Below are 57671 nucleotides of genomic sequence, written 5' to 3' on the forward strand. Positions count from 1 at the left end.
ACCAGTGGGAATATCTGGGCGTCTATCTGGAACAGGGATATCTGAAGCCGGACAATAATGCGGCGGAAAATGCGATCCGGCCTTTTGTGGTGGGCCGGAAGAATTGGCTTTTTGCGGGATCGCCCCGGGGAGCGGAGGCCAGCGCGTTGTTCTTCAGCCTGATCGAGACGGCCAAGGCCAACGGCCTGGAGCCCTTCGCCTACCTGAAGGTTTTATTTGAAAGACTCCCCCTGGCGACTTGCCGGGAAGACTACCAAGCCCTCCTGCCAACCCCGGATTTTAACCTCTCCAACGATTGATTCTTATCCCTGCCGGGTACTTCTTTGGACGCTTACTGTTCTGCTGCAGGGCGTTTCAAGAATCGAATATGGTTGGCCTTGGCTTTATCCGTTGGCCTTGATTTTTTGGGCGATGTGCTCCATGAGTCCGCCGCTGTCCAGAAGCTCCTGCATGAAGGGCGGGATGGGCTTGGTCCGGTAGGTTTTGCCCGTGGTTTCGTCGGTGATGACGCCCTTGTCGAAATCCACGGCCAGGACCGCGCCGTCTTCAATGGCGTCGGCTTCCGCGCATTCCAGGATGGGCAGGCCGGTGTTGAAGGCGTTGCGGTAGAAGATCCGGGCGAAGCTCTTGGCGATGACGCAGGTCACGCCGGCGGCCTTGATGGAAATGGGGGCGTGCTCCCGGGAGGAGCCGCAGCCGAAATTCTTGCCCGCCACCATGATGTCGCCTTTGCCGACTTTGCCTGCAAAGGCGGGGTCTGCGTCTTCCATGCAGTGTTTGGCCAGTTCGTCGGGATCGCTGGTGGTCAGATACCGGGCGGCTATGATCAGGTCCGTATCCACGTCGTCGCCGAAGGTCCAGACTTTTCCTTTGATATTTTCCATGATGGGTCTCCTTTTAGATATCGTCGGGTCCGGCGATTTTGCCTGCAATGGCCGAAGCCGCCGCCACGGCGGGGTTGGCCAAATAGACTTCGCTTTCCACGTGGCCCATGCGGCCCACAAAGTTGCGGTTGGTGGTGGCCACGGCCCGTTCTCCGGCGGCCAGGATGCCCATGTGTCCGCCCAGGCAGGGGCCGCAGGTCGGGGGGCTGATGACCGCGCCGGCCGACAGGAAGATGTCGAATAGTCCTTCCTCCATGGCCTGCCTGTAAATCTGGGGCGTGGCCGGGATGACGATGAGGCGCACGTTTTTGTCCGCCTTGTTTCCGGTGAGGATGCGGGCGGCGGACCGCATGTCTTCAATGCGGCCGTTGGTGCAGGAGCCGATGATGACCTGGTGGATGGGAACGTCTCCCACCTGGCTGATGGGCCTGGTGTTTTCCGGCAGATGGGGAAAGGCCACCTGGGGCTCCAGGTCCGACACGTCGTATTCGATGACCTTGGCGTATTGGGCGTCGGGATCGCTGGCGTAAAAAACGGGCTTGCGGATCACCCGGCCGTCCGCGTATTCCTTGGTGGTTGCGTCCGGGGCGATGATGCCGGCTTTGCCGCCGGCTTCGATGGCCATATTGGCCATGGTCAGCCTTTCGGCCATGGGCAGGGCGTCGATGACCTCGCCGGTGAATTCCATGGCCATGTACAGGGCGCCGTCCACGCCGATGTCGCCGATGGTGTGCAGGATCAGGTCCTTACCTTCCACGTGGGGCCTGAGCTTGCCTTTGTAAACGAACTTGATGCTTTCGGGAACCTTGAGCCACACCTCGCCCGTGATCATGGCGGCGGCCAGGTCCGTGCTGCCCACGCCCGTTGCAAAGGCGCCAAGGCCTCCGTAGGTGCAGGTATGGCTGTCAGCGCCGATGACAAGGTCGCCGGGGCCCACAATGCCTTTTTCGGGCAAGAGGGCGTGCTCCACGCCGGAGTCGCCGCCTTCGTACCAATGGGAAAGCTCCTGCTCCCTGGCGAAATCCCGCACCATCTTCACCTGCATGGCGGAGTTGATGTCCTTGGTGGGGGTGAAATGGTCAGGCACCAGCACAACGCGGTCCTTGTCAAACACCTTGGCGGCGCCGCTTTGCCGAAACAGCTTGATGGCAATGGGGGCCGTGATGTCGTTGCCCAGGGCGATGTCCACCCTGGCGTTGATCAGGTCCCCGGGGGACGCCTCCTCCTGGCCCGCGTGGGCGGCCAGAATTTTTTCAGCAATTGTCATTCCCATGGTTGGTCTCCGTTTACTCGTCGTCGGTCTTCAAAACGGCCAAAAAGGCGGATTGGGGGATTTCCACATTCCCGATCATCTTCATGCGCTTTTTGCCCTTTTTTTGCTTCTCCAGTAACTTGCGTTTACGCGAAATATCGCCGCCGTAGCATTTGGCCGTCACGTCCTTCCGGTAGGCCGAAATGGTCTTGCGGGCGATAATGGTCCCGCCGATGGCCCCCTGAATGGCGATTTTGAACATCTGCCGGGGTATTTCATCCTGCAGCTTGTCGCAGGCGTGCCTGGCCCGGTACACGGCGTTGTCCTTGTGCACCAGCATGGAGAGGGCGTCCACCCGGTCGCCGTTGATCAGGATATCCACCTTGACCAGGTTGCTGGGCTTGTATCCGGTGATTTCATAGTCAAAGGACCCGTAGCCCTGGGTGACGCTTTTCAGCTTGTCGTAAAAATCGTAGATGACTTCCGCCAGGGGCAGTTCAAAGGTCATTTCCATACGGTTGGCGGTCAAATATTGATAGCCCAGGTTGTTGCCGCGGCGGTCCAGGCAGAGCTTCATGACCGCGCCCATGTACCTGTCCGGCACGATGATGGCGGCCTTGATGTACGGCTCTTCCGAGGATTCGATCAAAGTGGGGTCCGGGTACAAAGCCGGGTTGTCCACGATCAGGGTTTCGCCGTCGCTCATGTTGATCCGGTACTGGACCGAAGGCGCGGTCAAAAGCAGGGACAGGTCGAACTCCCGCTCCAAACGCTCCTGAACCACTTCCAGATGCAAAAGCCCCAGAAATCCGCACCGGAACCCGAATCCCAAAGCCGCAGACGAGTCCTTTTCATAGGTCAGGGAAGCGTCGTTCAGCTTCAGCTTCTCCAGGGCCACGGCCAGGTCCGGGTAATCGTCCGAAGCCACGGGATAGATGGACGAAAACACCACGGGCTTGGCTTCCTTAAAGCCCGGCATGGGCTTGTCGCAGGGCGCCGATTTTAAGGTGATGGTGTCGCCGCACCTTGTATCGCTGACCGTTTTGATGCCCGCAATGATGTATCCGACCTCTCCGGCGGAAAGGGATTTTTTCGGTTTTCTTTCAATCTGGAAAAAACCGGTTTCCTCCACCTTGTAAGAGGCGTTGTTGTGCATGAATTTGATCGCGTCGCCCTTGCTCAGGGTTCCGTGGAACACCCGAAAATGAACGATGGTGCCCCGGAACGGGTCGTAGTGGGAGTCGAAAATCAGGGCCTTCAAAGGCGCGTCCGGGTCTCCCTTGGGGGGCGGCAACTGGGTGACGATGGCTTCCAGAAGGTCGGGCACGCCCGTGCCCTCCTTGGCGGAAACGCAAACCGCCTTATCCGGGTCCAGGCCCAGGTCCTCATCGATCTGGCCCATGACCCGGTCGATGTCCGCCGAGGGCAGGTCGATCTTGTTGATGACCGGGATGATTTCCAGGTCATGCTCCATGGCGAGATACAGGTTGGCCAGGGTCTGGGCTTCCACGCCCTGGCTGGCGTCGATGACCAAAAGCACGCCTTCGCAGGAGGCCAGGGCCCGGCTGACTTCGTAGGTGAAATCCGCATGGCCGGGGGTGTCGATCAGGTTCAGGACGTATTCCTTGCCGTCTTTGGCTTTGTAGGGCAGGCGGATGGTCTGGCTTTTGATGGTAATGCCGCGTTCCCGCTCGATGTCCATGGTGTCCAGAATCTGGTCTTTGAAATCCCGTTCGTTCACCACGTCGGTGGCCTGGATCAGGCGGTCGGCCAGGGTGGACTTGCCGTGGTCAATATGGGCGATAATGGAAAAATTACGTATACGATCCATACTCAACTTTCCGCTTGGGCGCGGTCTCTCCGGGCGCCCGACGTAAAACATTGCAGGGCGGTTAATAAGCAGCCAAAAAGACTCCGGAAACTCCCCGGAGTCTCCGGTCTTATGGTGAACCTGAATGTATAAACTCTTTTGAAGAAACTGTCAATCTTCCAAAATGCTCCACGGAAGACCCTGGATGCAGTCCTGATTGGGGTTCCGGTTTAATTGGGAACAGCTTTGTTGAATGGCGCTTTTTGACTGAAAACATCTATACATAGTCGATTCGTGATATGAATAGTATTGGTTAACAGCTTCTTTTGTCGTTGAAATTATGAAATTAGAATGGTATTGTTTTATGAATTGCGCGTCCATCCTGCAATCAGATAAATTCAAGGCCGTTAACTCAGTAGTCTTCATTTTCAATTTGCCGCCATCCCAAGGGACGGCTTCGCAATCAATTCTAATGTAAATGAGGAAGTGATGAATGATAATATTCGCTTGAGCGGTCTTGATCCACTCAATGTTATGAAATATGCAGTTGAGGTTCTTCCAGCCACCCGGTGGGCTGTGGGGGTGGTGGGGCTTGCAGCGGCTGCGGCAATAATCATGGCGCTCGGGAAATCCCCGATTTTTGCTGTTGTTGCAGTAACGGGCATCTTTGTAGCAATGGTCGCAATGTTTATTTTTTCACAGCTTTTGACTATCACGTCTACAGCGGTCAGGCCTGTGGCTATCGTTCTTATGTGGTTTATGTCAATTACGTTCATGGCGGCCGTCGTGGTTGTTTTCACTTCCGCGTTTTTTAATGGGCCATGGCCGCTGCGGGACAGCCTTTTTAAGTCAGCCTTAGCCGCCCGCGCCGGGGATTTTGGCCATACTGAAGCGGCGGAAGCAATAAAAGGCTTGTCAACTGAAGCCTTGAAGCAAATTGTATTCTTGAATGACGCCCATCACAAGGTAGGTTATTTTCGGGCGAATTCCAATATGTATGTCTTGTCGTCCATACCTGCCGAAGTGAAAGAACTGGATGCTCAAAACCTAATTGCTTGGTCGCGCCCATTGGATGAATATGGGGAAATTGTTTCTCGCAACGGGCTTCGATTGATTTTCGGAGAAGTCCATTCTCCCCAGGAAGTGATGATTGACAGGTCGTCACCGGACTTTGAGGCGTTAAAATCGTTTGAGTACAGACTTAATAATCAAGGCCTCTCGATTTTTCATTTCATGTTGGATACGGTAATTAAGCAACTGGAAAAAAAATAATAGGTTGAGAATCGGCATATAGCGTATCTTTTCATATCAGTGTTAATTGGTTACGAGGGAAAAATCCGATTCGCAGGTGCAGGGCTCGCCCTGCCCAAAACGCGCTGGCGCGTCAGAAAAGGTATGCCCCTAACCAACTCCATTCGCCCGCCGAACAATCCAAAATTCCACAATCTTCACCGGCCGCACCTTTTGGCCTCTGGCCCCAGGCATTGCATGTCTGGGCCGCCCAAACAAAAAGCGCCTCATCATACTTTTTCGGACTCCATCCTTTTCTCTGCCATGACAAAGCGCACCGCCCGTCTCCAATGACACGCAAAATGGACTTGAACAAGAAAGGCTTGATATCTTAGATTGTGACGCCGCAGACCAAAAATGCGTGGGCCGCCAGGATTTCTGTGGATTGGGAAGGCGGAACCTTGACGGTATTGACTCCCGAAGGCCTCACAAAACCCTCGAAAAAAACAATCCCGGCATTACACCTTGAGTAAGATAGCGTATCCCACCATGTTGGGGCTCAGGCGGTTTATGAAGTCGGGAATGTCGAACAGGGTGTTCCGGCCATAATAAGGATCCATGATTGCAATCCTGCCGTCCTTCTCCCGGGCCATGACGAAATGCAGCACTCCGTCGTCGTCCACAATCAGGTAGATGACCCGAAGCCCGGAGTCTTTCAGCAGCCTGTCCAGAATCTCCCGTTCATCCTCATAGAACTCCGTGGGCAGTCCTTGGAATTCCGCTTTCAGGGCGGTTTCATAATAGGTTTTCAGCAGGCTTTTATGCAGGGTCTTTCTGGGCGTCTTCCAGAACACCTTGATGTCCGGCGGGGATATGTTTTTACGCAGCAGCTTCACGTCCACGCCAAGGGAGGCGGCGTACATAGCCATCTTGGCCGGCAGGCTCCCCAGCGACATGGGATGCTTGACATGCTTCCATATTTCCATTTCCCGTTTTTCGGAAAGGCCGGGCATTCCAAGTTCATGCAGGGCGGTCATCATCACGGCGGGGCCGCAGGAGTTGAATTTGGATTGCTTCCAAAAGGCCAAAGGCGCGGGTTGCTTCATGAACAAATTCCTTTAAACAGACCGGCTGGAAAAACTACTATTGATAATAGATATCAAAAGCGTTGATTCACGTCAATCGCGTCCATGCATACGGGCCGAAAAACGCCTGATTGCGACTGCCGTTAAAGAATAGGCATTGTTTGACCGATAGGCAACAAGGACGCCCATATCCGTCCTAAAATGGAGTGAATCATGGAAATTTTTGCATCACAAGCTGCTTTGGCCTATATGGCCTATATGCCTTCGTTTCAGAATACCAGCGCCCCTTCCAGGGAAAGCGAGGAGTCATACCCTTTTGATCTCAAGGACAAGGTGTCCATCTCCCGGGAGGCCGCGGACCTGTATCAGAACATTGCCGGCCATAATGAAATGGGAGAGCCGGAGTTTGCGGAAGAAGCCAATGAAGCCGGGGAGGGAAGCGAGTCCGGCGAGGCCAGGGAGACTGGGGAGGACGGCGAATCCGCCGAAAGAGGTGTTTCCAACGAGGCGGAGTTGAGCGAAGGAGAGAAGGAAATGGTGCGTGAGCTGCAGGCGCGGGACAAAGAAGTCCGGGCGCATGAGGCCGCACACATGGCCGCCGGAGGCGGCGTGGTCAAGTCGGGCGCGACATTTTCCTACCAGCAGGGGCCGGACGGCAAGCGTTACGCCGTAGGCGGCGAGGTGCAGGTGGACACGTCCCGGGAATCCGAACCCGAAGCCACCTTGCAGAAGATGCAGCAGGTCAAGAGGGCCGCCCTGGCGCCGGCCAGCCCGTCAGGCCAGGATCGGTCCGTAGCCGCCAGGGCCACCAAAATCATGATGGAAGCGCGTGCTGAAGTTGCGGAGCAGACCAGGGCCGAATCGGAAGCCGAAACAACGGGCGAAACGGAAGATCCTACGGAAATGGAAAACGCGCCGGAAGCAGCCCCGGCCGATAGCGATGGACGGGTCGATTCCTCGGAAGCCGAAACCCGGGAGCCCGCGGAACAGGCCGCTTCTCAACCCCGTCAAAGGACTGTTTCACGGTCCGGCGACGTCAATTACGGAAGGGATCCTGGGGATTTTTCCGCAACCGGATGACAGGTCCATATCCCAGCTTGCGCCGCCGCCATGACGGTGCAAAAAATTATATTTCCAATAAATATTTCCCTTGCCCATCATAAGCTCAATTTGTTTAAATAAAAAATTGTCCCGCCCGGTTTAGACGGAATGTTCCCCGCACAAGACGGCCAGGAGAGGCTTTGCAGGAAAATAGCGAACAAATAGCCAATAAAGTCAGGGCTCTGGAGGTTGAGACTCTCAGGCAGAAGAGGCTTTTAACCCGCCTTGAGGGCCTTACCAACCTCAAAGAAAAATTGATTTTTCCTTTCTCTCAGGAAGAAAAGGTGAACCTGATCGTCCGGGAGATCGTCCGTATTTTTGACGCGGATTTCGCCAGAATCTGGCTGGTTGGCCCCGGGGACAGGTGCGAAAAAGGCTGCTTCCACGCCCAAGCGCCCATCGGCCCCCACTATTGCGCAGACAAGACCCAATGCCTTCATCTTGTTTCAAGCTCCGGCCGGTACACCAATTTGGAAGGCCGGCATGCCCGGGTTCCCTTTGGCGCATATAAAATCGGCCTGATCGGGTCGGGCGCCCTGCCTGACTTCTTCACCAACGAGGTGACCACCGATCCCAGGGTCCATAACCATGAATGGGCCAAAGAACTTGGGCTTCAATCCTTTTACGGCCATCGTCTGTTATCGGACGACGGACAGGTTTCCGGGGTTCTGGCCGTGTTCAGCCGGCATAAAATTCCGCCTGAGGAGTTCGCCCTTTTACGGAGCCTGGCGGCAACCGCCGCCCAGGCCATTAACGCCTCTTTTACGGAAAAGGCCCTGAGAGAAAGCGAAGCCCGCCTGCGCAATGTTTTTGACAATATGCAGGATTGCTTTTACAGGACCGACCTGAAAGGCCGCATTACCTGGGCCAGTCCCTCCACGCCCAGACTGTTGGGCTATGAAATGGAAGAAGTGCTCCATCAGGATATTAAAAACCTTTTCTATTTCAGACCAGCGGACAGGGAAAAGTTCCTGGCAAAGCTCAACGTGACGGGCAAGGTTACGGATGTAGAAGTAAAACTAAAGCATAAGGACGGCTCGCCTATCTGGGTCAGCACGAACTCAGCCTATTACAAGGACGCCAAAGGCGCCGTGGCCGGCGTTGAGGGAAGTTTTCGGGACGTCAGCCAGCGAAAACGGCGGATGGAGGAGATCGCCCGTCATCAGGACCATTTGGAGGAAATGGTCGAGGAAAGAACCCGGGCTCTTGTAGAAAGCGAGCAGAAGTACAGGGCTTTGTTTGAAAACTCGGGAAACGCTATTTTTGTACTTACCAAAGACAGTGTGGTGGATTGCAACGTCAAAGCCGCAGAGGTTTTCAGGGTTCCCCAGGAAGACCTGATCAATCAGCACCCCCTGGCGTATTCAACCCCCACGCAGCCGGGAGGAGAGGACTCGTTTATGCTTGGCGAAAAGCTGCTGGCCAGGGCCTTTGAGGGCGAGGAGCTTTTTCTTGAATGGCGATATCAACGGCCGGACGGGTCTATTTTCGATTCCGAAGTCATCCTAAACCCGGTGAGCATAGGAGGCGTTCCTTTTATTATTGGCACAGTGGCGGACATTACGGAAAGAAAGCGGGCCGAGGCTCAGCGGTCCATGCTCATCAAAATATTGGAATCCACCTCGGACATGGTTTCCTTTTCCACTCCTGACATGCAGATTACCTATATCAATCCGGCCGGGAGGCGCATAATCGGCCTGGACAAGGGGGATGAATTCCCTCTGGTCAAAGACGTCATGACGCCTGAGGCCTTTGACATCATTTCCCGGGAGGGCGCTCCCGCAGCCGTTGAACACGGCCACTGGAGCGGAGAAACCGCTCTGGCCGTGAAGGACGGAACCGAAATTCCAGTATCCCAGGTCATTATGTCCCATAAGGACGCGGAGGGGCGGGTGGAGAATTTCTCCACCATCATCCGCGACATCTCCGGCCCCAAGAAAACAGAGGAGGAGTTGGAGCGTCTCAGGGACTTCCTGAGCGCCGTGATCGACTCCATGCCTTCCGTGCTGGTCGGGCTGGATGAACAGGGAAGAATCACACGGTGGAACACCAAAACCGAGGAGCTGCTTGGCAAGACCTCGGCTCAGGTCCGGGGCAGGCTCCTTTCCGAAGTCTTTCCCCATAACCCCGATATATTAAAAATGGTGGATGAGGCCATTGAAAATGAAAAGGTTTCCGAGCAGCTTAAGGCGCCTATTCAATTTCAAGGAATGCTTCGATTCTGGGATGTTACCGTTTATCCCCTTTCGGAAAGCGCCATGAAAGGCGCCGTCATCCGGGTGGACGATGTGACCGAGCGCGTTCGCTTGGAAGAGATGATGATTCAATCGGAAAAAATGCTGTCCGTGGGAGGGCTGGCCGCGGGCATGGCGCACGAAATCAACAACCCCCTGGCCGGCATCATTCAAAATGTGCAGGTTTTGGAAAAGCGCCTGGGAACGGGCTTGTCCAAAAACCACAATGTGGCTGAGGAAGCCGGGACTTCCATGGACGCCATTGCCAGGTATCTGGAAAAACGGGATCTTTTACGGGTGATGCAGGCCATCAGGGAATCCGGAGGCCGGGCCGCGGCCATTGTCAACAACATGCTTGACTTCAGCCGCAAGGGGGATTCGGCTTTTCTGCCCCAGGATTTGTGCCAGATGATGGACCAGACCATCGAATTGGCGTCCAGCGATTTTGACCTGAAAAAACGCTACGACTTCCGGCAGATAAAAATCCAAAAAGACTACCAGGACTGCATGCCCAAGATCCGGTGCGAAAAAACCAAAGTGCAGCAAGTGATTTTGAACCTGTTGCAAAATGCCGCCCAGGCCATGTCCGGACAGCGGGATGATGACAATCCTCCTGAAATCGCCATCAGGATTTTTTTCAAGGATGATAAGGCGTGCATCGAAGTTGAGGATAACGGTCCCGGCATGGATGAAAGCATTCGCAAGAGGGTGTTCGAGCCTTTTTTCACCACCAAGGAAATTGGCGTGGGGACGGGGCTTGGCTTGTCTGTTTCTTATTTCATTGTCACGGAAAACCATAACGGAACCATGCACGTGGAATCCGCCCCGGGCAAAGGCGCCAAGTTCACCATTTGCCTGCCGGTCGAAAAAATCTAATCAAAAAATCAGGATAAACGCCGCCGGTACAGGGTGGGATCCACGGCCCGGGCCATGGCCGCCTCGTCCAGGCCGCCGCCCAGAAACTCGTTCATGATTCCCGCCCCTTCCTCGGGAGCGGCGATGAGCCCCTTGTAGTTGATAGTCAGGACTTCCATATTGGATTGCCTGTGCAGCCAATCCAGGACCATGGCCAGGTGCTTGCTGAAAGCCGCGGCCATTTCATCGTCGCCGCGTTCCTCCTCAATCCCTTCGCCAAGCATGGCCGCCTGCGAGGCCAGGATCTCCCGAATATCTCTTTGCACGAAAAGCACTTTGAATTTTTCAGAGAATAAAAGGTCGTACAACAGGGGCGAAACCACTTTGACCGCCTTGCCGCGCATCTCGTGCAGCCAGGAGTTATCTTCCTCCAGGCTAAGGGTTTTCTGCAATTCGTAATATCCCCGGGGGTTATCCTTGTCCGGCTTGCGAACGTTGTCCGTAACGGCTTCCACGCCGCCTTGCTCCAGCATTTGCATGACTAGGGACGTGCCTGACCTGGGCAGGCCGGAAACAATGATTACAGGCTCGTTCTTCATAATGTCACCCCGGATGCTCCAATCCGCCCCGCCGAGCTTACTTGATGTATCCCAACCCCTTGAGACGCCGGTCTATTGCCGCGTCTTCCTCCGGCGAGGCCAGCTTGGACAACTCTTTTTCAATAACGTGGTGCACGAACTCCTCCAGGCTGGAATACCCAAGGCTTTCGGCCGCCCATTTGGCCTCGGAATACACTAAAGGATCAATGCTTATTTTAGGCATGTTTGCGCCTCCTGTTAAGTGAATTTAAGACTTTGCCTTCCGCGATCTTCTTGTTTGGATCGGCTTTGACCCTAAAGTCCACATAAACGGGCTTCTGATCCCCGAGAGGATCCATAGGGCCCGCCGGCATCGAAGCGGCGCCTCTTATAGAGGCTCTTCGCCCTACACGGGCGTGGAAATCCGCCATGCAACCGAATCCTCGCTTGGTTTTCCAATTTTGAGGGCTGCTCCGTCCATGAAACCGGGGACGTCCACGCCGAACATTTTAAGCACCGTAGGCGCAATGTCGGCGATATGCGGGTCCTCCTTGCTAAAGTGCTTGTTGCAGAATAACACTCCGGGAACATGCGAGGGATCCACGCAGTGGTCGCCGCTCCATACCCGGTTGTTCTCCTGAAACACCTTGTCTCCCACCGCGCCGGAGGCCGTCTCCCAGGAAACGCGATAGCCCCGGGCGAACCCCACGACAAGGTCCGGGCTTTCATGAGCGTAGGGGCCTTTGAAGATTTCTTTGGCATGATATACATTGGTAATGGGCGCGGCTTCCATTTCGGGATGGATGAGGCTTTTCAGCTCCCCTGCAATTTTCTCCGCTAATTTGCGGGCTTCCAAACCCCGGTTGACTATCCCCAGAGGCTCCCGGCCTTTGATATTCAGGTAAACGCCCGCCAGCCCAAAGGCGTAGGCCTTGGTTCGGCTCCAGTCGATGCTTGAAAGGTTTTTGTCTGACTTGGGGTTTTCCAGCCGTTTCAGGTATCCCTTTTGCTCAAGCCAGCAGTTTAAATCCACGGCGTGATTGAACGGCGCAAACCCATGGTCCGACGCCACCATAAAAACCGACCGTTGATCCCTGCATTCCTCCAACGCCTCGCCCGCCAGTTTGTCCATGCGCATGTAGACGTCTTTGATGGGATTGTCCTGATCCCGGCCGGCGGACTGCAACTGGTCCCAAAAGCAATGCTGGATGCGGTCCGGACCGTCAAAAACGCATGCAATCAGACCCTGTTTGGTGGTTTTTAAAGCGTGCAGGAACATGTTTCTCCGCTCATTTTCCACGGACAGGCATTGATCCAAAAAGGCCGTTTTATCCAAAATTCCCGCTTCCAGCGCTTGCGTGTCCTCGGGCATGCCCAGGGTGGCGTAAGGGCCTATTTTACGAGCCAGAAAGGAAGCGTAGGCGGCAGGCTGCGAGATGGGCGCGGCAGGCCTCGCCGGATCAATATGAACGGGCGAGACGTACAGGGCGAATTCCGGCTGACTGCTTACCAGCAAAAACCGGCAAATCCCGTGAACATGCACCCCCGGAGCCGCCTTGAACCGCACTTTGGTCCAGGGGGAGAAAACGCCTTGCTCCAAGGAAAGGCGTGTCTTGCCGATCTTCAGGCTGGCCTGGCCGCCGGAAAGGACTTCAACCGAAAATGAAGTTTTAAGATCCTCACCGTCATCTTCAAATGGGTCTGCCGGTCCTGTCAGAACTCCGTGGATCGTCCCGTCGATCAACTCCACCTTGTGGAGGTCTCCCTCTGAGTCTTCAAACCGGTTTTCGCCCGTGTAATAGCAGGAAAAGACGCCTTGCGTCCCCCGGATGTCCGGGGTATGGGCTCCGGCGAGGATGGCTCCGTGGAATTCCCCCGCAGGGAAGCTCACCGGGACGCGCAGGATCTGGCTGTATATTTGCTTATCCCCCAGGATTTCCCAGAATGGCTTGCTTTTCCGCAACAAACGCTGGGGCGCCACGCCCCGGGGGATTTTGAACTTGCCAAGGCGAATATGGGGCGCGGCCCCGCCGGCCTTGACGGAGCTTAAAACCGGAGCGTAAGAAGCTCTGCTCCTGGCTAAAAAATCAAAGATGCCGTGTTTGCCCGGGTTCGTCCCGGTCTGAAAGGTGGACCAGGCGACCGGGGTGATTGCAGGGGCTGTCGTGTTGAGCTTTTTGAAGCACCCTTGTGTAGCAAGGCGTTGGAAGTTGGGCAGCAGTCCTTGGTCCATAAAGTCCTGGGCCAACTCGGGGTCGAATCCGTCAATGCCCAGGATGACGCATTTCTGGATAGGCCTGTTTTTCAATACCTTTCGGGTGGCCCTATCCTTCAAAAAGAGGCGAACCGGCCAGATGAGCGCTAACAGCAAAGCGGCGCCACAACCAATGATCGCAGGCAGGTATGATCCGGCCAGGGCGATTCCGGCGCCCGGGCCTATATAGGCCCAGGCCTGCCCGGGCGCCGTCAGGCAGTATAGGCCGGCAAATAGGATGACTTGGGAAATTAAGCATGGTTTTTGCTTCTTCAAAACGGTGATTCTCTCCTTAACCGATATAGCCCAATGAGCGTGTATCCCCTTCCATTTCAGGACCTTCCTTCGGGAGATTTTTTTGGAGAGGATGTTCTTAAGTTTGGCGGAATGGCGTCTCCCGGTCGAAGCCGGGATTGCGTGATCCCCCATCACATGCCCTTGATCCGTCTGCTGCAGCCTGCCGGCGTTTCTGGGGAGCGGAAGGCGCTCCCACATCAAAACAGCGGGCGTTTTCCGCGTGGTGGAGAAACCCGGCTGATCTGGGCTTGTCCCAAATGGATCTGAGGCTCCGGGCGTACATGCCGGTATAACCCGTGCAAGGACGCCGCTGGAGACAAGCCGAGGTAAAGCCGCGACAGTAGATGTTGTTCATTCAAATTGTATGCAGAAAATGTCTGCATTTCTTGTAACCGAGTCCTCATCCGCGGTCAAGCCCGTTCAGGGGGGGCAGGGTTCAATTTTATATCCTGAACGCTTCTAAATTAAAAAAGAGTCACCTATGCGGCATAAAAGGGAAGACCCAACTGTGTGGATATGAAGGCGGCGCAAGGGCCGGAAAAGGCATTTATTGGATTTGCATTGCCTGAGCCGCTTCCTTGTACGGTTTGGGCGCGGCCTGGCCCCATATTTTGGGGACGGGGGGGCTGAACGATGGATTTTCCGCACATTTAACCGGCGCGGATTGTTTTTGCATCCTTCTCAGGGGCATTCCGGGTAAATGGCCGTTGACCCTCAATGGGATTTCACGTATCAAGGTGGCTGCGATGCAGGTTCAGGGAACAGGAGGATACATTCAGCATGACCCACAGGCCGAAAAAAACTTTCCCAGGCGTTTCGCCCTATATATCAAAAGGCTCTGCGTTGGTTTTGGGCCTGATTTTTGTTGCCGGGGGCGCCGCCAAGGTTGTGGATATGACCGAAGCCGTCCGCCAGGCGGGCGGTTACGCCATCGTCAACGACAGGACCATGCTTTTGTTTTTGGTCTGGGCGCTTACGGCCGCCGAGTTTGCCGTGGGCGCGGCGTTAATCATCCGTTACCGGGTCCGATGGGCGCTGGCCGGCGCAGCCGCCATGCTGGCTGTTTTTTTGGTTGCTCTCGGCTGGGCGTGGGGGACCGGGGTTACACAGGATTGCGGATGCTTCGGCCAATGGGCGTCCCGATCGCCAGGGCAGGCGTTTGTGGAGGACCTGGTCCTGCTTTTGCTGCTTGTTTTGGCCTGGTTTCACGGGGATTACAAAAAAAGCCTCGCCAAGTTGACCGTCGTGATCGCTGCATTGCTCCTCGCCCTCGGGCTGCCCTTTGCTTTCGGCTTCACCTTGGATTCGGTGATTCTCCCGGGGGCGGAAGGCCCGCCCGTGGAGCCCTTGACTATTCTAAGCGGCGAAACCGTGGATTGGTCCGCCTCTCCGTACCTTGTTGAACTGATGAGCACGGATTGCCTGCATTGCCAGGAATCCGTCATGGACGTGAATATTTTAGGCGATTCCCCAGGAATGCCGCCGATCATGGCTTTAAGTTACGACTCGCGAGAGGCGGTCGCCTTGTTCCAGGAAAAGTTTTTTCCCGAGTATCCCATCCTTCGAATTCCCGAAGACCATTTCTGGCGCTTGGTGGGCGCCGGGTCGTCGCCCAGGTTTCTGTTGGTCGTCCAGGGCCATGTGACGCACGCCTGGGAGGAAAGGCCGCCCGAGGCCCAGGAGGTTTTGAACGCACTGGAGGCCCGGCAATGAATTTTTTGTCATTGGATCTCTTGCTGACCGCTTTTCCCGCGGCTTCCTGCCTGTTTTTTCTGGTGCAGTGTTCGAGGATCGCCGTTATAGCCAAACCCATCGTTTTATCCAGCCGCAGGCATTTTTCCTTTATCGCCATTCCGGTCATGGTTATGGTGGGGGTCTCCATGTACAAGATTACGGTCATCCCCGGCTACATTCCCGAGCGCGTGTATTTTGTCATCGCCGCCGTGTTTTTCGCCGTCTGCGCAGGCGTAATTTTAAAGCGCGGGGATTGGTACTACATGTTCGCAGCGGACAAAAAGGCGCTTTTCTCCGTTTTAAGACAAAGCCTGCTTGGCTGGGGAATCCAATTTCAGGAAAACAAGGCCCCGGAGGGAGAGGGCTCGGAGCATCTGACGGAATTCGTCCTGGAGGACGTCCCGGCCCGGCTGAGGGTGTCGGTGTATCAGGGGCAGGACATGGCGCAGATCGGAGCGGTTCCCTCGGACAACAGGCTTTTGGGCTGCTTGATGTCGGACCTGAAAAAGCAGGCCGCCCAACTGGGCGGGAGCAGGGGAGTCTCCGGCTTCCTCATCACGGCATGCATACTTTCCGGGTTGGCAGCCTATTGGACGTACACCAATATTCATTCCATGGACGACGCCTGGTTTGCGGAAAAAGGGCGCACATATCTGGAAATGAAAAAGCACCATGCCGCCATTGCCACCTTTAACGCAGCCTTGGAGAAAAATCCCAGGAACATTGCCGCCCTTCGTTGGCGCGGCAAGACTTACGAAGAGACAGGCAGGGAGGACCTGGCCCTGGCGGACTGGCAAAAAGCCCTGGACCTGGACCCGAATAATAGCGATATAATGGCCCATGCGGCGCGCATTTTGTTTTTATCCAGGGAGCAAGGCCAAAAAAGCCGGGCCATGAGGCTGGCCCGAAAGGCCGTCAGCTTGCAGCCGGACAATGTTTTCGTCCTGGACACCCTGGCCTGGATTTTAGCGGGCATGGGCGAGTTTGAAGAGGCGGCGGAGCATCAGGAGAAGGTCCTGGTGATTCTGGGCCGGAAAAAGGCGGACTCCGCCTTGATGCAGAGAGTCACCGCCAGGCTGAACGCCTACAAGCTGGGCAAACCGGCTCCGGCGCAGCCCTGATGCCATAGCGGCGCCGCCGGAAAATTTGATCTCGGCCGGAAAAGCATTATTGTTATAAAAGGCAAGGCGATAACAGTCCGGTGGATACGCCTGACAAGAAAATATTATTTGAAGAGAAGGCCCATTGCGATTGCCGCCAGGCTTTGGGCCTGTCTGATGGGAGGTGCGTTATGACGATGGAACACATGATTCGACTTATTGCGGGAACAATGATCCTGCTTTCCATATTTTTAAGCCTGATTCACAGCCCCTATTGGCTGCTTTTGACCGGTTTTGTGGGAGCGAACCTCCTGCAAAGCGCCTTTACCAAATGGTGCCTGATGGAAGACATCCTGACCAAGCTGGGAGTCGACAAGGGGTGTTGAAACCAGAGTAACAGGAGGCGACTGAATGGCCAAGGTGATCCTGTTGCAGCCTCGCCAGAGGCTGCTGGAAAGGGCTCGCAATTATGTGGATTCCCCGGACCTGTTCGCTGAAAATATGCAGCGGGCGGTCCGGGAGCTCATCAAAGTCCTGCCGGTCGCCGACGGCCCCCTCCGCCATAAGATCATGATTCTCCTGGCCGGCTACGCCAAAGACCAGGCGGTCGAGCCTTTGTACGGCATTCTTAAAGACGAAGACCAGCCTCCCAGAACCAGGCATTACGCCGCGGTGCAGCTTTGCGCCGTTCTGCCCTTTGTGAAGGACGCACAACCCGTAATTGATCTGCTTGAAAAAGACCTTGTCTGCCCGGACGCGAACCTAAGGCGTTACGCCACAACCGCCATGGGTTGGCAATGCAACACCCCGGCCTTTGTCTTGCTGACCCGGCGCTTGTATGACGACGACCTGGGCGTAAGGCTGGCTGCGGTCAACTCACTCTGCAATTGCGGGGACGCCAGGGCTCTGCCTTTGCTTTTGGAGCGTTTGGAAGAGGCTCCTTTGGAGGAAAAACGGGCCATTTTATTCAATTTATGGAGGCTGGAAAGGCCGGAGCTCCAGCTTTCCCACATTTACAAACAATACCTTACGGACCAAGCTCCGGAATTGCGCCTGGCCGCCCTGGCCTTGCTGACTTTCTCCCACAGGGACCAGGAGTCCCATCTGCTTATAAAACCCTGCCTTTCGGACGAGGATCACAGGGTGCGCAGGCTCGCCTTGGAACGGCTCATGGACTGCGACCTCAAAACCCTTGGCGCCTTTGAGCAGGAAATCCGCCGGCTGCTGAATGACTCCAATATGGATATCAAACGCAGCGCCTTGAACGCCTTAAAAATGTTGGAAAATTAGCCGGGTCCGCTCCATGGATAAACAGGGCGGGCTTTGGCGAAGCAGCGAAAAGGACTAGGAACGGGGCTGTTCAATGGGCAGTTGGACGATGAATTTGGCGCCTTTGCCCGGCGCGGACTCCACCCGCATGCTGCCATGATGATTGTTGACCACAATAAAATACGCCACGAACAAGCCAAGGCCGGTTCCTTCCCCCACGTCCTTTGTGGTGAAAAAGGGCTCAAAGATTTTCGAGCGAAGTTCCTCCGGCACTCCGGGGCCGTTGTCCTCCACTTCAATATCCACCATATCGCCGTTCCGGTGCAATCCCAGGCGAATTTCAGGATTGATGCTCTTCGAGCTTCCGTTGGTCATGGCCTGGGACGCGTTTCTCAATAAGTTTAGCATGACTTGCTGAATTTTGCCGGCCTCGCACATGACCTCAGGCAGGGAGTCCTCATAGTCGCGAATTATTTTTATGCTGCGGAAATCGTATTTCTTTTTCAGGTCATAGTCGCTGGCGGCGAGCTCCAGGGTCTTATCCGTCAGTTCTGCAAGGCTTCGGCGCTCCGGCTGGGGACGATTCATGCGGCTGAACGAAAGCATGTTATCCACAATGGCGGAAGCGCGTTCGCCCGAATCCCTTATCAAGGATAACAACCGCATGATTTCCCTGGCTTCCAGGTAGGCGTTGACGGCTTCCATGCTTGTGTTGCATTTTTCGGCGACAGCTTTGTTTTTGGGCAACTCCGTGGACAACCGATTGATAACCACCTGCATGTTTTGGAGAATGCCGGCCAGGGGATTGTTGATTTCATGAGCCACGCCTGCGGCAAGCCCTCCGACTGACAGCATTTTTTCCGACTGGATGATGATTTCGTCCAAGGCCACCCGTTCCGACACGTCGTCCACCCGGATGACGGCGCCGCTCCGCCGCCCGGATACAAGGGGAAAAAGGGTGATGTCTGCATGGATCTCCTTGCCGTTGATTTCAAGAGGCTGTTTTTCAGACTTAAAGGGCCTGCCCTCCTTGATCGTCCCTTTGGCCTTTTTCAACCAGGGGCGAAGGGCCGGTAGAAGATCCTGTAAATATTGGCCTTGGGCCTGGGCCATGTTGAGATTAATCTGCCGTTCAGCCTCCGAGTTCCAATGGGTAATCCTCCCCTCCGAGTCAATGCCCACAAGCATGGACGGCATGGAGTTGATGATGCTTTCCAGCATGTCCTGCAATTCTTTCAGCTGTGCGTTTCTTTCCCGAACTTCCTGTTCAGCCGACTGGCGCTCTTTCAGCTCCCGGTTGATTTTTCCAAAAGCCTTGGCCAGGCGGATTTTCATATCCCCAAAGGCCGCCCATAACCTGCCTACTTCGTCGTTTTTGTTGGGGGTATCCCACATTGTTTCCTGGGGGACGCCTTTGCTGAAGTCCGTTTTTTCCAGGACATTGACTTGTTTGACAAGGTCCGCAAGGGGGCGGGCGATGCGGTTGAGCGTTGTAAAAGCGTTTACCACAGTGATGAACACCATGAATCCGCCAAAAAGCAGCAGGACGTATATGCTGCGGGCGCGCAGCTCGTCGAGTTTTTGCGAGGCCTCCGTGCTTACGCGGAAAACATGCGTCAAAATCCGCTGGGAGCAAATTTGCATCTGATCGGATAACAGTCTTTTGGAGAACTTAAAGCGTTTGCTTTCCTCCTCGCTGATGGCTTTCGGATCCATGGCTTTGAGGGCCTGAATTTCTATGTTCAGCTTGTTGTAATGGTTTTTGAGCATGTCCAGGTTGTTAAGCACCCGGGTCATGGGTTCTGAGTTTTCATGGCGCCCTATGGAGTCCATGATGTCGTCAAACTGGTAACGCCACTGCTTTTCGGAGCGTTGATCGTGCTTCATAAGGTATTCGTGGGTGAGGGCGTTTAATGTACTGGTTTTATGCAGCAATTCATTAGCGTAATTGTAGGTTTCGATTTGCTTTTTCATGGATTGGGAAAAACTTAAGAGAAGAACGAACAACAGGCATACAAGGACTACGGAAGCCGCTGCATTATACCGCAATCTGGTGGATATTTTCATTCCCGGCTCCTTAGAGCAAATCCGAAACTATAGATGGTTGGCATTTTTTTTTGAGGGAGTCATCCTTTTTGCCTGACAATGGTCACCGCTTGGGGTTCTATTTCCTCAAGGGGGGCGCAATATACGAATCGGGTGAAATCCGGAATAAGCCTGTCATCCCTATACCGGTTCTCTACCATCCAGGCCGCCTCGTTTTCCATGGTCATTAGCAGCACCTGATCAAGGGAAAGCCTGAAGCTCGTTTCCTTCCAAAACAAGGTGAGAGGCTCCTGATCCATGTTAATCAGTTCGCCTAATTCCTTTTGCGCCTGCGCCGGCTGATCATTCATGAAACCTGTGGTCCTTTTTAATGCGAGTACTATTTTTTTCAGGACGTTTGGACTCTTGGCGGCAAAATCCTTTGTGGAGGCCGTGCAAATGGAAATCCGATAAACGCTTGATGACGGGACTTTCACAGCGCGGCCCGGATTATCCTTTAAGGCCGTGTATGCATGGGGCTCCCAGATGGAAACAGCCTGTATCTCACCTGATTTTAAAAGGTCTGCGGCATTTTGCGGTTTAATGGGCTGCGTGTTGACCTCTTGGGGCAGAATGCGGTTGTAAGCCAGCAAGGAATCCAGAAAAAGCTGAGAAATGGTTCCGGGTACTAAGCCGACGGTCTTGCCTTTCAGGTCGGAAGCGGTCTTTACGCCAAGATCTTGACGGGCAATTACTTTTACTCCCTCATAACTGGTCGTAAAGGTGCAAAATATAAAAAAATCGTCCCGATTGAAACCGTTGGCCACCACCGGGGTGGTGGCCACGACGCTCACGTCCGCCTCGCCTCGCAGCATGGCCTCAAAAGCCGTCTTTCCGCTGGAGTATTCGTCCTCCCAGGCCACGTCCAGGCCTGCTTCGGCGAAAAATCCCCTGCTCTGGGCTAACAGGACCGGAGCGGTGATAACGCCTTTGGGCACGGCAAGGCGCACTTTTTCCATGATTTCAGGCGCTTCTTGGACACTTTCCTTCGTATGAGACGCCCAATACGCCCCAAAGCCTATGGCCAACACCGCGAAAATCAATACCAATTGCCTGATGATCGACATGGCGTTTCCCTTGCATCTAACAAAAAACATTCGTTAATGGGGTAAAAAAATATGCAAAATACAGGCCACGCTACAGAAAGACGGCGGCTTGAAAAGGAACGGCGGATCTGCGGCTGCTATGGCTTCCGCCCCGATTCCGCTGATAAGGTCAACGCGGAATCGGGGCGGCGTGTGGCCGGAAGATTATACTCAGCGTGAGGCATGGAGCGAAAGGCTACTTGGCGCGAAAATCCTCCAGGTGCTCCAGCAACTCTTCCAGAATTTCTCCGGTGTCCGGGGAATCCAGGCTTTCCTGCCAAATGGTGACGGCGTTTTTCCGGATCGCCGCCATTTCTTCCGGGCTTACGGGCATCTCCTTAAGGCCGTATTCCTTCATGGCTTGCAGGCTCTTTGCGTTGTCCGAACGCACCCCGGCGACAAAGCGCTTAACCACGTCGGCGCGGATTTTGTAATAGTGATCCTTATAGGGCTCGGGCATGGTTGACCAGGTTTTCCAGTCCACGGCGATCATGGCCGGGGCGTACCGCAACTTGTACGGACTCACGTACTTGATGGAGGAGTAAAGCTGGGTTCCCAGGATCCAGGCCGCGGAAGCGGTGATGGCGTCGCCCACTCCCTGGCGCAGGGCCGGCGGCGCTTCAGGCATATTCACGGAGATGGGGCTGGCGCCCAGGCTTTTGTACAGCCTTTCCTCCACATCGCCGAACCACGACAGGATTTTGGCGTCCTTGTAATCCTGGAGTTTGCTCATGTCATATTTGGTGGAATAGATGGAGCAAATGTCCTCGTCAATCCAGGCTATGCACATGTAGCCGTTTTTCTTGGCGATTTCATCAAACTCCTCGCTCATTTCCTGCTTGATGTAATCCACCTCGTCGTAATTGTTGAACAAAAAGGGCAGGGTGACCACTTCCATTTCCGGCACCGCGATGAGAACGCCCTGGCCGGACCAGCCTGCGCCCTGCAACTGGCCGATGCGCATTTTGGAGACGAAGTCCTCGTCGTCGCCCATGACGCCGCCCCAGTAGACCTTGACTTCCAGCGTGCCCTGGGTGGCCTCTTCCACCGCCGGGATGACGATGTTTTTAATTTGCTTGGCCCAGCCGATTCCGTCCGGAGCGATGGTTCCGAACTTCCAGCGGTCCTTCCATTCTTCGGCGCCGGCCGGCATGGCTAACAGGACGGAAAAAAGCGCGGCCCATACAATCAGTAAAAATGCTTGTTTTTTCACCACAATCACCTCTCGTTTAGCTTGGTTCTTAGCGTTTTCCTGGCTTGCCCCCCCGTCAAGTCGTTAAAACAGGGCGATTGACTAAACAAACAGCCAGGGATTTTCCCTTGCCGCCATTTTATGTGAGGATTGATTTTTGCGCCATGTCCGGCTTGATTTATGGTTCGGGTCTAAGGCCTGAGTCCGTCTCTTTGTTCCACCCGTTTTCGGCAAAGAGGAAAGAACTCACCCCGGGAGTATGCATCAAACGGCATGCGTGCAGGTTGGCGTAAAAAGTCGGCGTCCGCCGTCCCGCGTCCTCAATAAAATGATAAAAAGCGAATTGTTACGATTCAAGAAATGCAGGCGGGCCGGAACGGTCCGCTCAAGTTGTTGCCTCCGGGCTGACTAATCAAGCCTGTCAGCCCGGAGGCATTATAACACATTATGAAAATTTATGCGTCTGCGTCGGCGGCCCAGTAGGACAAAATGCCGCCGGAAACGGTTTTTGCGTTATAGCCGTGCTGCGTCAAAATGCGCTCCGCAAAATAAGCGCGCTGGCTTACGTAGCAGTATGCCCAGATTTCCTTGTCCTTGGGAAGGGAATCCAGGTTTTTTCTCAAAGAGTCCAAAGGCATGTTGATGGCGCCTTCGGCGAAGCCCGTGGCGTATTCCTCGGGATCCCGGACGTCTATGAGGATTCCGTCGAAATTTTCCAACTCGGGCCAATGGACGATTTTGGACACGCCTTTAAGCACGTTGGCCGCGATCATGCCCGCCATGTTCACCGGGTCCTTGGCCGAGCCGTACTGGGGAGCGTAGCATAATTCCGCTTCCTCCAGGTCGTAAACCGTGGCGCCCATCTGGATGGCCATGGCCACCACGTCGATGCGCTTTTCCACGCCGGCCAGTCCGACCGCCTGGGCGCCCAAAACCCTGCCGTCCTCCTTGGCGAAAATGAGCTTGAAGGACATTTGCTGAGCGCCGGGATAATAGGTGGCGTTGCTGAAAGGATGGCTATACACCTTTTCATACTCGATGACCTTGCCGTCCCTGGCCATGAGGCCCAGGCTTTTTTCCGTCTCGCCCGTGCTTGCCACGGTCATGCCCAATACGCCGCAGACCGCCGTGCCCTGCACTCCGCGGAAAGGCTTGGGCTTGTCCGGGTTCAAAATGACGTCAGCCACCAGCCTGCCCTGCCTGTTGGCCGGGCCGGCCAGGGGAATCAGGCGCTTGCCGCCCATGACGTAGCCTTCCACTTCCACGGCGTCGCCCACGGCGAATATGTTGGGGTCATTGGTATGCATGAACCCGTCCACCGCAATGCCGCCCCGGGGGCCCAGATCCAGGCCGGCTGCCTTGGCAAGCCCGGTCTCGGGCCTGACGCCGATGGCCATGATGACAATATCCGCTGCAATCTGCTCGCCCGAAGCAAGGTTCACCAAAGGCTTGTCGTCGGGACCGTTTTCAAAGCTCTGGACCGCCGAACCCAGGTATAAATCCACCCGCATGGAGTCCAGGTGCTCGTTGACCATGGTGGCCATTTCCTTGTCCAAAACCGGCATGACGTGCTCGGCCATTTCAATGACCGAAACCTGCATGCCGATGTGGTGCAGGTTTTCCGCCATTTCCAGGCCGATGAATCCGCCGCCCACCACCACGGCGCTCTTGGCCTGGCCGTTGCCGGTCATTTCCTTGATGGCCCGGATGTCGGGAATGTTCCGCACCGTAAACACGGCAGGATGGTCGATGCCTTCCAAAGGCGGACGCAAGGGCGCGGCGCCCGGGGACAGGACCAGGTAATCGTAGGTCTCGTCGTAGGTTTCACCCGTGGTCATGCTGCGGATCGTGACGGTTTTGTTTTCCCGGTCGATCTTGGTCACTTCGCACTGAATGCGCACGTCAATGGCAAAGCGATCCCGGAACAACTCCGGGGAAGCCACCAGCAGGTCCTCCTCTTCCTTGATGACTTCGCCCACGTGATAGGGCAGGCCGCAGTTGGCGAAGGACACAAAAGGCCCCCGCTCGATCATTATGATTTCCGCTTCTTCCGAAAGCCTGCGTGAGCGCGCAGCGCAGGAAGCGCCGCCGGCGACTCCGCCGACAATAACTATTTTTGGGGTGTTCATTGTGTATTACTCCTCCTGAAATTAGCAAATACAACCCGAGGTTCGTTACCACGGTCAGCGCGGCGTATCAACACCCGGCGGCATACAAGCCGGATTTTAGTTCAGGATTTGGAAATACTTTCAGATTAACTGTCAGGATGCTGAAAAAAGTGAGGTATGCTATGAGCAAAAGAGCGGCGTCCTTGCAAGCCCGCCCGCCAAAATGGAAAAAACGGAAAACCCGGACAAAGCCGCCGGTCTTTTGGGCCGCGCTTGCCGTGCACAGAGGTCGGAAGACCGCACCCCCACGCGAGTGCGTCAAGCCGTCATCCCCGCGAACGCGGGGACCCAGCGTCCTTGTTGATTTAAAGACCAAGGACGCTGGATTCCCGTCAACTACGCTTGGGAATGACAAACTTTATTAATCCCACGCGCGCAGCGCATTTTAAAGGTATTTGCCCCTCCATTTTCAAAAAGAGGGCCGCCGGAGGCGGTCTTTTACAGGCAGGCGGGCCGGGCGCCCCGTGTTTGCGGGGCCTCCGGCGCGCCTGACTTTTAAGCCCAGCGCTTATATTTTTGTCAAAAGCCAAGCCGGGCCTTATCCTATGCGCGGCCGTTTTTTGTTTTTAAATTGCTTTTGGTAGATGGCGATTTCCTTCCATCGCTCCTTTTCCACCCGGTTGGCGGATTTTTCCTGGCGCTGGTTCAAAAATTCCAACTCCCTTTGCATCTTGAGATAATTCTGCAAGCGGGCCGGTTTGAGCACGCCGATCTCCACGGCTTCGCGAACCCGGCATCCCGGCTCGTGCTCGTGGGTGCAGTCCGCGTAATGGCATTCCTGGGCCAAAGCCTGGATGTCCGGGAAGGCCTCGTCAATGCCTCCTGCATCGTCCCACAGGGCGATTTCCCGGATGCCCGGATTGTCCAGGATCATTCCCGCGCCGGGTATGGGAATGATGTCCCTTGTCGTGGTGGTGTGCACGCCTTTACCCACGGCTTCGCTCACCTCCTTGGCGGCGCGGATTTCCGCGCCGGACAACTGGTTGACCAGGGTGGACTTTCCGGCGCCTGACGAGCCCAACAGGGCCGCGGTCTGGCCTGTGGGTATAAATTGCCGGAGGACTTCCACGCCTTCCCCCGTTCGCGCGGAAATCGTGAAGACAGGCACGCCGAAAGCCACGGATTCCACCTCGGCCGCGCAATCCTGGGGCGCGGGGTGGAGGTCGGCCTTGTTCAGGATCACCACCGGGCTGCATCCGCAGTTGTATATCAGCGTGAGATACCGTTCGATGCGCCGGACGTTATAGTCCCGATCCAGGCCGCAGACGATGAACACCGTGTCCAGGTTAGCGGCGATCACCTGCCCCCGCACCGCCGATTCGGCCCGGCCGTGGCGTGCGCCCGAGGCGCCGCGGGAGAGGGCGTTTTTTCTGGGCAGAACGTGGGCGATGATCGCGTCTCGCATTAAAACCCAGTCCCCGGCCGCGGGAAACAGGCTGTCCGGGCTGTCGTCATGATACAACCGGCCCGCGGCGGTCGCCAATATTTCCCGGTCGCCGTCATGCACGATAAAGGCGTTTTTTCTGACTCCAATAATCCGAGCGGGGGTCAGGTTGGGGTCGTCAAAGCTATATGCGTTATTTTCAAAAAAGCCGTTCCAGCCCAAATTATCCAAACTCATGACATTATCCTCCATGTCATACACAATGCGCCAACACATAATGGCGCCTTAAAAAAACTTAAAAATCAACAGGATAAATAAAACAAGTCGGAGGATGCAGCTATAGGGCGGTATTGCGCTGTCAAGATGAGAGCAGGAGAAGTCAGCTCCTGCGCGGGATGTTTTTCCGGCCGAGGCCGGTCTTGTGCAATAATCCGCCTAAGGCTGCATGCCTGCAAGGGCGGCGGTCACAAGATCCATTTTCATGCTGTTGAACAAAAAACCTCCATAAGCGCGGAGAGCGCCATGGTTGAGTAAGATTCGGGGACAAAGGGCGTCCCTTTCGGCCGTGCAATAACAGGATGGGCGGCCGCTTGTCAAGCATGTTGGAGGGCGGCGGCCCGGAAACTATTTGCAGGCAGATGTATATGCAATATTCTCCGCTGCTTGAGTTTCTTAAAACGGTGTGTTAATGTGCGGGCTCCATTTTGGAAATACACGGAATCTTTGTGACCGGCGTAAGAGATCCTTGGGACTGATTTTCTAATTTCCTATATAAAATCAAGGGTGTTATGAGCGAAAAACGACTAGACTATTTGACCTGGGATGAATATTTCATGGGCGTGGCCTGTCTGTCGGCCCAACGAAGCAAGGACCCCAACACCCAAGTGGGCGCCTGCGTGGTGAATCGCAAAAAGAAGATCGTGGGGATCGGGTACAACGGCTTTCCCACCGGCTGCTCGGACGACGAATTGCCCTGGGCCCGGGAGGGCGGAACCCTGGACACCAAATACGCCTACGTCTGCCATGCAGAGTTGAACGCCATCCTGAACAGCATCGTATCCGACCTGGAGGGCTGCACCTTGTACGTGGCCTTGTTTCCGTGCAATGAATGCGCAAAGATCATCATTCAGTCCGGGCTTAAGGAAATCGTCTATCTTTCGGACAAATACGCGGAAACGGACATTGTCAGGGCCTCCAAGACCATGCTGGAAATGGCGGGGGTCAAATGGCGGAAGCTCTCCGGCTGCCGGGAGTCCGTCACCATCCGTTTGTCCGAGGATTGTGTGTGATTCATGATTTGGAAGGTCTATTTAGAAAATGTTTACGGGCGCCCCGGGCAAGGCAGTATATTGCCTGGGCGCGTCAGCGCAGAAGGTGCGCCCCAATTGTCACTGGAAATCCAATAATGCGCGGCGGAAGGCTGCTTCTGCCAAAACCAAACAAAATCATGAATTCAATCCATTTCATATGAACGAAAATATTTAAATTTCAGATAATTTCATGTGCATTCCCACGCAAAGCATGGGAACGAGCCCTAACCGCCGTCATCCGCCCGACGGCCAACATCAATTTCAACCATCTTTCCGGCCGCGCCTTTTGTTGCTAAGCAACCCAGGCGCGGTACTGCTGTGCCTGGGCCGCCCCTTATCATCGGGGACCAAGCGTCGTCCCGTCTCCAATAACCGGGCGTCCGCTGTTTAATGTTTGTCAGGAACTATTATAGGGGGGAGAAGCCTTTATAAATCCGAAGAAAAACCTGCAATCTGTCCTGTGAACGCAAAAAGGCGCACCAGACCGGTATTACATGGTCGGTTGCGCCTTTTGTGGATTCTTTTAGCGAACAGGGCGGTAAAAAAACCCGCATTCCCCATGGAGTGGCGGCGCCTGGACTGGTCAGGCGTCCTGCGAACCCTTAGGCCGTGCGCTCTTGGGGAAACGGGTGAAAAAGGATGGGCGAGGGGCGCGTGCGCGCCTTTTCCCATCCTTATACACCAAATATGATTTACTTGCCCTTTCTCCTCTGGTGCCGGGTACGGGCAAGGAGTTTGCGGTGTTTATGCTTGCGCATTTTCTTTCTACGTTTTTTAATGACGCTTCCCAATGGATCACCTCCTCTAGAAGTTAATCTTTACAAAAGAGGCTTTATATCCCCTATGCTCCGGCTTGTCAAGAACGCCCCGGAGGATTTTTTAACGAAAAACAAAAAAACTTGGGTCCCTAGAGTCATTCTCGCCTTGACAATAAAAGTCCATTTCATTAGAAAATTTTTTGAATCAGTTTGTGAAGTTATTCACGGCGACAATTCTGCCGCCTAAACCCATGAAAGGAGTTTTACCAAGATGAGAATACTGTTTTTCGGCCCCAACGGCAGCGGCAAGGGCACCCAGGGCTCTATCGTAAAGGATAAGTATAATATTCCGCATATTGAATCCGGAGCTATCTTCCGCGAAAATATTTCCAAGGGCACTGAAATCGGCAAAAAGGCCAAGGAATACATCGACAGGGGCGACCTGGTTCCTGACGAAATCACCATCCCCATGATCCTTGGCCGCCTCCAGGCTGACGATTGCGCCAACGGCTGGCTGCTGGACGGATTCCCCCGCAGCAAGGAACAGGCCGTCAAACTGGACGAAGCCCTGAAGGAAGCCAACATGGCTCTGGACGTGGTCATCGAAATGATCCTGGACCGCCAGATCGCCAAGAACCGCATCATGGGCCGCAGGCTTTGCGAAAACGACAACAACCATCCCAACAACATTTTCATCGACGCCATCAAGCCCGATGGAGACAAATGCCGCGTGTGCGGCGGCGCCCTGAGCGCCCGCTCCGACGACCAGGATGAAGACGCCATCGACAAGCGTCACAACATTTACTACGACACGGACACCGGAACATTGGCTTCTGCTTACTACTTCAAAGCCATCGCCGAAAAAGACGGCTCCCTGAAATACGTCACCCTGAACGGCGAACCCAGCGTTCCCGAAGTGACCGAAGAACTGGTCGGCAAACTGGGATAAGCAGGTTTTTAAGGGACTTTTTCCCCTAACTGACGGGAGCGATTCGGCCCGTTCCTAATATCATGGGCTGGGCGGAAGCATCGCGCCCGAAAAAAACGGCCCCGGCCATCCTGGGCCCGCCCTTTTTTGTTGTTTTCAATCTGGCGCCGTGCTATGGCGCTCAGACTGATAATCTCCATATGAAAGGGGGTTGAGAGTCTTGGGAAACGTGAAGGATCTTGAGGTCAAAGTCTTTGACAATGACCTGGAAAAGGCCATGCGCGTTTTGAAGAAAAAAATTCAAAATGACGGGCTTTTCCGCAGGCTTAAAATGAAAAAAGCCTATGAAAAGCCCAGCGAAAGCCGCCGGCGCAAGCAGCGCGAGTCGGTCAGGCGTCTTCGCTCCGCAGCCAGAAAGGCCCGGTCCAGGGGCCGTCGTTAAACCTGCGACGCCAAGTGCAGCACATTCAAGCAGGGGCCTTGCGCCCCTGCTTTTTTTTGTTGGCTGACTTTAAAAAAATCAATCGGATATTGAGTAATGACAGACATTAATGCATTCAATCAGGCCATGGAAGAGTTGTTCTCCCTCGGCCGCTTCGGCATCAAACTGGGTTTGGAAACCATTTCGGCCATGCTGAAAGGCATCGGCGATCCCCACCTGCGCATCAAATGCATCCATATCGCCGGAACCAACGGGAAAGGCTCCGTGGCCCAGAATACCGCGTCCATCCTCCGGGCCGCCGGATACAAGGTGGGGGTGTACACCTCGCCCCATCTGGTGCACATCAACGAACGATTCACCGTTAACAGCAGGCCCATCTCGGACGACGAGGTGCTGGAGGCTTATCAGGCCGTCAAAAGCGTTTCCGGGCTGGAGCGGCACGCCACCTTTTTCGAATACACCACGGCCATGGCCCTGTACGCCTTCGATAAGGCCGGCGTGGATTACGCGGTCATGGAAACCGGCATGGGCGGCCGCCTGGACGCCACCAATGTGCTGAAGCCGGAACTCTGCATCATTACCAACATATCCGTGGAGCACGAAATGTATCTGGGGAACACCATCGCCCAGATCGCCTACGAAAAATCCGGGATCATCAAGCCGGGCGTTCCCGTGGTCACGGGCGTGCGCCAGCCCGACGCTGTCAAGGCCGTGGAAGCGGCCGCCGCGGAAAATAAGGCGCCCCTGTACCGCATGGGCAGGGATTTCAAAACACGCCGCCTGCAGAGCGGAGGCTTTAATTTTTACGGACAGGATCACGCCTGGAAAGGCCTGCAATGCCGCCTGAAGGGCGAGTACCAGATCCCTAACGCCTCCCTGGCCCTGGCCGGCTGCCAGGCCCTCATGAAGCGCGGCGCCAAGATTTCGGAAGCGCAGGCAAGGGCCGGCCTGGAGCAGGTGAAATGGCCCGGCCGTCTGGAAACCATCCAGGAATCCCCCATGGTGATTTTGGACGGCGCCCACAATCTGGCCGCCATGAAGGTCCTGACCAAATACCTGGCCGAAACCTTCGCCGGCCGCGACGTCACGGTCATCACCGGCTTTCTGGACGACAAGCCGTACAAAAAAATGCTGCCCATGCTGGAAGCCCTGGCAGCCAAGATCATCATCACCCGCCCCAAAATAGGCCGGGCTGTGGCGACCAAAGACCTGACGCCCCTGATCCGCAACAAAAAGGACCGGTTCGTGGAAAAGCCAAGCGTGGAGGAAGCCGTAAAATACGCCCTGGAAAACGCAAGGGATACGGACGTGATCGTCGTGGCGGGTTCCCTTTACATCGTGGGGGAAGCGCGCCAGACCCTGCAGGACATGGGCCTGATCCAGGACGAGTCCTTTAGCTCCCTTTCCCCGCGAAATCTGGGGCCGGGTTGATTTTCCGCTTGATTTTCAAGGCTTCCTGACATATATAACCCCTTTCACGCGCCCGTAGCTCAGTGGATAGAGCGCCAGTCTCCGGAACTGGAAGTCGTAGGTTCGACTCCTACCGGGCGCGCCATTTTTTTCTCGCCGATAAGACCGGTCTAAAATCCCCCTGAAAACATCTGACTCGCTGCAAGCCGTCCCTGTTTTTTGCTTTGTTAATAAAAACCATGTTTTTCTTGCCTGGAATCGTCTTCACGGTATATTAATAAAGCATGTTAACCTATAGGAATATATACAAAGGACTCCCCCTTCTTTTTCATTTAGCCGCCATTGCCGCAGCGTTTCTTTTTACCCTTTGCCCGGTCAAGACGGCTTTGGCCGGCCAAAGCCCGGATTCGGAAGAAACTGAGTATTCCCAAAAAACTGAAACGACGCCAATCAAACGCTTCAAACCCTGGGCCGGCCCCAACGTGGGCTACGGCCTTTTAAGAATGCCCTCCCAATCCCCGTTTCAATCTTTGCGTTTGGCCTTGCTGCCCCGCACTCCAAGCACCTTGGGCGTGCATAGCTGGGAATTCCGGTTGACCCAGACCCTGGCCAATACCTGGGTGAACGAGCCCGGCAAATATCTCATGGACTACGAAACCCTCCACAGCACCGCCTCGCTGTCCAGGCGTTTTCACGAAATCCTGTTCGAGCTTTCTTTTGAAGAGCAACGCATGCTGAACGGCATGCTGGACGGATTTATCAAAAACTTTCACGAGACCCTGAATCTGGACCAGGACGGCCGGGACAAGGCCGCCTACGGCGAAGTGAACGTGGACGTCTGGCCCCCCGGCGGCAAGGAGAAAATAACCTGGGAAGGCGGCAAAGGCGCCTTTTCCCAGAACATCGCCCTGGTCATGCAGCATAACCTGACGCCCGGCGGAAAAGTTTGGCCCGCCTTTTCCTATTCTCTGTCCTTTCGATACGATATCTGGAACGCCTTTGATATGGAGCGGGATTTTCCCGTGGACATGGGCGTATCATTTTCTCTGGCAAAAAAGATGGGGCCGTTCCATGGATATCTGGTTCCGGGATTTTTCTGGTACGGGTCCACGCGAATGGAAACCATCGAATTCGAACGCACCCAGACCTCCTTTCTGGCCGGCCTGGAATGGAACTTTCACGAGTCCGCCTCCTTTTTGGTCCAATATCTTTATTCCGATGGGTCGTGCAAAGACCTTTGGGGATTCAAGGAGCCTTCCCACGAAGTCACTTTGGGGTTTAAAGGCCGTCTGACCAAGCGCCTTGTTTGGGAATTGGGAATCCTGGAAAACATCATCGCCTACGACAACAGCCCGGATTTCGGCCTGCATTGGGGCTTGACGTTTAGGATCTGATGGGCGAGGACCGGCGAGCCGCTTCTCGGGTTGGGAGAACCAATCCCTATCGGCAATGCGCAAGTGGATTAAGGACCTGCAAAGGCGCCCATCGCCATAACTGCCTCATTCGAAAACATGGGGTGCAGGGCGCTTGCCCTGCCCATGGTGAGGGTGGCCCAGGCACGATGCTGCTTTGCCTGGGCCACCCGAAAAACTGCGCGGCAAACCGCTTTTTAGGTTGGGATACCCAAACCCTACCCGCAGCACAGGCATATTGGAATCCAATAGATCCACTTCCCGCCGCAACGGCTTCATTCGCAGTGTAGTTGCAGGCCCCCGTGCCTGCCAAAACGCGCTCCGCGCGTTCTGCAAACGCAGCAATCTGTGCGCCCATACTGCCTCCCTCGGCGGAGAGGATGAATTCGCAAGGTGGCATCAGGGCTTGCCCTGCCACCAGGCAAGATTTCCGTACGGCAGACAGGACGCAAACAGAAAGGCTTTGCGGCCTCTATATGCTTCCTAAATTTCCAACAGCAGGGGATCGATCTGTTCGATGCAGTGGTCCAGGTAGGCGCGGATGTCTTTTTCGTGGGACAGGCCCAGGATGGCGTCCGCCACCTGATCCAGCTTGTCTTGGGTGACGCTTTGGATAAGGTACCTGACGCCCGGCGCCTGGAAGGGCGGCACGGAAAAATGCCGGTAGCCCAGAGCGCAAAGGGCCAGGGCGCCGCCTGGGATGGAAGCCATTTCGCCGCACACGGCGATGTCCTTTCTGATGAAGTCGGCCTTTTCCTTGAGGCTTTTCATCATCCTGATAACCGAAGGATGATACCCGGAGTACAAATGCCCCACCACGCTGGAATCCCGGTCTACGGCCAGCAGATATTGGATCAGGTCGTTGGTGCCCACGGAGAAAAAGTCCACCAGGTCCTTGTAATCCTCCAACTGGTGGAACAGGCCGGGCACTTCCACCATGATTCCCATGGGCGGGACCGCGCCCGGGGGCATGGCCAGGTCGGTCACGGTTTCCTCCAGGATTTCCCGGGCGGTTTCCACTTCCCAGATGCGGGAGATCATGGGCAGCAGAATTCTAAAATGATGCCCCTGTTTGACCAGGGAGAGGATGGCTTTTATCTGCTCCCGGAACAGGTCCGGATACTCCATGGAAAACCGGATGGACCGAAGCCCCAAAAGGGGGTTGGCTTCGTCGGGAAAGGCGAAATAAGGCAGGCGTTTGTCCGCGCCGATATCCAGGGTGCGCACGGTGATGTCGCCGGGGAAAAGATCCCCTACCTCCCGGTAAACGGCAATCTGCTCCTCCACCGTGGGCCAGCCGTCAAAGCGCATGAAGGAAAATTCCGTGCGGAACAGGCCCACGTTCTCGATGCCAAGTTCCTTGGCCGTGGCCACGTCCGAGGGAAAGCCCACGTTTACGTCCACCTGATAGCCGTAGGGCAGGTCGGACTCCTGCGCCCTGGCGATGATTTCCGCCTGAACCAGGCGGCTTTCCTCAAAGGTTTTTTCGTATTCTTCGATAAGCCCGGCGTTGGGCTCCACAAAGACGAAACCCGTGTCGCCGTCCACCAGGACCTGCTGGCCCGAGGCCAAGAGCTTGGTTGCGCCTTGCACTCCGACGACAGCCGGGATGCCCATGGATCTGGCCAGGATGGTGGTATGAGAGTTTTCCCCGCCGCGCTCCGTGATGATGGCCGCGGGCTTGGCGCCTTCCAGCCGGGCCACGGCCGCAGGCCCCAAATCCTTGGCGACTACAACACAGCCGGTGGCCGGGGATTCCATTTTGATTTTGCGGCCGCTCAACTTGAACAGGGCCGCCAGGACTCTTTCTCCGACCTCCCGGACGTCCACGGCCCGTTCCATGAGCAGGGGGTTGCCCCGGCTCTCAAACCGAAGGGCCACGTTTTCGGCGCCTTTGGCCGTCGCTTCCTCGGCGGACAGATTGCCTTCCGTGATCAGGCCTTCGATCTCCCGGAGAAACAGGCCGTCTTCCAGCATCATGCTGTGGGTCTCAAAGATGGCGGCGTCGTGGGAGGAAATCTTGCCCTCGTTGGCCATGACGGCGGAAAGGTCTTTCAACTCCTGCTTGGCCACGTTGGCGGCTTTTTTAAACCGTCCCATTTCTTCGTCAACGCCCTGGCCGGCGATGCCGCTTAACGGCAGTTTGTGCAGCAGCCCGCGAAACAGGTACACAGGGCCGATGCCCGGGCCTCCGGACACCCCCTTGCCTTGCAGGGTTTTCCGGGCCGAAACCGCCCCTGGGGCCGTCCCCAGCCTTTCCAGCCTGTCCGCCACTTCCAAAAGCCCGGCCAGCCTGGAGGCCACGATCTCAAACAGGGTTTGCTCCGCCGGCAGCAAGGGCCGGGTGCTGGCCGTCTGGGCGACCAGAACTCCCAGGGCTTTTCTCTGGAGCAAAATGGGCACGCCCATGTATACTTCGTATTTATCCTCCCCCAAATCCGGAAAGTACTTAAAGTCTGGATGCTGGGAGGCCGGCATGGCTGCCATGGCCCGGCGCCTGGAAAAAACCGAGCCCGTAATGCCCTCGTCCGGCGAAAGCATGATGGACGTTCCGGGCTCAAAGTTAAGCCCCCAGTTTCCGCGCATGACCAGTTTTTCCAGGGCGGGATCCCAGATATAAATGGACACGACGTCAAAGTGCAGGGACTTGGCGATCTTCTCCACCACCTGGGAAAGGACCGCATCCAATCCTTGGGCATGGTTTATTAACTCGCTGATCTCCTGTATTATTTTTAAATGAAGATCAACCCTGTCTGTATTTACAAATGGCGCCACACGGCCCTCTTTGGTTTGAGTTGGAGTGTACTTCGGTCTGGCTGTTGGACTTTCGCACCCACGGCTTCATATTATAATCGGCTTTATGCTGATGTCCATAGCAAAAATCAAGCCGAACCCGGACAACGGACCTTGTGGAAATTTTCACGAAGATTCGGTCTGTTCCGGCGCCGCCTGAAATCAAAGGCCGAGTATGCTGCGGCTTGCATTTTCATTCAGGAAATCGAATGATTGCTCGGTTTTTGGGTTGACACAATTCCCCGCCGGGAATTACTGTAGGCAGGCGTTTTCTGACGCCCTCTTTCACCCCATACTTTTTAACCGAGCAAGCGAGGTATTATCCATGGCACAAGTAATTGCCGACCGCAGAGACATAGAATTTGTTTTGTACGAGCAACTGGAAGCCGACAAGATTAACAAGCATAAGAAATACTCGGACCTGGACAAAAAGTCGCTCGACCTCATCATTACCGAAGCCAGGAACCTGGCCTTGAAAGAGCTTCTGCCCATTAACTCGGAAGCGGACAAGACCGGCCTGCGTTTTGAAAACAATCAGGTTTTTGTGCCGGAAGTGTTTCACAAGCCGTTTAAGATTCTGGCCGAAGACGGCTGGGGATCCGTGACCGAAGATCCCGAACTGGGCGGCCAGGGCCTTCCCACCCTGATCATGCAGCCCATCATCGAATACCTCATGGGCGCTTGCGGCGTGTGCCTGGGCTACGTGACCATGGGCCACGGCACCGGCAAGATGATCGAACTTTTCGGCACGGAAAAGCAAAAGGAACTGTATTTAAAGAACCTGTATTCGGCGAAATGGGGCGGAACCATGGTTCTGACGGAAGCCGAAGCCGGCTCCGACGTGGGCAACCTTTCCACCACGGCCAAGAAAAACGACGACGGCACATATTCCATCACCGGCAACAAGATTTTCATCACCTACGGCGAGCACGACCTGACCGAAAACATCATCCATCCGGTTTTGGCCAGGATTGAAGGCGCTCCCGCGGGAACCGCCGGCATTTCCATTTTCATCGTGCCCAAAATCTGGGTGAACGACGACGGCTCTTTGGGCGAACCCAACGACGTGGTCTGCACGGGCATCGAAGAAAAAATGGGCATCCACGCCAGCGCCACCTGCTCCCTGGCCTTCGGCGGCAAGGGCCAGTGCCGCGGCTACCTGCTGGGCGAGGAAAACAAGGGCATGAAAGTCATGTTCCTCATGATGAACGAAGCCCGTCTGAACGTGGGCTTCCAGGGCTTCTCCGCCGCCTCCGTGGCCTACATGTACGCCTGCAACTACGCCAAGGAAAGAATCCAGGGCCGCGCCCTGGAAGACAGCGCCAACAAGGAGGCCAAGCCGGTCGCCATCATCAACCATCCTGACGTCAGGCGCAACCTGCTTACCATGAAGGCTTACACCGACGGCATGCGCAGCTTCATCTATTACGTGGCCGACCTGTTCGACAAGGAAGAACTGGCGGAAAGCCCGGAAGAAGCCGACCGCTTCAACAAGCTCATCCAGCTTTACACGCCCGTCATCAAAGCCTATTGCACGGACAAGGGCTTTGAAATGGCCTCCACCGGCATACAGGTTTACGGCGGCTACGGCTATATCAGCGAATACCCCATGGAGCAGATCCTCCGGGACGCCAAGATCGGCAGCATCTACGAAGGCACCAACGGAATTCAGGCCATGGACCTCATCGGCCGCAAATTGGGCATGGACAAGGGCGCCATCTTCATGTCATTCATGGGTGAAGTCGCCAAAACCGTGGCCCAGGCAAAAGCCATTCCCGGCCTGGAAGACATGGCCGCCAAAGTGGAAGCCGCATGCAACCGCCTGGGCGAAACCGCCATGCATTTGGGCAAAACCGCGGTCAGCCCGCAGTTTAAGGCCGCCTTCGCCCACTCCACCCATTTCCTGGAAGCCATGGGCGACGTGATCATGGCCTGGATGCTCCTGTGGCGTGCGGTTATTTCCGCTCCGAAAATCGAAAAGCAGAAAAAAGCCGTGGAAAAGGAATATTACGAAGGACAGGTCAAAACGGCGGAGTTCTTCATCTTCAACATGCTCCCCGTGACCATGGGCAAGATGGATTCCATCACCATCACAAACCCGGCCGCCTTGGAGATTGCAGACTCCTGCTTCGGCGGATAGCGCCAAGCCGGCGAGGCGTTTCATGAGATACGGGTCGCTTCCCATCGAAATCGATGCTGAACTGACGCGTATGAAGGCGCCTTGAAAAAAACTTAAAAACTGGAGGGGGATATGAGGAAATTTCCTGGCAAGCGGGTGATCATCACCGGCGCGGGAAGTGGATTCGGCAGAGCTCTGGCCTTGGAGTTCGCCAAAGAAAATTGGAAAATCGGCGTGGCTGACATCAACGAAGAACGCGCTGACGAAACGGTGGACCTGGTCGCCCAAAAGGGCGGCCAGGGCCTTAAAATCCTGTGCGACGTCACGGACGCCGCGCAGCTTGAAAACGCCGCCGTCCTGCTTGAAAAGGAATGGGGCGGGGTGGACGTTGTGGTGAACAACGCTGGCGTGGCCGGCGCCGGGTTCATGGAGAAAATTCCCATGGACCAATGGGACTGGATCATCGGCCTGAACCTGAAAAGCGTCATCCACGGGTGCCGCGCCTTCATTCCGTTGATGGAAAAGCAAGGCAAAGGGCACATCATCAACATGGCTTCCAACGCGGGCATAGCCTGCCTGCCCGAGATGGCCAGCTACAACGTGACCAAGGCGGCGGTCATCGCTCTGTCCGAAACTCTTCGGAGCGAGCTTTCCACCAAGAACATCGGCGTTACGGTCATCTGCCCCACCTTTTTTAAAACCAACTTAATGGATCAGTTCAATTCCACGGACGACCGGCAGCGGGACATGGCGGAGAAGTTTTTCAGCACCTCCCGGACCACGGCGGAAAAGGTGGCCAAGGCCGCCATGAAAGCCCTTAAAAAGAACAAGCTCTACGTGGTCACGCCCTGGGACGGCAAGCTGGTCTGGACCCTCAAGCGCCTGTGTCCGGAAATCTGGTATAAACTGGTGTCCATGGGCTATCATCGGTTCGACAAAAGCGTGGGCGAATCCTCATGACAATGCCTCGACTCAGCCGGGAAATCATGCCCGGCGTGCATAGAATCTCTCTGCCTTTGCCCGGCAAGCAGCCCGGACCGGTCAACGCCTATGTGTTTGTGGGCGCCACCGTCACCCTGCTGGATACGGGAACCTCCAAAACCGTGGGGCGTCTGGGCGCCGCTCTGGGCGAACTGGGGCTCAGCTTTTCGGACATCGACCGCATTGTGGTCACCCACGGGCACCTGGATCATTACGGCGGGGCCAGGAAAATCAAGGATGCCTCGCGGTACGGCATCGAACTGGTGGCCACGGAAGAGGATATCCGCGGCGTGGAGCAAGGCGCCACGGTTCCCAATTCCAGCATGACCTATTTTCTGAAGACCATGGGCGTGCCGAAAATTTTTCCGCCCCTGATGATGGCCCTGAACTATGTGTTCGCCCGCATGGCCGACAACTGCCCCGTGGACGCCGTCATGGAGGAGGGACAAAAGCTGGACATGGGCCGGCACGAAGCCACGGTGGTGCGCACCCCAGGCCATACCCGGGGATCGGTCTGCCTGTACCTGGAAAAGGACGGCGTGGTGTTTTCCGGCGATCACGTCCTGGAGCACATCACGCCCAACGCCCTGCCCATGCTGGAGGATTGGCCCGGCCTGCCCGAGCGGAAAAGCCAGATGGAGTTTTACGACTCCATCCAGCGCATCGAGGCCCTGGAGCCGGCCGTGCTGCATACCGGACACGGCAAGCGAATCCGCGACCTGGCATCCGTGATCGACATGTACCGGAAGGCTTTTAGGGCCAGGCAGAAAAGGGTGCTGTCTTCGATCCGCCCCAAGGACGAATCCGTGTTCACCATCGCCCGCAGGCTCTTTCCCAATATTGAGCTGAACCTTCGCTTTCCCATGGAAATGTATTTGGCCATATCCGAGGTGTACACGCACCTGCAGGTCCTGGAGGAAGAGGGGGAGGTCTGCCTGGCCTTGGAAAAAAACCGCCTGAGGGTGTTCAGGAATTAAGCGGGAACAATCATGTTAAACAAGCTATCCAAACCGCTGGACTTCGCCGGCGGCTGCGTGGACGGCGTCTTTTTGATGCTGCCCAAAATATTGAAGCCCTTCGCCAAATCAAAGGTTGTGGACAAGGACTCCTACATGGCCCAGGTGGACTTCTACCTGGACCAGGGATACGCGGACGATCCGGCCTCGTTCTTCGACCTGCCGGAGGCGCCGCCCGAATATCCTTCCGTAAACCGGGATCCCTTTTTGGACGGCCAACGGGAGCACATCACCTGGGAAAGCGGGTTTGAAGCGAAAAATCCGCTCCTCCGGGAGGAATACGCTTCCTACCTGGAAAACCGCACCGCCCATATGCTCCGATGGACCCACGGGGAGCCCGGACGCAAGACCGTGGTCTGCCTCCACGGATTCATGCTGGGCGAGCCGGATCAGGCGGAAAGGATGTTCAAGGTCAAGAAGCTCTATAACATGGGCCTGGACGTGGCTTTGTTCATCGCCCCCTTTCATTGGGAGCGTGCGCCTTCCGGCCCGGGGGCGGCCAACATCGCCCTGCAGCCGGACAACGTGCCCATGACCGCCGAGTTCATGGGGCAGATCATGTTCGATCTGGCCAGCGCCTTGCTTTTGCTGAAGAAAAGGGACGCCGGGGAGCTGGGGCTTATCGGCGCCAGCATGGGAGGCTACACCGCCTCTTTGTTCTCCTGCCTGAGCGACATGCACTCCTTTGCAGCCATGATGGTGCCGGCCGTCAACTTTTCCAAGCCCATCGGCCCGGACACGGTTTCCATGCCCTTTGCTATGGACAAATCCATGAAGGAGAAGGTAAACAAGGTGTGGGAGTTTCATTCTCCCTTGCACCTCAGGCCGAAAATACCCCGGGACCGCATCCTGGTCATCGCCTCCAAAGGGGACAGGCTTTGCCCCTTTGAGTACGTGGAAGCCCTTTGCCGCAAATGGCAGGGAATACGCTGCACCTTCATGACAGGCGGGCATTGGATGGTCTTTAACGGCAAGCTCCGGGGCCAGGCGTGGTACGGCTTTTTGCACGATATGGAGTTTATTTAATTTCACACTGGAGGGGAAATGTTTAAAAATCCGTTATTCTGGTACGCCAGCATGGCTGTAACTGCTTTGGGCTGGTTCATTTTCATCTTGGGGCTGTTGCTGGGCGCCGGCGGCGCATTCAAAAGCCTGTGGATCTTGTTGGCCCTGATTTTCCTGGTCATCCATCCCTTGGAAATCCCCATCGGCATGAAGGTGGGCGAACGCGCCGGCCTTGAAAAGGGAATCTCCGCTTTAAAAACCCTGGCCTTCGGCCTTACCTGGTGGATTCCCGTGAAGATGGGCGTCATCCACGACTAAAAAGGTATAACGTCGGCTCTGATGCGAGTCATTGTTGGGTTTCGATATTTCCAGCCCGGCCTTGGATTATTATCCGCAAGACGTCTTGCACCGGTCTTGATGCAGGCTGTCTATATCTCTACCCAACCTACTGTATTTATTGTCAAAAATATAGGTTGGTTAGAGCTTGCGAAACCCAACGGCCGAGGGCGAAAACAAAGTTTATAGCCTGGTGTTTTGCCATACTGTCATGTATCGAGTCAGGCGCCTTTTTGTCGGGTTTGAAGTCCAAAATCAGCGAAGGTTGCGTGATGCTTGGAAGCCGGACTTCGTAACCCGACCTACGGCTTGACTTGATGCGACGTAGGTTGGGTAGAGCTTGCGAAACCCAACAAAAAAGCGGTTGAGCGCTTTCTTAACAGGCAGGACGCAACTCTGCCGGGGCCGTCCAACTACCGTGCTGCGGCGTTCTCATGAGTGGGGGACCGCCGTATACGACGAATTCAACCGTTGCAGAGTAAAAATGCAATGCAGTTGCGCCCCCCCTATGGGCGCCTTAGAAACGCGCAAAGCGCATCCTGGGCAGGGCAAGCCCCGCCGCTACGCTTCAAATTCAACCTGTACGGCTTCGTTATCCGGCCAGCCGCGGCATGCAATGCCGGGGGACGAAGTCCAGTAAGGGCGGCCTGTGAGGCAAGTGGAATCCCATGCCAGCCTTCGGCATTGGAAGGCAATTAGTATCATGGTTTTCCTCATTCCCGTGCTTGGTCCTGCCCGTCTCGTTCCCATGCTGTGCGTGGGAATGTATACGGAACCATTTGAAATGAATTGACTTTTATGCTTAGATGAATTTACTAAAATCCTCAATACCAACCAACGGAGGGCTGCCATGGCTGATATAAAATGCGTGCGGGCCAGAATCACCGGCGTTGTCCAGGGCGTCAGCTTTCGTTACCATACCCAAGAGACCGCCAACCTCCACGGCGTGAACGGCTGGGTCCGAAACATGCCGGACGGCTCCGTGGAAGCGGTCTTCCAGGGAGATCCCAAGGCGGTCAAGGCGGTCCTTGACTGGTGTTGGATCGGCCCCTCCTTCGCCCGGGTGGACGACGTGGTCATCCAGGACGAACCCGCGGACGAAGAATTCTCCTCCTTCCGTATTGCCTATTAAAGGGGAATTTATGTAACTTTAGTGTAGTATTGGCACTGCTACTATTTTGAAATTTCTCTAATCAATTTTTGAATATGGGGCAGAACATGTTTTACCCATGGTTCATTGGCCATATCCGCAAGGTCACTATCCGCAAAAATTTTTTGAGTCATTCCGTAGTATTCCTCATATTCAGATAAGAACCATGTAGCCGCAATCTGTTCCGTGATGTTTGGTGTTGTTGAGTCCGCTCTTTTTCCCGAAATGACTCCAATTAGGTCCATATAGGTTTTGTAACGTTTTTCAGATAGTTCTCGGCGTCTCGTATCGATCCATTTGACGAAACCGAATAAACCGGTAAAACAGACAATGGCCAAGCTTAATAAATCTTTGTTTTGACTAATAAAATTTAGTATGGTCATGGTCTTTTCCCGATATTCTTCTCTACAGGTTACAGGTGTTGAAAGTAAACACATTGGTAACATTGGTAAAATGTTTAGTACATTTTTTTGGATTGAGCGTCATTATTAGCTTATTCTACTATGTCAATCGGTAAAGTTCAAGATTGGAATTTCACAAATGCCATATAAGAAACGATAGGTTTCGAGTTTTCTGAGTATGTGAGGCTGCACTTCATGTCGTTAATCCATCCTCAACGGAGGCTGCTCCGCCGGCCGGCCCTAATTCCCAAGGGCGCTGGATTCCCGATAGGGGCGTTCGGGAATGACTGAAGAAAGGTAAGTCTTTCCTTATTATCTCTCTTTTCCTTAAGCTGCACTCTCTCCCGGCGCCTGCTTCTTGACGTTCATGCATTATCTTAGTACAGTCCCCTAAATTGCCTCAAACCCACATTAATCTATAATAAAAACGGGGGTGCGATGGACTCCAGGCTGGTATGGATTGACATGGAGATGACCGGGTTGAATCCGGACAATTCAGTAATTGTGGAGATCGCCACGTTGATCACGGACGGGGACTTGAATCTTGTGGCCGAAGGACCGGAGCTCGCCATTTTCCACCCTCCCCACGTTCTTGAAAACATCGACCCATGGAGCCTGGATCACCACACCGCGTCCGGGCTTTTGGACCGGGTGAAGGCCTCGGACGTGGACACGGCCCAGGCCGAAAAGCTCACCCTGGACTTCATCAAGGAATATTGCGCGGAAAAGGAATGCCCCCTTGCGGGAAATTCCGTGTGGCAGGATCGCCGGTTTATGGTAAAGTATATGCCCCTTTTGGAGGATTTCCTGCTCCACCGTATGGTGGATGTAAGCACCATCAAGGAGCTTTTCAAGCGGTGGTATCCTGATATGGCGCCTTTTGTGAAACAGCACGAGCACACGGCCCTGGCGGATATCATGGAGTCCATAAACGAATTGCGCTATTACAGGGAAAAGGTGTTCTTGCCTTTTCCCTGAAGCAAGGAACGGATTTTTTTACATGGAAGAAGCAGTATCGGAAAACAACGGCGCAGGCTATCCCGATGATAACGACATTCACCGCTTTCAACTGGACGGCAAGGAAATAGTCATACTGGGCACGGCCCATGTGTCCAAGGCGAGCGCCGACCTGGTCGCCCGGGTCATTCAACGGGAAAAGCCTGACACGGTTTGCGTGGAGCTTTGCCCCTCCCGCCTGGAAGCCATCAACAATCCCGACCGCTGGAAGGAAATGGACATTGTGTCCGTCATCAAGGAGAAAAGGGCGTACATGCTCCTTTCCCACCTCCTTCTTTCCTCGTTTCAAAAAAAGATCGCCGACAAGCTGGAAATCCAGGCTGGCCAGGAAATGATGACGGCCATCCAGGAGGCTGCGGCCATCGAAGCCGCGGTCCATCCCATAGACCGGGACATTCGCACGACCCTGGCCCGGTGCTGGCGGCTCATGGGCCTGAAGGCCAAGTTCTCTTTGCTTTTGGACGTCATGGGCGCCATGGACGAGGCGGACAAGATTACGGAAGAGGACGTGGAAGCCCTGAAGAACAAGGACGCCCTGGAGATGGTCCTGGAGGAGTTGGGGGAAATGCTGCCCCAGGTGCGGACCGTGCTCATCGACGAACGGGATCTTTACATGGTCCACACCATCAACCATGCTCCGGGCGACAAGGTGGTGGCTGTGGTGGGCGCCGGGCATGTGCCGGGCATCAAAAAGCATTTTGACGAGCAAATCGACATCGAAGAGCTGGACAGCCTGCCTCCCAAGGGCAAGCTGGGCAAGGTTTTCAAATGGGGCATCCCCGCGGCCATCATCGCCTTGATAGCTTACGGGTTTTTCAGCCGCGGCGGAGCCGTGGGCGTGGAAATGGTTGGCTGGTGGGTGGGCGTCAATGCGTTTTTCGCCGGCCTGGGGGCTTTGCTGGCTCTGGGCCATCCCTTGACCATCCTGGCCGCCATGGCGGCGGCGCCCATGACCTCCCTCAATCCCATGATAGCCGCGGGTTGGGTTTCCGGGCTCACCGAGGCGTATTTGCGAAAGCCCCAGGTGAAGGATCTGGAGAGCCTTCCGTCGGACATTGTAACGTTTCGAGGTTTCTGGAAAAACAAGGTTACGCGGATTTTGCTGGTGACCGTGCTGTCCAACGTGGGCAGCATGATTGGCACCTTTGTGGCCCTGCCTTTTATCTTGAGGGCCTTTGGCGTGGAACAATAGGCGGTTTTCCTTGATCCCATTCCTACTTTGTGGTACGGGAGTGGCGGTTTTGTAGGCGCCGGTATTAACATATCGTTAACGTTTATATTTTCTTTGGAGACATCATGATAGGCGCATTTTTGTTCATGTTAGGCTTGGGCGGGGCCTGCGCAATTTTGCTGAGTGTAGCGTCCCGGGTTTTTTATGTTTACGAGGATCCCCGCATTGCGCAAGTGGAAGACCGCATGGCGGGGGCCAACTGCGGCGGTTGCGGCTATGCAGGCTGCAACGCGGCGGCGGTGGCTGTGGTGGCGGGAAAAGCCCCGGCTAGCGTCTGCATCGTAGGCGGCATGGAATCCGCCCAGGGCGTTGCCGAAGTCATGGGAATGGACGTGGGAGGCGCGGAGCCGATTTTGTCCTACAACCCCTGCAACGGCGGCGACAGGGCCGAGGACCGGTTCATCTATCAGGGCGTGCCCACTTGCGCGGCTTTGACCCGCTTGTATGAAGGCAAACGCTTTTGTTCGGTGGGCTGTTTGGGTTTGGGCGACTGCGTAAAGGCCTGCCTGTTTGACGCAATCTCCATCGGCCCCAACGGATATCCGGTGGTGAATGCGGACAACTGCGTGGGCTGCGGCGCGTGCGAAAGGGCCTGCCCCAAGGGCGTTCTGGAAGTCATGACCATGTCCCAGAGGCTGTTGGCCATGAACGAAACGGACGACGCTCTGGCGCCCTGCCAGCAGATCTGTCCGGCTCAGATCAACATCCCCTTGTACATCGAACAGATCAAAAAGGGAGATTACGAAGGCGCGGTCAACACCATTCGGGAAAGAAACCCCTTGCTCCTTTCCTGCGGCCGGGTCTGCCCTCATCCCTGCGAAGACAAATGCCGCCGGGGGTTGGAGGACGAGCCGGTCTCCATCAACCAGCTTAAACGCTTTGTGGCGGACTACGAACTGCACTCCGGCAAACGGTTCCCCATTTCCAAGGCCCCGGCCACGGAAAAGAAGGTTGCGGTCATCGGCGGCGGCCCCGCCGGCTTGTCCTGCGCGTTCTTCCTGGCCCGTCTGGGGCACTCCGTAACCATTTACGAGGCCATGCCCAAACTGGGCGGCATGATCCGGTACGGCATCCCCGAATACCGCCTGCCCAAAAAGATTCTGGACTGGGAAATTCAAGGCATCCTGGATCTGGGCATCGATGCCAAGACCAACGCCCGCTTCGGCTTTGACTTCAACCTGTCCGATCTGATGGAAGAAGGCTTTGACGCCGTATTCATGGGCATCGGCGCATGGAAGGACATGAAACTCCGGGCTGAAGGCGAAGACATGGAAGGCTGCTTCACCGGCATCGACTTCCTGGCTCGCGTGGCTAACGGCGAAGAGGTGAAAATCGGCAAAAATCCGATCGTCGTCGGCGGCGGAAATACAGCCATTGACTGCGTCCGCACCCTGATCCGCATGGGCTCCAAGGTTACCTTGGCCTATCGCCGCACCCGGGCCGAAATGCCCGCCAACGAAGTGGAAATCGTGGCCGCCGAGCACGAAGGCTGCGACTTTGTATTCCTGTCCGCGCCCACCCGCGTGGTCGGCGATGAAAACGGCAAGGTCATCGGCCTGGAATATCAGAAAATGGAACTGGGCGAGCCCGACGCTTCCGGCCGCCGCAGGCCCGTCCCCGTGGAAGGCTCCGAAACCATTCTGGACGCCGACATGATCGTGTCCGCCATCGGCCAACGCCCGGACATCTCCTTTATGGACAATCCGGAAAAAGCCCTGGCTGATCTCAAGACCACACGTTGGGACACCATGGACCATAACGAGGACACCCTGCAGACCGACATCCCGTTCATCTTTGTGGGCGGCGACTCGGCCACGGGCCCCGACCTGGTCGTCTCCGCCATCGGCGGAGGCCGCAAGGCGGCAAGGTCCATCCATCAGTTCGTCATGGGCGAAGAAGTCAAGGCCGCGCCCAAGGATCTGAAAAAACCCTTGATCCCCGAATCGGATTTCAAAACCGTGCCCGGCGTAATCCGGTCGCCCCGCGCGCCCATGCCGGAACTTCCGGTGCAAGAGAGGATTTACTCCTTCATCGAAGTGGATCAGGTATTGGACGAGGAGTCCGCACTGCGGGAGTCCGGCCGCTGCCTCAGGTGCTGCCGCACCTGTTACGACAAGGACACGGACCGTAAGACGCAAAAGAGCGCGGCTTAGTCCGGTCGACTAATATCATAAGAACCCCCTGAGATTAACGGTCTCAGGGGGTTCCTTGTCTTGAGCCCGCCAATGCACAGCCTGTTTTTTGCAACTTCACACCGATTTTGCACCTTAAGTCTATCTCATGACTTGACACCCGCCAAAGGTCATGGTTTAGTATAATCTAATGTCCAATATGCGTAGTCTCTATAGCTTTATTTTTGTATAAGGGGATGAGGGGGATTAATGAGAAATCAGTCTGTTACCAGAGAACCGCCTGTCGTGGTGCTTCCTGAAATTGACGACTTGGTTTCTATGGAAAAACCCCGGGAAGTCCTGAAAGAGGCGGAAAACATCGTCAGGCTCATGTTTGACGAAACCAGCTTTGACTTCATCCGCAGCGTTTTTGACGATATCCTGACCCTGTTCGCCGGAAAATATCCCGATTTCAAACGGTGCAACACCCGTTTTCATGACCTTCAGCACACCACGGATGCATTCCTGGCAATGGCCCGCCTTATGCACGGCGCTGTCGTGGAAGGCAAGCCCCTGAACGAAACCGACGTGTTCCTGGGCCTCATCGCCGCTCTACTCCACGACACCGGTTACATCCAGCGCGAAGACGACCACCGGGGGACAGGCGCACGCTACACCCTCATCCACGTGCAGCGGAGCGTGGAGTTCATGAAACTGTACTTCGACTCCCGCGGCTTTTCCGAGAGGGACTTTAAAATCTGCAGTTGCTTTCTGGAATGCACGGACCTGGATGTGGAAGTCTGCGATATCTGCTTTTCCAACGAGTCCTACCGCATGTTGGGCCAGATGCTGGGCACCGCCGACCTTCTGGGGCAGATGGCGGCCAGGAATTATCTGGAAAAACTCATCTTTCTTTATTACGAGTTTGAAGAGGCCGGAGTTCCGGGATTTGCCAGCGAGTTGGATCTTCTGCGCAAAACCGCCGATTTTTACGAAATGGCCAAGGTGCGCCTGGATAACGACCTGAACGGCGTGCGCCATTACGTTCGGGCTCATTTTCGCGAACGCTGGAACATTGATAAAGATCTCTATGAAGCCGCCATCGAGAAAAACGTGGCCTATCTCCGGTTCATCCTCAATGAACACCCGGAAGAATATCGCACCTACCTCCGCCGCGCCCTTGTCAAGGAATGGAATTAAGCCTCAAAATCATAATTGCAGTCCTGCCGTGACTCCAATATGGCGTTGGGTTCCCGTTTCCGGGAATGCGTCATGATGATCGTAAAACCGCAGCAATCATCCCGCCGCCTTCCTCCATGAGAATTACGGAAATCTCTCGGCCCTGGCGGCATCGCCAATCTTAAGAGCCCGTCATCCCGGCAAGGGGCGATCCGCTTTTTAGGATCGGCCCGCAAGCCGGGACCCAGCGTCATTTTGGACTTGCCTTGGAATATGGCGACTGGATTGAACGCAACGTGGCTTTAGCGGTGTATCCTTGTTCGACATCAGTAGAGCGGCCCTCGGAAATCGCTTGAAATCCTAAGTTGACTTGCCAAACTCCGCTCATTATGATTTTACCCGGGCCAAACGAATCGTTGCGGGAGACATCTCATGACTGAAAAAACCGATCAACCCAATTGTTGGGAATACACCCAGTGCGGCAAGGAGCCGGGCGGCGCCAACGCGGATGAAAACGGTCCCTGTCCGGCGGCGTTGGAAACCGCCCTGGACGGCGTAAACAACGGAAGAAACGCCGGCCGCCTTTGCTGGGCCGTGGATGGAACCCTATGCCATAACCAGACCCCCGGCCCGGAAGAGGATAAAATCTCCTCGTGCATCTCGTGCCCGTTCTTCCAAAAGGTTCAGGAAGCCGAGGACCAAGGGGGCCTGCGCACAAAATTCCTCCGTTTCGTCACCATGGACGGAAAAAAACCCCTGATGCAGGGCCTGGAAATCAAGCACGTCGCACCAGGGGAGCGTTTTATAGTCCAGAATACGCCCAGCGAAGCCGGATACATCATCCAAAAAGGCTCCTGCAAAATTCTGGTGGAGAAAGACGGCGAGCTTGTCGCCATAGGCCGCCGGGGCCTGGGCGAGGTGGTGGGCGTAACCGCTCTTTTGACCGGCGCGCCGTATTCCGCCCACGTGGAGGCCGAAACGCCCCTGTGCCTGTGGGTGATCCGCCGGGATCAGTTTGAAGCCATGGTGGAAAAAGACCGGGACCTCATGGAATTTCTGACCGAACTGGTCGCCGACCGTCTGAGCGCGGACCGCCCCATGGCGGACCGGGCCGTGGGCAGGTACACGGCCAAGGAGGTTCTGGGCAAGGGCGGGTTTTCCATAGTGTACAAGGGAATCCACACCGCCCTGGAAATGCCCGTGGCCATCAAGATGCTCCATCACGACAAGGCCCTGGACCCGGATTTTCTGGCCGCCTTTCGCAACGAAGCCGAAAGCATCGCCAAATTCAACCACGAAAACATCGTCAGAGTGTTCGACATCGAGGAGCTATACCGGACCGTTTTCATTATCATGGAGTACCTGGAAGGCGAGCTTCTGTCCGGCATGATTAAGCGCCTGGGCAGGCTTTCGCCCCTTCTGGCTGCGGATTTCATGGTCCAGGCCTGCCGCGGCCTGGAATACGCCCATAAATACGGAATCATCCACCGCGACATCAACGTCTCCAACCTGTTCATACAAACCGGAGACCGGCTGAAAATCATGGATTTCGGCATCGCCTGCAAAATCGGCACGGAAGACTTCGGCGAGACCGGCACGGCGGCGTTCATGTCTCCCGAGCAGATCGACGGAGATCCCGTCGACGAAAGAACCGACATCTACTCCCTGGGGCTGGCCGCCTACGAAATGGTCACCGGAGAGCGCGCCTTTCCCGGAAACGACGTCATGGCTCTCTTGGACGGCCATCTGGAACGGGACGTCCCGGACCCGGCGGAGAAGGCCCCGGACCTGCCTCCGGCCCTGCGCCGGGTGATCATGAAGGCGGGAAAAAGGGCGCCAGACGAGCGATTTAACAAGGCCGGAGAGATTATCGAGGCCCTGACCGAGGTATTGCCCCAGTGCGATCTTCCCCTGCAGTGCGCACCGCCGGTTAGGAAAATGACCTCGTTGTTTTTGATTTATGAAGAAGACAAGCAAAAGGAAGTGGGGCGCCTGACCGAAGAGTTTTCTGCAGCCATGAAAAAACTGGGCGTAACCCTTAAAGCCGCCGATTTTCCGGACATATAGAAAAAAAAGGAAGACAATACGTGGAATCATTCGCCTTATCCGACATGGGCCTGAAGCGGAACGAAAACCAGGATCGGCGCCTTATCAGGGAAACCCCGGACGGCGCCTTGCTTCTGGCCATTGCCGACGGCATGGGCTCCTCGGCCGGCGGAGGCATGGCCGCGCAAATGATCATGGACGGCCTGGACGCCATGCCGGATCATGAGCTTTCCGCCGGAAAGATCATGGAAAAGCTGGTGCAGCAGACCGATCAGGCCATTTATTGCAAGGCGTCGGAGGAGGCATGCTTTGAGGACATGGGCGCCACCCTGACCGCCGTGGTGATAAAGGGCTCCTCCGCCCAATGGGTTCACGTGGGGGACAGCCGCCTGGTGCTGTTTGAAAACGGCAGGCTGCGCTATGTCACCAAGGACCAGAACATGGCCTGGTTTTTATACGACGAAGGCGAAATCACGGCGGAAGAGGCCCGCAGGCATCCCGGGCTTCGGCTTCTGGACCAGTGCGTGGGGGCGGGGGGCTGCGAGCCCGTGACCGGCGCCTTGGAGTTCAGCCCCGGCGCCTTGTTCATGCTCACTACCGACGGCGTGCACGACCATATCACCCCCAAGGCCCTGACAGCCATCCTGTCCGGCCCGGAAAGCCTGGAGGAGAAGGCCCAGGCCATCCTCAAACACATCCGCCACGACGGCAGCACGGACGACGCCACCATGGTCCTGGCCGTGATTTAGGCGGCGAATCCGGCCCTCCGCCGCCTCCCAACTGCCGTATCTCCGCGTCCGTATGGGTGGGGAAATCCCCGCCCTACACGAAGAATACAAACCTTACGGATTAATAGGCAATGCAGCCGCGCCCCCCTTGGGCATCCCGGCGGTGAAAGACCGCATCGTGCAGACGGCCCTGAAGATGGTGATCGAGCCCATCTTCGAACAGGAATTCCTATATGCAAGCTACGGCTTCCGGCTCGGTTTGGGTGGAAGGACGCCCTCCGGGAAGTGGACGGATTGATCAAGGCGGGCTACACTTACGTGGTGGACGACGACCTTGCGAGCTATTTCGATACGATTCCCCATGAAGGCCTCATGAATCTCGTTGAGGAGCGCATCAGCGACGGCCGGATACTGGATCTGGTCAGATACTATCTGGGACAGGACGTTGTCCGGGGAGGGGAGCGTTGGACTCCCATTGGAGGAGCGCCTCAGGGAACGGTGATCAGCCCCCTGCTGGCGAACCTGTACCTGCATCCTCTGGATTGCCGGATGCGGGCCAAAGGCTTCCGCATGGCGGGCTACGCCGACGGCTTTTCGGAAGCAGATGCACCGGCCCGGATTCGGAAAATGCCTGAATGATCATAAACGCTGGCCCAACGCTTTCTTTGCTGGGCAGGGGCTTTTCACCATGAACGAAGCCCGTGTCCTGGCAAGCTGGTCACGATGTTGAAACCGCCGATTGGAGAGTCGTGTGCGGGAGAACCGCGCGCACGGTTCGGAAGGCGGGGAGGCCTCAAAGGCCTTCCCGGCCCCTATCTTATCTAACTATCTGAAACCAAATAAAAGTGAATACATGGACGAAGGAGTTTGAAACCAAATAAACAAAAAATAAACGACTCTTATCGCCCTCACCTTCTCCAACGCTGCATGCCGGGGCTGTCCGGGAAATGGGGGCTCAATCCGGTCCTCTTGCTCGTTCTTTGGATCAAAACCTTCTTTGATTTGATTTCGTTAATGGAAATTTTTCTGACACCCCTTCAAAAACCCCGTAGGAGTCCCTAAATTGAACGGCGGGTCATTGGAGAACTTGACTTTTTTGCTTTTGCGTTATAGATAATTTCGTTCGTATCTGTGACCCGGACCATTAATCAAGGACAAAGTACAATGGCTTTATGGCGAGTCCCTTTAGACGCAGACCAGATAGAAGTGCCTCTTGGCATCGTGCATATCATCAAGGAACGTTGCAAAGGCTGCGGCTACTGCATCGAGTTCTGTCCCAAGGAAGTCCTGGAGTTCTCCAAGGAGTTCAACCAAAAGGGGTATCATCCCCCCAGGGTGAAAAAACCGGACGACTGCGTGAACTGCCACTACTGCGAAATCATCTGTCCTGAATTTGCCATCTATTCATTGGAAGCGGACAAGGAACAGGCTAACCAATAGAGGATATACACCCATGAGACCCGCAGTTTTAACAGGGGAGCATTATATGACGGGCGACGTGGCCTGCGCCGAAGGCGCTTTGGCCGCGGGCTGCCTGTTTTTCGGGGGATACCCCATCACGCCGGCGACGGAAGTGGCCGAGCGCATGTCCCATCGCCTGCCCGAAATCGGGGGGACCTACATTCAGATGGAAGACGAAATCGCCGCCATGGCGTCCATCGTGGGGGCGTCCTGCGCCGGGGCAAAGAGCATGACTTCCACGTCGGGGCCAGGATTTTCCCTTATGATGGAAAACCTGGGCCTGGCCGTAATCACGGAAACGCCTTGCGTGGTGGTGAACGTGCAGCGGGCCGGTCCGTCCACGGGGCTGCCGACCCAGGGCGCCCAGGGAGACATGATGCAGGCCCGTTGGGGCTCCCACGGAGATTATGAGATCATCGCCATGGCGCCTGCCTCGGCCCAGGAGATTTTCTACCAGACCATCGACGCTTTTAACCTGGCGGAAAAATACCGGACCCCGGTTCTCATCATGACCGATGAAGTCATCGGCCATATGAGCGAACGCGTGGTCATACCCGACGCCAAGGAAATCAAGACCATCGAACGGGTCAAAGCCAAGGGCCGCAAGGACAGGTATCGGCCTTACGCCGCCGGCGCTTTGGGCGTGCCCCCCATGGCCAACGCGGGCGACGGCTACAAGGTGCATGTCACCGGCCTGACCCACGACGAAATGGGCTACCCGGCCATGACCGTGGAAGCCCAGGCCGTTATGATGGAACGGCTCATGGGCAAGATCCAAAATAACCGGGACGACATCATCCGCTACGAAGAGTTTATGACCGAGGACGCGGATTATATAATAGTCACCTACGGAGTCTCCGCCCGCACCGGCAGGGCCGCCGTGGAGGAAGCCCGGGCCCAGGGAATCAAGGTCGGAATGCTCAGGCTCATTACGGTCTGGCCTTTCGCCGAGGAAAAAATCCGGGACCTGGCCTCCAAGGTCAAAGGCATGGTCACGGTGGAAATCAACCTGGGACAGGTGCACCTGGAGGTGGAGCGCTGCGTAGCCGGCCGCGTTCCCGTCAAACTGGTGGGCCACCCCGGCGGCACGCTGATCTCGCCCGATACGGTAATCCACACAATCAAGCAGGAGTTTGGGGTATGACAACAGCCCAGGAAGCACAAAGGGAAGCCGTCAAGCATCCCTTGGACGATCTTTTGCGCACCGAACGCATTCCGCACATCTGGTGCCCGGGATGCGGCATAGGCACGGCTTTTTCCTCCTGCCTCATGGGCATGAAGGAAAGCGGAATCGACCTGGATAACACGGTCATGGTGTCGGGCATCGGCTGCTCGGGCCGCGGCGCCGGGTACGTCAAGCTGGATTCGTACCACACCACCCACGGCCGGGCCATCCCTTTCGCCACCGGCATGAAGCTGGCCAATACCGATTTGAACGTGGTGGTTTTTTCCGGCGATGGGGACCTTTTCGCCATCGGCGGCAACCATTTTATACACGCCGCCCGCCGCAACGTGGACCTGACCGTGGTGTGCGTCAACAATTTCAATTACGGCATGACCGGCGGACAGGTGGCGGCGACCACGCCCCATTTGGCCAAGACCACCACGACTCCGCTGGGAAATCCCGATTCGCCCTTTAACCTGCCCCTGCTGGCTTACGCCTGCGGAGCAAGCTATGTGGCCAGGTGGACCACCCTCCACGCCCGGGACCTGACCAGCGCCATCATCGAAGCCCTGGCCAATCCGGGATTCTCGTTTGTGGAAGTCCTGGCGCCGTGCCCCATCAACTACGGCAGGCGGAACAAGGAAAAGCCCCTGGACACCCTGCGTCTGTTCCAGGAAAAGAGCATCATCAAAAACAACGCCCATCCCACCGAGCTGGATGTGGACTGGGAGCGCGGCGTGGTTCTGGGAACCTTTGTGAATAACCCCAGGCCCTGCTCTACGGACATGTACGACAAAGTTTGCAGGCTTGAAGAGAAGCCCCCTAAGAAATCAGCCGCCTGATAGGATATAACATGCAGAAATTAGAAGTGATAATCACGGGTTTCGGAGGCCAGGGAATCGTCCTTGCAGGCAGGATTCTCGGCCAGGCCGCGTCCCTGGGAGATCACAAGGAAAGCACCCTGATCCAGTCGTACGGCCCGGAATCCCGGGGCGGCGCCTGCAGCGCTCAGGTGATCATTTCCGACGGGACCATCAATTATCCCTACGTGCGTCAGCCGGACATCCTGGCCGCCATGTCCCAGGCGGGCTTTGACAAGTTTGTGGATCAGGTCAAGCCCGAAGGCTTCATCCTCATCGACCAGGACCTGGTCAAGCCCAAGGGCCTGGAAAGGGACTATTTCGCCGTGCCTTCCACCCGCATGGCCGAGGAGCTTGGGCGCAAGATGATGGCAAACATTATCATGATCGGCTTTATCACCGCCGTCACCCAGGCCTCCACCCTGGACGCCACCCGCGACACCGTGACCAAATCCGTCCCCAAAGGCACGGAGGAAATGAACCTAAAAGCCTTCAGCAAGGGCTATGATTATGGCCTGTCCCTGCTTAAAGCCCGGGATAAGAAGGCTTCCGGACAAGCAGGAGCCCTCGCATGAAAAGAGCCAAAGACAGGCTTCACAGGGTCGTGGTCCTGGGAGCCACCCCTTCGGGGATCGCAGCCGCAAACAAGTTGGGAGAACTGGGCGTGCCCGTCACCTTGGTGGACTCGGAGCCCGATCTGCACGAAAAGCTATCCCAGGATAAATGGCGCCTGGATTCAGGCATGGCGTTTTCCTACGCCCACCGTTCCGGGCTTATGCGCATCATGCGCAATCAGTCCATCAAGTGCATATTGCCCGGCGAGGTGACCGGCATCAAGCACACCGCCCAGGGATTCGCCGTCAAGGTCAACACCCTGCCGCAATACGTGGACCCGGAACGCTGCACCCTGTGCGGTAACTGCGTGGAAGCATGCCCCGTAACCTCCGCCGACGGCTGCAGGCCCATTGTTTTTTCGGGCAATCGCAACCTGCCCGGCCGCCCCGTCATCGACAAGCGCCAGCGCCCCTTGTGCCAGGATTCCTGCCCCCTGGGCGTGAACGCTCAAGGCTACGTGGCCCTGGCCGGCGCCGGAAGATTTTCCAAAGCGCTGGATCTGATTCGCAGGGACAACGTTCTCCCCGGCATCTGCGGCAGAGTCTGCACCCATCCTTGCGAGGACGCATGCAGGCGGGGCGACGTGGACGGCGCCGTGGCCATTCGCGACATCAAGCGTTTTGTGGCGGATAAAGGCGGCGGCGCAGCTCCTCAAGCCGCCGAGAAAAAAGGCAAGAAAATCGCCGTCATCGGCTCCGGCCCCGCAGGCATTGCCGCTGCGGCCGACTTCGCCCGCCAGGGCGTGGCCGTTACGGTCTTTGAAAAGGAAAAGGAAGTGGGCGGCCTGCTGCGCTACGGCATCGGCCCTCATCGCCTGCCCAGGAGCATCCTGGATCAGGACCTGGAATACGTCAAGGCGTTGGGCGTGGAATTCATTACGGGCAAAGAGATCGATTTTTCCAAGGACCTGGAAGACCTGACTCATCAATACGACGCCGTGCTTATCACGACCGGCTCCTGGAAGGACAGGAAGCTGGGCGCCAAAGGCGAAGACTGCCAGGGCGTGACCGGCTGCCTGGATTTTTTGAACGACCTGTACCGCAACGATGCGCCTGCCATCAAAAAGGGCGAAAAGCTGGCCGTGATCGGCGACGGAAACTCCGCGTTCGACGCCGCCAGGGCCGCCCGCCGTTTAGGCGCGGACGTGACCATCGTGTCCTGGTTCGCCAAGGGCGCCATCCCCGCGGACGCCGAGGAAGTGCACGGCGCTTTGGCCGAAGACATCGATATTGTGGACGAAGTGCGGGTGGTGGAATTCGTGCAGGATAAGGGCAAGATCAAAAGCCTGTTGTGCAAGCCCACCGAGCCCGGCCCGGCCGACGCCAACGGCATCTGCTGGCCGGTCCTGAAAAAGGACGGCGACGCCAGGGAACTGGCCTTTGACAAGGTCATCGTGGCCATCGGCCAGGTGGGCCCCTTTTTGGAAGGCGCCAAGCCCGCCCTGGAAACCACGGACTACGGATTCATCAAGATCTACGAAGCAGGCCAGACCAGTATGCCCGGCGTATACGCGGCAGGCGATGCAGTCAACGGCCCCACCACCGTGGTCCGCTCCATGGCCTCCGGCCGCGCCACCGCCGACGCCATTTGCGAAAACCTGCTTGGCTACTCCTTCATCGCCAAGTCAGGCCGTCCCGTGGACAAGGATTTTTGCGATATCCCGGCCAACATGGCCCATGTAAAACGTTGCGTCATGCCCGAAGCGGACGCAAAGGGCCGCATCGGCTCCTTTGCGGAAGTAGCCCAGGGCCTGACCGAAACCCAGGTCTTGAACGAAGCAGGACGCTGCCTCCAGTGCGGGGTTTGCTCCGAATGCCTGGAGTGCATGGATGCATGCGGACCGGTGATTCACGCCATCCGCCACGACGCTGTGGCTAAAGAGGACGCCGAGCACGCGGGCGTGCTGATCATCGCCGATCCCGACATGGCGCCGGGCGTCAGGGGCGAGGACGTCATCCGCGCTTACGGGCCGCCCTCAGCCAAGACCAACGTATACAATATGATCACCCGCGGCTTCGCCGCCGCCGGCAAGGCCATGGCTTTTCTGGCCCGCACGTCCCAGCGCCCCAAGGGCTACGGCGTGCCTTTCGCCGCGCCCGACCCGGGCCTGTCTCCGTCCGTACGGACCGGCGTTTTCGTCTGCCGTTGCAACGGGTCCATGGGCTGGGACGATCAAATGGACGCCTACGTGGAGAGCCTCACCCAAAGGCCAGACGTGGCTTACGCCGAAATCCTGGAATCCGCCTGCATCCCCGAGGGAAGCGAGCACATTGTGCGTACGGTCCGGGAAAAAGGCATATCCCGCGTGGTCCTGGCCTCCTGCGTTTGCTGCCCCCTGGACTTTGTGTGCACGGCCTGCACGGATCAACGCAGCCGGTTGAAAGACGCCCTGTTCAAAGGCACGGGGATCAGCCGATCCATGGTGGAAACCTGCAATCTGCGCGGCGAGGTTTTGCCCCTGCTGGCAAGGGGCGGAGACGTAGCCGTGGGGGCTTTCAAGGGCCTTTTGGAACGCTCCCTCAAACGGGCGGCCAAGCTCAAGCCCTTGCCCACGCCCCTGCGCAATTACAACTTCACCACAGCAGTCGTGGGGCAGTCGGAGTCCGCCATCAACTCAGCCCTTACCCTGGCGGAAGCCGGGCTGGAAGTGCTCTTGATGGGCGGTCCGTCCAAACCCCTGGAAAAAATTCAGGACCATCCTAACATTCACAGTTTTGCCGGATCTTCGGTCAAGGCCATCTCCGGCAACCTGGGCAACTTCCGGGTGCTGGTGCAAACCGGAGACGGCGGAACTCAGGCCCTGAACGTGGGCTCGGTCATTCTCGGCCAGCAGGCCTTGCGGCAAACGCCGTATCTGGCCCAGGAAGGCATGCAGGGAAGGCCGGCCATTGCAACCATGCAGAAGAAAGGCGAGCCCGGCGTACCCTTTCTCTTTCCCGGCGCCACCTCCATTGCAGGCCTGTTTACGTCCAGCCCTCCGGGCATTCATGTGTCCGACAGAAAAAAAGGCGCGGCCACGGCCGTATTGGCGGCTTCGGTCATGCCCAGAGGCCCCAGGCAGAATAAGGGCTACACCTCCTGTGTGGACGCAGACCGCTGCCGGGGCTGCGGAAGCTGCGTGGCCGTCTGCCCGTACCAGGCCATCGGTCTTAAGCAGAACACGGTGGGCGGCTGGTACGCTTTTGTGGACGAAGCCCTGTGCAAGGGCTGCGGAAACTGCATCAGCGTGTGCCCCAATAACGCGGCGGACTCCCCGTATCGCAATCAGAAATACCTGGAGCAAATGCTGGAGGAGGTCCTGTAGCCCCCTTGCCGAATGGGCAGGGCAGGGCAGGGCAGGGCAGGGTAGGGAGCATGGTGAAACTTATACAGACGGCGGGAGTCGAACCCGCGTCCGGAATATCTATCAACTAAGGTATGGCAAATGGGAAACGATCAGGCGAAAAAGGATCTTAAAATTGTACTGTTCCTCTGCAGTTGGGGGCCTCATGCAGCGTTCCAGCAGCTTCAGGACAAGGACTGCCGGATTCCGGCCCAGGTCAAGATGGTGCGCATCCCATGTTCCGGCAGGGTGAGCAAAGCTCTTTTGTTCAAGCCCTT

At 56.2% G+C, this 57671-nt stretch carries 48 protein-coding genes and 1 tRNA gene (1 of these 49 running past the window's edge); 34 read left to right on the forward strand and 15 right to left on the reverse strand.

Translation table 11 applies throughout. The features are described 5' to 3' along the window. Positions 1-299: IS66 family transposase (locus BUE18_RS07775; protein WP_139264646.1), on the forward strand; the 299-nt coding region annotated here is incomplete at its 5' end. A gap of 84 nt (positions 300-383) precedes the next feature. On the opposite strand, the gene BUE18_RS07780 is transcribed toward BUE18_RS07775, so the two are convergent. The 3 genes from BUE18_RS07780 to lepA are packed head-to-tail and all read right to left on the reverse strand — an operon-like array spanning position 384 to position 3967. Further along, positions 384-884 (reverse strand): 3-isopropylmalate dehydratase small subunit, encoded by a 501-nt coding sequence (locus tag BUE18_RS07780; protein WP_073474615.1) that lies wholly within the window; start codon positions 882-884, stop codon positions 384-386. 13 nt (positions 885-897) lie between these two features. After that, positions 898-2157: a 3-isopropylmalate dehydratase large subunit gene (gene leuC, locus BUE18_RS07785; protein WP_073474616.1), complete on the reverse strand. Its 1260-nt coding sequence runs from the start codon at positions 2155-2157 to the stop codon at positions 898-900. Between the two features lie 13 nt (positions 2158-2170). Continuing rightward, positions 2171-3967, reverse strand: a complete 1797-nt coding sequence (lepA, locus tag BUE18_RS07790; RefSeq protein WP_073474618.1) for a translation elongation factor 4 — start codon at positions 3965-3967, stop codon at positions 2171-2173. A 468-nt stretch (positions 3968-4435) separates the two neighbouring features. Between lepA and BUE18_RS07795 the strand changes: the two genes are divergently transcribed. Next, positions 4436-5218, forward strand: coding sequence for a hypothetical protein (locus BUE18_RS07795; RefSeq protein ID WP_073474620.1), 783 nt, complete (start codon positions 4436-4438; stop codon positions 5216-5218). 476 nt (positions 5219-5694) lie between these two features. On the opposite strand, the gene BUE18_RS07800 is transcribed toward BUE18_RS07795, so the two are convergent. Next, positions 5695-6282: a peptidase C39 family protein gene (locus BUE18_RS07800; protein WP_073474622.1), complete on the reverse strand. Its 588-nt coding sequence runs from the start codon at positions 6280-6282 to the stop codon at positions 5695-5697. A 192-nt stretch (positions 6283-6474) separates the two neighbouring features. Here BUE18_RS07800 and BUE18_RS07805 point away from each other — a divergent pair, with 192 nt between their 5' ends. After that, the gene (locus tag BUE18_RS07805) at positions 6475-7341 is read left to right on the forward strand and encodes a putative metalloprotease CJM1_0395 family protein (RefSeq protein ID WP_073474624.1); all 867 of its coding nucleotides are present in this window, start codon (positions 6475-6477) and stop codon (positions 7339-7341) included. A 161-nt stretch (positions 7342-7502) separates the two neighbouring features. Then, positions 7503-10472 (forward strand): PAS domain-containing sensor histidine kinase, encoded by a 2970-nt coding sequence (locus BUE18_RS07810; protein ID WP_073474626.1) that lies wholly within the window; start codon positions 7503-7505, stop codon positions 10470-10472. 8 nt (positions 10473-10480) lie between these two features. Here BUE18_RS07810 and BUE18_RS07815 read toward each other — a convergent pair whose 3' ends face one another. From BUE18_RS07815 to BUE18_RS07825, 3 genes are all read right to left on the reverse strand, one after another. Further along, positions 10481-11050 carry a sulfotransferase domain-containing protein gene (locus BUE18_RS07815; protein ID WP_073474628.1) on the reverse strand — a complete coding sequence of 190 codons (570 nt, stop codon included), beginning with the start codon at positions 11048-11050 and terminating at the stop codon, positions 10481-10483. Between the two features lie 37 nt (positions 11051-11087). Further along, positions 11088-11273: a hypothetical protein gene (locus BUE18_RS07820; RefSeq protein WP_073474630.1), complete on the reverse strand. Its 186-nt coding sequence runs from the start codon at positions 11271-11273 to the stop codon at positions 11088-11090. Positions 11274-11435: 162 nt separating this feature from the next. Continuing rightward, positions 11436-13559, reverse strand: a complete 2124-nt coding sequence (locus BUE18_RS07825) for an alkaline phosphatase family protein (RefSeq protein ID WP_170868298.1) — start codon at positions 13557-13559, stop codon at positions 11436-11438. Between the two features lie 801 nt (positions 13560-14360). Here BUE18_RS07825 and BUE18_RS07830 point away from each other — a divergent pair. The 4 genes from BUE18_RS07830 (at position 14361) to BUE18_RS07845 (ending at position 17704) form a co-directional block, all read left to right on the forward strand. Then, entirely contained in the window at positions 14361-15293 is a 933-nt protein-coding gene (locus BUE18_RS07830) for a MauE/DoxX family redox-associated membrane protein (protein WP_073474632.1), read from the forward strand. Then, positions 15290-16435 (forward strand): tetratricopeptide repeat protein, encoded by a 1146-nt coding sequence (locus BUE18_RS07835; RefSeq protein WP_073474634.1) that lies wholly within the window; start codon positions 15290-15292, stop codon positions 16433-16435. Before BUE18_RS07830 ends, BUE18_RS07835 begins: the two co-directional genes overlap by 4 nt. A gap of 170 nt (positions 16436-16605) precedes the next feature. Further along, the gene (locus BUE18_RS07840) at positions 16606-16800 is read left to right on the forward strand and encodes a YgaP family membrane protein (RefSeq protein WP_073474636.1); all 195 of its coding nucleotides are present in this window, start codon (positions 16606-16608) and stop codon (positions 16798-16800) included. Positions 16801-16825: 25 nt separating this feature from the next. After that, complete coding sequence (locus BUE18_RS07845; RefSeq protein WP_073474638.1) at positions 16826-17704, forward strand: HEAT repeat domain-containing protein; 879 nt, start codon at positions 16826-16828, stop codon at positions 17702-17704. 54 nt (positions 17705-17758) lie between these two features. Here BUE18_RS07845 and BUE18_RS07850 read toward each other — a convergent pair whose 3' ends face one another. The 5 genes from BUE18_RS07850 to rsgA all read right to left on the reverse strand — a co-directional run bounded on the left by BUE18_RS07850 (position 17759) and on the right by rsgA (position 25834). Beyond that, positions 17759-19750, reverse strand: coding sequence for an ATP-binding protein (locus tag BUE18_RS07850; RefSeq protein WP_073474640.1), 1992 nt, complete (start codon positions 19748-19750; stop codon positions 17759-17761). Positions 19751-19809: 59 nt separating this feature from the next. Beyond that, positions 19810-20835, reverse strand: coding sequence for an ABC transporter substrate-binding protein (locus tag BUE18_RS07855; RefSeq protein WP_073474642.1), 1026 nt, complete (start codon positions 20833-20835; stop codon positions 19810-19812). A 214-nt stretch (positions 20836-21049) separates the two neighbouring features. Continuing rightward, the gene (locus tag BUE18_RS07860; RefSeq protein ID WP_244549296.1) at positions 21050-22066 is read right to left on the reverse strand and encodes a TRAP transporter substrate-binding protein; all 1017 of its coding nucleotides are present in this window, start codon (positions 22064-22066) and stop codon (positions 21050-21052) included. A gap of 434 nt (positions 22067-22500) precedes the next feature. Beyond that, positions 22501-24174, reverse strand: a complete 1674-nt coding sequence (locus BUE18_RS07865) for an FAD-dependent oxidoreductase (protein ID WP_073474644.1) — start codon at positions 24172-24174, stop codon at positions 22501-22503. Positions 24175-24751: 577 nt separating this feature from the next. After that, positions 24752-25834 carry a ribosome small subunit-dependent GTPase A gene (rsgA, locus tag BUE18_RS07870; protein WP_073474892.1) on the reverse strand — a complete coding sequence of 361 codons (1083 nt, stop codon included), beginning with the start codon at positions 25832-25834 and terminating at the stop codon, positions 24752-24754. Between the two features lie 551 nt (positions 25835-26385). Here rsgA and BUE18_RS07875 point away from each other — a divergent pair. After that, complete coding sequence (locus BUE18_RS07875) at positions 26386-26886, forward strand: deoxycytidylate deaminase (protein WP_073474646.1); 501 nt, start codon at positions 26386-26388, stop codon at positions 26884-26886. A 713-nt stretch (positions 26887-27599) separates the two neighbouring features. On the opposite strand, the gene BUE18_RS07880 is transcribed toward BUE18_RS07875, so the two are convergent. After that, positions 27600-27698, reverse strand: a complete 99-nt coding sequence (locus tag BUE18_RS07880) for a 30S ribosomal protein bS22 (protein ID WP_073474648.1) — start codon at positions 27696-27698, stop codon at positions 27600-27602. A 238-nt stretch (positions 27699-27936) separates the two neighbouring features. Between BUE18_RS07880 and BUE18_RS07885 the strand changes: the two genes are divergently transcribed. From BUE18_RS07885 to BUE18_RS07905, 5 genes are all read left to right on the forward strand, one after another. Continuing rightward, entirely contained in the window at positions 27937-28614 is a 678-nt protein-coding gene (locus BUE18_RS07885) for an adenylate kinase (RefSeq protein ID WP_073474650.1), read from the forward strand. 208 nt (positions 28615-28822) lie between these two features. After that, entirely contained in the window at positions 28823-29035 is a 213-nt protein-coding gene (gene rpsU, locus BUE18_RS07890; RefSeq protein WP_012609352.1) for a 30S ribosomal protein S21, read from the forward strand. 96 nt (positions 29036-29131) lie between these two features. Next, the gene (locus BUE18_RS07895) at positions 29132-30466 is read left to right on the forward strand and encodes a bifunctional folylpolyglutamate synthase/dihydrofolate synthase (RefSeq protein ID WP_073474652.1); all 1335 of its coding nucleotides are present in this window, start codon (positions 29132-29134) and stop codon (positions 30464-30466) included. 48 nt (positions 30467-30514) lie between these two features. Beyond that, positions 30515-30590 (forward strand) — tRNA-Arg (locus BUE18_RS07900). A gap of 139 nt (positions 30591-30729) precedes the next feature. Further along, positions 30730-31839, forward strand: a complete 1110-nt coding sequence (locus tag BUE18_RS07905; protein WP_073474654.1) for a DUF3187 family protein — start codon at positions 30730-30732, stop codon at positions 31837-31839. Positions 31840-32340: 501 nt separating this feature from the next. On the opposite strand, the gene ptsP is transcribed toward BUE18_RS07905, so the two are convergent. Further along, on the reverse strand, positions 32341-34632 hold the full coding sequence (gene ptsP, locus BUE18_RS07910) for a phosphoenolpyruvate--protein phosphotransferase (protein WP_083610854.1): 2292 nt from the start codon (positions 34630-34632) through the stop codon (positions 32341-32343). A gap of 343 nt (positions 34633-34975) precedes the next feature. Between ptsP and BUE18_RS07915 the strand changes: the two genes are divergently transcribed. From BUE18_RS07915 to BUE18_RS07940, 6 genes are all read left to right on the forward strand, one after another. Next, positions 34976-36790 carry an acyl-CoA dehydrogenase gene (locus BUE18_RS07915; RefSeq protein ID WP_073474658.1) on the forward strand — a complete coding sequence of 605 codons (1815 nt, stop codon included), beginning with the start codon at positions 34976-34978 and terminating at the stop codon, positions 36788-36790. 111 nt (positions 36791-36901) lie between these two features. Continuing rightward, positions 36902-37729 (forward strand): SDR family oxidoreductase, encoded by an 828-nt coding sequence (locus BUE18_RS07920; RefSeq protein ID WP_073474660.1) that lies wholly within the window; start codon positions 36902-36904, stop codon positions 37727-37729. Continuing rightward, positions 37726-38727 (forward strand): MBL fold metallo-hydrolase, encoded by a 1002-nt coding sequence (locus BUE18_RS07925; RefSeq protein WP_073474662.1) that lies wholly within the window; start codon positions 37726-37728, stop codon positions 38725-38727. Before BUE18_RS07920 ends, BUE18_RS07925 begins: the two co-directional genes overlap by 4 nt. A 12-nt stretch (positions 38728-38739) precedes the next feature. Continuing rightward, positions 38740-39792 (forward strand): alpha/beta fold hydrolase, encoded by a 1053-nt coding sequence (locus BUE18_RS07930; protein ID WP_073474664.1) that lies wholly within the window; start codon positions 38740-38742, stop codon positions 39790-39792. An 18-nt stretch (positions 39793-39810) separates the two neighbouring features. Further along, a complete protein-coding gene (locus BUE18_RS07935; protein WP_073474666.1) occupies positions 39811-40089 on the forward strand; it encodes a hypothetical protein in 279 nt (92 codons plus the stop codon). A gap of 868 nt (positions 40090-40957) precedes the next feature. Next, a complete protein-coding gene (locus BUE18_RS07940) occupies positions 40958-41239 on the forward strand; it encodes an acylphosphatase (RefSeq protein WP_012609361.1) in 282 nt (93 codons plus the stop codon). 41 nt (positions 41240-41280) lie between these two features. Here BUE18_RS07940 and BUE18_RS07945 read toward each other — a convergent pair whose 3' ends face one another. Beyond that, entirely contained in the window at positions 41281-41640 is a 360-nt protein-coding gene (locus tag BUE18_RS07945; RefSeq protein ID WP_073474668.1) for a hypothetical protein, read from the reverse strand. Positions 41641-42096: 456 nt separating this feature from the next. Between BUE18_RS07945 and orn the strand changes: the two genes are divergently transcribed. The 14 genes from orn to BUE18_RS08015 form a co-directional block, all read left to right on the forward strand. Next, positions 42097-42636, forward strand: a complete 540-nt coding sequence (gene orn, locus BUE18_RS07950; protein WP_073474670.1) for an oligoribonuclease — start codon at positions 42097-42099, stop codon at positions 42634-42636. Between the two features lie 22 nt (positions 42637-42658). After that, positions 42659-43867, forward strand: coding sequence for a TraB/GumN family protein (locus BUE18_RS07955; protein WP_073474672.1), 1209 nt, complete (start codon positions 42659-42661; stop codon positions 43865-43867). 104 nt (positions 43868-43971) lie between these two features. Beyond that, a complete protein-coding gene (locus BUE18_RS07960) occupies positions 43972-46059 on the forward strand; it encodes an FAD-dependent oxidoreductase (protein ID WP_083610855.1) in 2088 nt (695 codons plus the stop codon). 228 nt (positions 46060-46287) lie between these two features. Next, the gene (locus BUE18_RS07965) at positions 46288-47217 is read left to right on the forward strand and encodes a hypothetical protein (protein ID WP_211482790.1); all 930 of its coding nucleotides are present in this window, start codon (positions 46288-46290) and stop codon (positions 47215-47217) included. Positions 47218-47628: 411 nt separating this feature from the next. Beyond that, the gene (locus BUE18_RS07970; RefSeq protein ID WP_073474676.1) at positions 47629-49263 is read left to right on the forward strand and encodes a protein kinase domain-containing protein; all 1635 of its coding nucleotides are present in this window, start codon (positions 47629-47631) and stop codon (positions 49261-49263) included. A gap of 20 nt (positions 49264-49283) precedes the next feature. Beyond that, on the forward strand, positions 49284-49991 hold the full coding sequence (locus BUE18_RS07975) for a PP2C family protein-serine/threonine phosphatase (RefSeq protein WP_073474677.1): 708 nt from the start codon (positions 49284-49286) through the stop codon (positions 49989-49991). Positions 49992-50043: 52 nt separating this feature from the next. Then, positions 50044-50268: a hypothetical protein gene (locus tag BUE18_RS28250; RefSeq protein ID WP_073474679.1), complete on the forward strand. Its 225-nt coding sequence runs from the start codon at positions 50044-50046 to the stop codon at positions 50266-50268. Then, positions 50256-50609: a reverse transcriptase domain-containing protein gene (locus tag BUE18_RS28255; protein ID WP_211482791.1), complete on the forward strand. Its 354-nt coding sequence runs from the start codon at positions 50256-50258 to the stop codon at positions 50607-50609. The genes BUE18_RS28250 and BUE18_RS28255 overlap by 13 nt, the downstream gene beginning before the upstream one ends. A 525-nt stretch (positions 50610-51134) precedes the next feature. Next, positions 51135-51410, forward strand: coding sequence for a 4Fe-4S dicluster domain-containing protein (locus tag BUE18_RS07990; protein WP_012610762.1), 276 nt, complete (start codon positions 51135-51137; stop codon positions 51408-51410). Between the two features lie 13 nt (positions 51411-51423). Then, the gene (locus BUE18_RS07995) at positions 51424-52575 is read left to right on the forward strand and encodes a 2-oxoacid:acceptor oxidoreductase subunit alpha (protein WP_073474682.1); all 1152 of its coding nucleotides are present in this window, start codon (positions 51424-51426) and stop codon (positions 52573-52575) included. Further along, positions 52572-53438 (forward strand): 2-oxoacid:ferredoxin oxidoreductase subunit beta, encoded by an 867-nt coding sequence (locus BUE18_RS08000; protein ID WP_073474683.1) that lies wholly within the window; start codon positions 52572-52574, stop codon positions 53436-53438. Before BUE18_RS07995 ends, BUE18_RS08000 begins: the two co-directional genes overlap by 4 nt. An 11-nt stretch (positions 53439-53449) precedes the next feature. Next, the gene (locus BUE18_RS08005) at positions 53450-54031 is read left to right on the forward strand and encodes a 2-oxoacid:acceptor oxidoreductase family protein (RefSeq protein ID WP_073474685.1); all 582 of its coding nucleotides are present in this window, start codon (positions 53450-53452) and stop codon (positions 54029-54031) included. Further along, positions 54028-57375, forward strand: a complete 3348-nt coding sequence (locus BUE18_RS08010) for an FAD-dependent oxidoreductase (RefSeq protein ID WP_073474687.1) — start codon at positions 54028-54030, stop codon at positions 57373-57375. Before BUE18_RS08005 ends, BUE18_RS08010 begins: the two co-directional genes overlap by 4 nt. Before the next feature lie 120 nt (positions 57376-57495). Then, positions 57496-57671, forward strand: the start of a protein-coding gene (locus BUE18_RS08015) for a hydrogenase iron-sulfur subunit (protein ID WP_073474689.1). Its footprint extends 1426 nt past the window's final position; the window shows 176 of its 1602 coding nt (coding positions 1-176); the start codon lies at positions 57496-57498; its stop codon lies beyond the right edge, outside the window.

The organism is Desulfatibacillum alkenivorans DSM 16219, from assembly GCF_900142135.1.
Lineage (GTDB): Bacteria > Desulfobacterota > Desulfobacteria > Desulfobacterales > Desulfatibacillaceae > Desulfatibacillum > Desulfatibacillum alkenivorans.

What these genes read in the sequence shown, in the direction of transcription:
- BUE18_RS07780 (WP_073474615.1), bottom strand. Translation starts at nt 884, where the DNA reads ATGGAAAATATCAAAGGAAAAGTCTGGACCTTCGGCGACGACGTGGAT.
- leuC (WP_073474616.1), bottom strand. Translation starts at nt 2,157, where the DNA reads ATGGGAATGACAATTGCTGAAAAAATTCTGGCCGCCCACGCGGGCCAG.
- lepA (WP_073474618.1), bottom strand. Translation starts at nt 3,967, where the DNA reads ATGGATCGTATACGTAATTTTTCCATTATCGCCCATATTGACCACGGC.
- BUE18_RS07795 (WP_073474620.1), top strand. Translation starts at nt 4,436, where the DNA reads ATGAATGATAATATTCGCTTGAGCGGTCTTGATCCACTCAATGTTATG.
- BUE18_RS07800 (WP_073474622.1), bottom strand. Translation starts at nt 6,282, where the DNA reads ATGAAGCAACCCGCGCCTTTGGCCTTTTGGAAGCAATCCAAATTCAAC.
- BUE18_RS07805 (WP_073474624.1), top strand. Translation starts at nt 6,475, where the DNA reads ATGGAAATTTTTGCATCACAAGCTGCTTTGGCCTATATGGCCTATATG.
- BUE18_RS07815 (WP_073474628.1), bottom strand. Translation starts at nt 11,050, where the DNA reads ATGAAGAACGAGCCTGTAATCATTGTTTCCGGCCTGCCCAGGTCAGGC.
- BUE18_RS07820 (WP_073474630.1), bottom strand. Translation starts at nt 11,273, where the DNA reads ATGCCTAAAATAAGCATTGATCCTTTAGTGTATTCCGAGGCCAAATGG.
- BUE18_RS07830 (WP_073474632.1), top strand. Translation starts at nt 14,361, where the DNA reads ATGACCCACAGGCCGAAAAAAACTTTCCCAGGCGTTTCGCCCTATATA.
- BUE18_RS07835 (WP_073474634.1), top strand. Translation starts at nt 15,290, where the DNA reads ATGAATTTTTTGTCATTGGATCTCTTGCTGACCGCTTTTCCCGCGGCT.
- BUE18_RS07840 (WP_073474636.1), top strand. Translation starts at nt 16,606, where the DNA reads ATGACGATGGAACACATGATTCGACTTATTGCGGGAACAATGATCCTG.
- BUE18_RS07845 (WP_073474638.1), top strand. Translation starts at nt 16,826, where the DNA reads ATGGCCAAGGTGATCCTGTTGCAGCCTCGCCAGAGGCTGCTGGAAAGG.
- BUE18_RS07850 (WP_073474640.1), bottom strand. Translation starts at nt 19,750, where the DNA reads ATGAAAATATCCACCAGATTGCGGTATAATGCAGCGGCTTCCGTAGTC.
- BUE18_RS07855 (WP_073474642.1), bottom strand. Translation starts at nt 20,835, where the DNA reads ATGTCGATCATCAGGCAATTGGTATTGATTTTCGCGGTGTTGGCCATA.
- BUE18_RS07865 (WP_073474644.1), bottom strand. Translation starts at nt 24,174, where the DNA reads ATGAACACCCCAAAAATAGTTATTGTCGGCGGAGTCGCCGGCGGCGCT.
- rsgA (WP_073474892.1), bottom strand. Translation starts at nt 25,834, where the DNA reads ATGAGTTTGGATAATTTGGGCTGGAACGGCTTTTTTGAAAATAACGCA.
- BUE18_RS07875 (WP_073474646.1), top strand. Translation starts at nt 26,386, where the DNA reads ATGAGCGAAAAACGACTAGACTATTTGACCTGGGATGAATATTTCATG.
- BUE18_RS07885 (WP_073474650.1), top strand. Translation starts at nt 27,937, where the DNA reads ATGAGAATACTGTTTTTCGGCCCCAACGGCAGCGGCAAGGGCACCCAG.
- BUE18_RS07895 (WP_073474652.1), top strand. Translation starts at nt 29,132, where the DNA reads ATGACAGACATTAATGCATTCAATCAGGCCATGGAAGAGTTGTTCTCC.
- BUE18_RS07905 (WP_073474654.1), top strand. Translation starts at nt 30,730, where the DNA reads ATGTTAACCTATAGGAATATATACAAAGGACTCCCCCTTCTTTTTCAT.
- BUE18_RS07915 (WP_073474658.1), top strand. Translation starts at nt 34,976, where the DNA reads ATGGCACAAGTAATTGCCGACCGCAGAGACATAGAATTTGTTTTGTAC.
- BUE18_RS07920 (WP_073474660.1), top strand. Translation starts at nt 36,902, where the DNA reads ATGAGGAAATTTCCTGGCAAGCGGGTGATCATCACCGGCGCGGGAAGT.
- BUE18_RS07925 (WP_073474662.1), top strand. Translation starts at nt 37,726, where the DNA reads ATGACAATGCCTCGACTCAGCCGGGAAATCATGCCCGGCGTGCATAGA.
- BUE18_RS07930 (WP_073474664.1), top strand. Translation starts at nt 38,740, where the DNA reads ATGTTAAACAAGCTATCCAAACCGCTGGACTTCGCCGGCGGCTGCGTG.
- BUE18_RS07935 (WP_073474666.1), top strand. Translation starts at nt 39,811, where the DNA reads ATGTTTAAAAATCCGTTATTCTGGTACGCCAGCATGGCTGTAACTGCT.
- BUE18_RS07940 (WP_012609361.1), top strand. Translation starts at nt 40,958, where the DNA reads ATGGCTGATATAAAATGCGTGCGGGCCAGAATCACCGGCGTTGTCCAG.
- BUE18_RS07945 (WP_073474668.1), bottom strand. Translation starts at nt 41,640, where the DNA reads ATGACCATACTAAATTTTATTAGTCAAAACAAAGATTTATTAAGCTTG.
- orn (WP_073474670.1), top strand. Translation starts at nt 42,097, where the DNA reads ATGGACTCCAGGCTGGTATGGATTGACATGGAGATGACCGGGTTGAAT.
- BUE18_RS07955 (WP_073474672.1), top strand. Translation starts at nt 42,659, where the DNA reads ATGGAAGAAGCAGTATCGGAAAACAACGGCGCAGGCTATCCCGATGAT.
- BUE18_RS07960 (WP_083610855.1), top strand. Translation starts at nt 43,972, where the DNA reads ATGATAGGCGCATTTTTGTTCATGTTAGGCTTGGGCGGGGCCTGCGCA.
- BUE18_RS07965 (WP_211482790.1), top strand. Translation starts at nt 46,288, where the DNA reads ATGAGAAATCAGTCTGTTACCAGAGAACCGCCTGTCGTGGTGCTTCCT.
- BUE18_RS07970 (WP_073474676.1), top strand. Translation starts at nt 47,629, where the DNA reads ATGACTGAAAAAACCGATCAACCCAATTGTTGGGAATACACCCAGTGC.
- BUE18_RS28250 (WP_073474679.1), top strand. Translation starts at nt 50,044, where the DNA reads ATGGGTGGGGAAATCCCCGCCCTACACGAAGAATACAAACCTTACGGA.
- BUE18_RS07990 (WP_012610762.1), top strand. Translation starts at nt 51,135, where the DNA reads ATGGCTTTATGGCGAGTCCCTTTAGACGCAGACCAGATAGAAGTGCCT.
- BUE18_RS07995 (WP_073474682.1), top strand. Translation starts at nt 51,424, where the DNA reads ATGAGACCCGCAGTTTTAACAGGGGAGCATTATATGACGGGCGACGTG.
- BUE18_RS08000 (WP_073474683.1), top strand. Translation starts at nt 52,572, where the DNA reads ATGACAACAGCCCAGGAAGCACAAAGGGAAGCCGTCAAGCATCCCTTG.
- BUE18_RS08005 (WP_073474685.1), top strand. Translation starts at nt 53,450, where the DNA reads ATGCAGAAATTAGAAGTGATAATCACGGGTTTCGGAGGCCAGGGAATC.
- BUE18_RS08010 (WP_073474687.1), top strand. Translation starts at nt 54,028, where the DNA reads ATGAAAAGAGCCAAAGACAGGCTTCACAGGGTCGTGGTCCTGGGAGCC.